General features: G+C 69.7%; 40 protein-coding genes, 2 tRNA genes, 3 rRNA genes and 1 other RNA gene (1 of these 46 only partly in view). 28 read left to right on the top strand and 18 right to left on the bottom strand.

Annotation, left to right across the window (positions count from 1 at the left end; all coding sequences use genetic code 11):
- The 4 genes from AB0K35_RS08825 to AB0K35_RS08810 all read left to right on the top strand — a co-directional run.
- Window positions 1-296, top strand: a 16S ribosomal RNA gene (locus AB0K35_RS08825) (its annotated part extends 1,013 nt beyond the left edge of the window); the annotation flags it as partial.
- 380 nt (window positions 297-676) lie between these two features.
- Window positions 677-3,785, top strand: a 23S ribosomal RNA gene (locus tag AB0K35_RS08820).
- A gap of 85 nt (window positions 3,786-3,870) precedes the next feature.
- Window positions 3,871-3,987, top strand: a 5S ribosomal RNA gene (gene rrf / locus AB0K35_RS08815).
- A 478-nt stretch (window positions 3,988-4,465) separates the two neighbouring features.
- Window positions 4,466-4,726: a hypothetical protein gene (locus AB0K35_RS08810; RefSeq protein ID WP_238672020.1), complete on the top strand. Its 261-nt coding sequence runs from the start codon at window positions 4,466-4,468 to the stop codon at window positions 4,724-4,726.
- A gap of 279 nt (window positions 4,727-5,005) precedes the next feature.
- On the opposite strand, the gene AB0K35_RS08805 is transcribed toward AB0K35_RS08810, so the two are convergent.
- The gene (locus AB0K35_RS08805) at window positions 5,006-6,826 is read right to left on the bottom strand and encodes a VanW family protein (RefSeq protein WP_363884476.1); all 1,821 of its coding nucleotides are present in this window, start codon (window positions 6,824-6,826) and stop codon (window positions 5,006-5,008) included.
- A gap of 182 nt (window positions 6,827-7,008) precedes the next feature.
- Between AB0K35_RS08805 and nudC the strand changes: the two genes are divergently transcribed.
- Window positions 7,009-7,926, top strand: a complete 918-nt coding sequence (gene nudC, locus AB0K35_RS08800) for an NAD(+) diphosphatase (RefSeq protein ID WP_238672018.1) — start codon at window positions 7,009-7,011, stop codon at window positions 7,924-7,926.
- Here nudC and AB0K35_RS08795 read toward each other — a convergent pair.
- Window positions 7,823-9,163, bottom strand: a complete 1,341-nt coding sequence (locus tag AB0K35_RS08795) for a polysaccharide biosynthesis protein (protein WP_363884474.1) — start codon at window positions 9,161-9,163, stop codon at window positions 7,823-7,825. The two genes, nudC and AB0K35_RS08795, sit on opposite strands and share 104 nt — an antisense overlap.
- Window positions 9,160-13,626 (bottom strand): alpha-(1->3)-arabinofuranosyltransferase, encoded by a 4,467-nt coding sequence (locus AB0K35_RS08790; protein ID WP_363884472.1) that lies wholly within the window; start codon window positions 13,624-13,626, stop codon window positions 9,160-9,162. The genes AB0K35_RS08795 and AB0K35_RS08790 overlap by 4 nt, the downstream gene beginning before the upstream one ends.
- Window positions 13,627-13,787: 161 nt before the next feature.
- Here AB0K35_RS08790 and AB0K35_RS08785 point away from each other — a divergent pair, with 161 nt between their 5' ends.
- From AB0K35_RS08785 to AB0K35_RS08775, 3 genes are read left to right on the top strand one after another with little or no spacing between them, the layout of a single operon-like run.
- Window positions 13,788-15,671, top strand: a complete 1,884-nt coding sequence (locus AB0K35_RS08785) for a hypothetical protein (RefSeq protein WP_363884470.1) — start codon at window positions 13,788-13,790, stop codon at window positions 15,669-15,671.
- A complete protein-coding gene (locus AB0K35_RS08780; protein WP_363884468.1) occupies window positions 15,672-17,417 on the top strand; it encodes a hypothetical protein in 1,746 nt (581 codons plus the stop codon). It abuts the gene before it with no gap.
- A 35-nt stretch (window positions 17,418-17,452) separates the two neighbouring features.
- Entirely contained in the window at window positions 17,453-17,647 is a 195-nt protein-coding gene (locus tag AB0K35_RS08775; protein ID WP_238667311.1) for a hypothetical protein, read from the top strand.
- Here AB0K35_RS08775 and AB0K35_RS08770 read toward each other — a convergent pair.
- Together AB0K35_RS08770 and AB0K35_RS08765 are read right to left on the bottom strand one after the other, a co-directional pair.
- Window positions 17,632-18,810, bottom strand: a complete 1,179-nt coding sequence (locus AB0K35_RS08770; protein ID WP_238667322.1) for a glycosyltransferase family 4 protein — start codon at window positions 18,808-18,810, stop codon at window positions 17,632-17,634. The genes AB0K35_RS08775 and AB0K35_RS08770 overlap by 16 nt on opposite strands.
- Window positions 18,811-18,919: 109 nt before the next feature.
- The gene (locus AB0K35_RS08765; protein WP_363884466.1) at window positions 18,920-20,185 is read right to left on the bottom strand and encodes an acyltransferase; all 1,266 of its coding nucleotides are present in this window, start codon (window positions 20,183-20,185) and stop codon (window positions 18,920-18,922) included.
- A 111-nt stretch (window positions 20,186-20,296) separates the two neighbouring features.
- On the opposite strand from AB0K35_RS08765, the gene AB0K35_RS08760 reads away from it, so the two are divergent.
- The 4 genes from AB0K35_RS08760 (at window position 20,297) to AB0K35_RS08745 (ending at window position 25,070) form a co-directional block, all read left to right on the top strand.
- Window positions 20,297-21,493: a DUF3068 domain-containing protein gene (locus tag AB0K35_RS08760; RefSeq protein WP_363884464.1), complete on the top strand. Its 1,197-nt coding sequence runs from the start codon at window positions 20,297-20,299 to the stop codon at window positions 21,491-21,493.
- 396 nt (window positions 21,494-21,889) lie between these two features.
- The gene (locus AB0K35_RS08755) at window positions 21,890-22,513 is read left to right on the top strand and encodes a DUF6230 family protein (protein WP_238667308.1); all 624 of its coding nucleotides are present in this window, start codon (window positions 21,890-21,892) and stop codon (window positions 22,511-22,513) included.
- Between the two features lie 92 nt (window positions 22,514-22,605).
- Window positions 22,606-24,042 carry a DUF6114 domain-containing protein gene (locus tag AB0K35_RS08750; RefSeq protein WP_363884462.1) on the top strand — a complete coding sequence of 479 codons (1,437 nt, stop codon included), beginning with the start codon at window positions 22,606-22,608 and terminating at the stop codon, window positions 24,040-24,042.
- 164 nt (window positions 24,043-24,206) lie between these two features.
- Window positions 24,207-25,070 (top strand): hypothetical protein, encoded by an 864-nt coding sequence (locus tag AB0K35_RS08745; RefSeq protein ID WP_363884460.1) that lies wholly within the window; start codon window positions 24,207-24,209, stop codon window positions 25,068-25,070.
- Window positions 25,071-25,177: 107 nt separating this feature from the next.
- On the opposite strand, the gene AB0K35_RS08740 is transcribed toward AB0K35_RS08745, so the two are convergent.
- On the bottom strand, window positions 25,178-26,848 hold the full coding sequence (locus AB0K35_RS08740) for a DUF885 domain-containing protein (RefSeq protein ID WP_363884458.1): 1,671 nt from the start codon (window positions 26,846-26,848) through the stop codon (window positions 25,178-25,180).
- A gap of 130 nt (window positions 26,849-26,978) precedes the next feature.
- Between AB0K35_RS08740 and AB0K35_RS08735 the strand changes: the two genes are divergently transcribed.
- Window positions 26,979-27,959 carry a DMT family transporter gene (locus AB0K35_RS08735; RefSeq protein ID WP_363884456.1) on the top strand — a complete coding sequence of 327 codons (981 nt, stop codon included), beginning with the start codon at window positions 26,979-26,981 and terminating at the stop codon, window positions 27,957-27,959.
- Window positions 27,960-28,070: 111 nt separating this feature from the next.
- On the opposite strand, the gene AB0K35_RS08730 is transcribed toward AB0K35_RS08735, so the two are convergent.
- Together AB0K35_RS08730 and AB0K35_RS08725 are read right to left on the bottom strand one after the other, a co-directional pair.
- On the bottom strand, window positions 28,071-29,144 hold the full coding sequence (locus AB0K35_RS08730; protein WP_363884454.1) for a PHP domain-containing protein: 1,074 nt from the start codon (window positions 29,142-29,144) through the stop codon (window positions 28,071-28,073).
- A gap of 1 nt (window position 29,145) precedes the next feature.
- A complete protein-coding gene (locus tag AB0K35_RS08725) occupies window positions 29,146-29,907 on the bottom strand; it encodes a peptidoglycan DD-metalloendopeptidase family protein (RefSeq protein WP_363884452.1) in 762 nt (253 codons plus the stop codon).
- A 64-nt stretch (window positions 29,908-29,971) separates the two neighbouring features.
- On the opposite strand from AB0K35_RS08725, the gene AB0K35_RS08720 reads away from it, so the two are divergent.
- The 4 genes from AB0K35_RS08720 (at window position 29,972) to AB0K35_RS08705 (ending at window position 31,877) form a co-directional block, all read left to right on the top strand.
- Window positions 29,972-30,361: a hypothetical protein gene (locus tag AB0K35_RS08720; RefSeq protein ID WP_363884450.1), complete on the top strand. Its 390-nt coding sequence runs from the start codon at window positions 29,972-29,974 to the stop codon at window positions 30,359-30,361.
- Between the two features lie 111 nt (window positions 30,362-30,472).
- Window positions 30,473-30,640, top strand: a complete 168-nt coding sequence (locus AB0K35_RS08715; RefSeq protein ID WP_167362451.1) for a hypothetical protein — start codon at window positions 30,473-30,475, stop codon at window positions 30,638-30,640.
- 117 nt (window positions 30,641-30,757) lie between these two features.
- Window positions 30,758-31,285: a tRNA adenosine deaminase-associated protein gene (locus AB0K35_RS08710; protein ID WP_112677338.1), complete on the top strand. Its 528-nt coding sequence runs from the start codon at window positions 30,758-30,760 to the stop codon at window positions 31,283-31,285.
- A gap of 145 nt (window positions 31,286-31,430) precedes the next feature.
- A complete protein-coding gene (locus tag AB0K35_RS08705; RefSeq protein WP_238667321.1) occupies window positions 31,431-31,877 on the top strand; it encodes a nucleoside deaminase in 447 nt (148 codons plus the stop codon).
- A gap of 13 nt (window positions 31,878-31,890) precedes the next feature.
- On the opposite strand, the gene AB0K35_RS08700 is transcribed toward AB0K35_RS08705, so the two are convergent.
- Together AB0K35_RS08700 and AB0K35_RS08695 are read right to left on the bottom strand one after the other, a co-directional pair.
- Entirely contained in the window at window positions 31,891-33,045 is a 1,155-nt protein-coding gene (locus tag AB0K35_RS08700; RefSeq protein WP_238667300.1) for a HAMP domain-containing sensor histidine kinase, read from the bottom strand.
- On the bottom strand, window positions 33,042-33,698 hold the full coding sequence (locus tag AB0K35_RS08695) for a response regulator transcription factor (protein WP_238667299.1): 657 nt from the start codon (window positions 33,696-33,698) through the stop codon (window positions 33,042-33,044). Before AB0K35_RS08695 ends, AB0K35_RS08700 begins: the two co-directional genes overlap by 4 nt.
- 141 nt (window positions 33,699-33,839) lie before the next feature.
- Here AB0K35_RS08695 and AB0K35_RS08690 point away from each other — a divergent pair, with 141 nt between their 5' ends.
- The 4 genes from AB0K35_RS08690 to AB0K35_RS08675 are packed head-to-tail and all read left to right on the top strand — an operon-like array spanning window position 33,840 to window position 37,331.
- On the top strand, window positions 33,840-34,352 hold the full coding sequence (locus AB0K35_RS08690; RefSeq protein ID WP_238667298.1) for a hypothetical protein: 513 nt from the start codon (window positions 33,840-33,842) through the stop codon (window positions 34,350-34,352).
- Entirely contained in the window at window positions 34,349-35,440 is a 1,092-nt protein-coding gene (locus AB0K35_RS08685) for a peptidoglycan-binding domain-containing protein (RefSeq protein WP_363884447.1), read from the top strand. The genes AB0K35_RS08690 and AB0K35_RS08685 overlap by 4 nt, the downstream gene beginning before the upstream one ends.
- Before the next feature lie 8 nt (window positions 35,441-35,448).
- Window positions 35,449-36,132, top strand: coding sequence for an ABC transporter ATP-binding protein (locus AB0K35_RS08680; protein WP_238667320.1), 684 nt, complete (start codon window positions 35,449-35,451; stop codon window positions 36,130-36,132).
- Window positions 36,132-37,331 (top strand): ABC transporter permease, encoded by a 1,200-nt coding sequence (locus tag AB0K35_RS08675; protein WP_363884445.1) that lies wholly within the window; start codon window positions 36,132-36,134, stop codon window positions 37,329-37,331. The genes AB0K35_RS08680 and AB0K35_RS08675 overlap by 1 nt, the downstream gene beginning before the upstream one ends.
- Window positions 37,332-37,514: 183 nt before the next feature.
- On the opposite strand, the gene deoD is transcribed toward AB0K35_RS08675, so the two are convergent.
- Complete coding sequence (gene deoD / locus AB0K35_RS08670; RefSeq protein WP_074315244.1) at window positions 37,515-38,222, bottom strand: purine-nucleoside phosphorylase; 708 nt, start codon at window positions 38,220-38,222, stop codon at window positions 37,515-37,517.
- Window positions 38,223-38,297: 75 nt separating this feature from the next.
- On the opposite strand from deoD, the gene AB0K35_RS08665 reads away from it, so the two are divergent.
- Window positions 38,298-38,384: transfer RNA gene (locus tag AB0K35_RS08665), tRNA-Ser, on the top strand.
- A gap of 57 nt (window positions 38,385-38,441) precedes the next feature.
- Here the strand turns inward: AB0K35_RS08665 and AB0K35_RS08660 are convergent.
- Window positions 38,442-39,191, bottom strand: coding sequence for an SDR family oxidoreductase (locus AB0K35_RS08660; RefSeq protein WP_363884443.1), 750 nt, complete (start codon window positions 39,189-39,191; stop codon window positions 38,442-38,444).
- Window positions 39,192-39,351: 160 nt separating this feature from the next.
- On the opposite strand from AB0K35_RS08660, the gene AB0K35_RS08655 reads away from it, so the two are divergent.
- A complete protein-coding gene (locus AB0K35_RS08655) occupies window positions 39,352-39,984 on the top strand; it encodes a TetR/AcrR family transcriptional regulator (protein WP_363884441.1) in 633 nt (210 codons plus the stop codon).
- Window positions 39,985-40,064: 80 nt separating this feature from the next.
- Here the strand turns inward: AB0K35_RS08655 and AB0K35_RS08650 are convergent, their stop codons facing one another.
- Together AB0K35_RS08650 and AB0K35_RS08645 are read right to left on the bottom strand one after the other, a co-directional pair.
- Entirely contained in the window at window positions 40,065-40,595 is a 531-nt protein-coding gene (locus tag AB0K35_RS08650) for a hypothetical protein (protein WP_308193411.1), read from the bottom strand.
- A gap of 56 nt (window positions 40,596-40,651) precedes the next feature.
- Window positions 40,652-41,206 (bottom strand): hypothetical protein, encoded by a 555-nt coding sequence (locus tag AB0K35_RS08645; protein WP_238667292.1) that lies wholly within the window; start codon window positions 41,204-41,206, stop codon window positions 40,652-40,654.
- 157 nt (window positions 41,207-41,363) lie between these two features.
- Between AB0K35_RS08645 and AB0K35_RS08640 the strand changes: the two genes are divergently transcribed.
- Window positions 41,364-42,011: a DUF1349 domain-containing protein gene (locus AB0K35_RS08640; protein WP_363884439.1), complete on the top strand. Its 648-nt coding sequence runs from the start codon at window positions 41,364-41,366 to the stop codon at window positions 42,009-42,011.
- Between the two features lie 33 nt (window positions 42,012-42,044).
- Here the strand turns inward: AB0K35_RS08640 and AB0K35_RS08635 are convergent, their stop codons facing one another.
- A complete protein-coding gene (locus AB0K35_RS08635; RefSeq protein ID WP_357224749.1) occupies window positions 42,045-42,236 on the bottom strand; it encodes a DUF397 domain-containing protein in 192 nt (63 codons plus the stop codon).
- Window positions 42,227-42,994 carry a helix-turn-helix transcriptional regulator gene (locus AB0K35_RS08630; RefSeq protein ID WP_363884437.1) on the bottom strand — a complete coding sequence of 256 codons (768 nt, stop codon included), beginning with the start codon at window positions 42,992-42,994 and terminating at the stop codon, window positions 42,227-42,229. The genes AB0K35_RS08635 and AB0K35_RS08630 overlap by 10 nt, the downstream gene beginning before the upstream one ends.
- Before the next feature lie 197 nt (window positions 42,995-43,191).
- Here AB0K35_RS08630 and AB0K35_RS08625 point away from each other — a divergent pair, with 197 nt between their 5' ends.
- Complete coding sequence (locus AB0K35_RS08625; protein WP_238667288.1) at window positions 43,192-43,434, top strand: flavin reductase; 243 nt, start codon at window positions 43,192-43,194, stop codon at window positions 43,432-43,434.
- 69 nt (window positions 43,435-43,503) lie between these two features.
- Window positions 43,504-44,166, top strand: a complete 663-nt coding sequence (locus AB0K35_RS08620; protein ID WP_363884434.1) for a pentapeptide repeat-containing protein — start codon at window positions 43,504-43,506, stop codon at window positions 44,164-44,166.
- Window positions 44,167-44,335: 169 nt separating this feature from the next.
- On the opposite strand, the gene AB0K35_RS08615 is transcribed toward AB0K35_RS08620, so the two are convergent.
- Together AB0K35_RS08615 and AB0K35_RS08610 are read right to left on the bottom strand one after the other, a co-directional pair.
- Window positions 44,336-44,779, bottom strand: coding sequence for a hypothetical protein (locus AB0K35_RS08615; RefSeq protein WP_238667286.1), 444 nt, complete (start codon window positions 44,777-44,779; stop codon window positions 44,336-44,338).
- 262 nt (window positions 44,780-45,041) lie between these two features.
- A tRNA-Ser gene (locus AB0K35_RS08610) sits at window positions 45,042-45,126 on the bottom strand.
- 82 nt (window positions 45,127-45,208) lie between these two features.
- Here AB0K35_RS08610 and ffs point away from each other — a divergent pair.
- Window positions 45,209-45,298, top strand: an RNA gene (gene ffs, locus AB0K35_RS08605) — signal recognition particle sRNA small type.
- A 203-nt stretch (window positions 45,299-45,501) separates the two neighbouring features.
- Window positions 45,502-47,500 (top strand): DNA polymerase III subunit gamma and tau (locus AB0K35_RS08600; protein ID WP_363884432.1); only part of this gene is annotated, 1,999 nt, incomplete at its 3' end.

Raw genomic sequence — 47,500 nt, 5'->3', positions numbered from 1 at the left:
CAATGGGCTGCGATACCGTGAGGTGGAGCGAATCCCAAAAAGCCGGTCTCAGTTCGGATCGGGGTCTGCAACTCGACCCCGTGAAGTCGGAGTCGCTAGTAATCGCAGATCAGCAACGCTGCGGTGAATACGTTCCCGGGCCTTGTACACACCGCCCGTCACGTCACGAAAGTCGGCAACACCCGAAGCCGGTGGCCCAACCCTTGTGGAGGGAGCCGTCGAAGGTGGGGCTGGCGATTGGGACGAAGTCGTAACAAGGTAGCCGTACCGGAAGGTGCGGCTGGATCACCTCCTTTCTAAGGAGCACCTTCACCTGAAAGGGTGCAAGGAGCCCGCGGTCCACGAATGTTGGGTCGGGGTGCTCAGATGGCGGAGACACTGGCAAGTTTTTCCTCGGCAACGGTCGGGTTCACCTAGTACAGCTGCTCTTTGGGGTGGTGGGAACGGATGGTCTCGGTGCGGCTGAGGAGGGATGTAGGCACCCTGTTGGGTCCTGAAGGAACAACCGTTGGTTGTTGTTTCAGAGACGCGCCGGCCTCCTGTGTGGGGGCTGGAAGTCTGCCAGGCATGGCCTGGCCTCACATACCGCCAACTGTTGTTGGGTTTGGTGTGGGGCGGATCGGGTTGTGGGTTGGTCGTTTGTTGAGAATTGCACAGTGGACGCGAGCATCTTTGTGGTCAAGTTGTCAAGGGCGAACGGTGAATGCCTTGGCACCAGGAGCCGATGAAGGACGTGGGAGGCCGCGATAGGCCTGGGGGAGCTGTCAACCAAGCTGTGATCCCAGGGTGTCCGAATGGGGAAACCTGGCACCAGTCATGTGGTGTCACCCACACCTGAACACATAGGGTGTGTGGAGGGAACGCGGGGAAGTGAAACATCTCAGTACCCGTAGGAAGAGAAAACAATTTAGTGATTCCGTGAGTAGTGGCGAGCGAAAGCGGATCGAGGCTAAACCGGCTGCGTGTGATACCTGTCAGGGGTTGCGTGGTCGGGGTTGTGGGACCCTGCTGAACAAGCTGACACTTGTTCGAGAAGTTACAAAGTCAGTGGCTAGTCGAACAGTCTGGAATGGCTGACCGTAGACGGTGAGAGTCCGGTAGGTGAAAGTTGCTGACCTTCTGTGGGTGTTCCCGAGTAGCGGCGGACCCCTGAAATCTGCCGTGAATCTGCCAGGACCACCTGGTAAGCCTAAATACTTCCTGGTGACCGATAGCGGACAAGTACCGTGAGGGAATGGTGAAAAGTACCCCGGGAGGGGAGTGAAATAGTACCTGAAACCGTTCGCCTACAATCCGTCGGAGCCTTGCGGGGTGACGGCGTGCCTTTTGAAGAATGAGCCTGCGAGTTAGTGGCATGTGGCGAGGTTAACCCGTGTGGGGGAGCCGTAGCGAAAGCGAGTCTGAATAGGGCGATTCAGTCGCGTGTCCTAGACCCGAAGCGGAGTGATCTAGCCATGGGCAGGCTGAAGCGCGGGTAAGACCGCGTGGAGGGCCGAACCCACCAATGTTGAAAAATTGGGGGATGACCTGTGGTTAGGGGTGAAAGGCCAATCAAACTCCGTGATAGCTGGTTCTCCCCGAAATGCATTTAGGTGCAGCGTCGCGTGTTTCTTGCCGGAGGTAGAGCACTGGATGGTCTAGGGGGCCCACAAGCTTACCGAAATCAGCCAAACTCCGAATGCCGGTAAGTGAGAGCGCGGCAGTGAGACTGCGGGGGATAAGCTTCGTAGTCGAGAGGGAAACAGCCCAGATCACCAGCTAAGGCCCCTAAGCGTGTGCTAAGTGGAAAAGGATGTGGGGTCGCATAGACAACCAGGAGGTTGGCTTAGAAGCAGCCACCCTTTAAAGAGTGCGTAATAGCTCACTGGTCAAGTGGTTCCGCGCCGACAATGTAGCGGGGCTCAAGCACACCGCCGAAGCTGTGGCATTCACATTTTATCCTCGCTTGGACTTGATTCCTTGTGCAGGTGTGTGGATGGGTAGGGGAGCGTCGTGCCGCGAGTGAAGCAGCGGGGTGACCCAGTTGTGGACGCGGCACGAGTGAGAATGCAGGCATGAGTAGCGAAAGAAGGGTGAGAAACCCTTCCGCCGGATGACCAAGGGTTCCAGGGCCAGGCTAATCCGCCCTGGGTGAGTCGGGACCTAAGGCGAGGCCGAGAGGCGTAGTCGATGGACAACGGGTTGATATTCCCGTACCCGCGAAAGAGCGTCCCTGATGAACCTCGTTGTGCTAACCACCCAAACCATCCAAGACCTTCGGGTTGAGGGTGGGGAGCGTGGGAACCTGATGGGTAGTAGTCAAGCGATGGGGTGACGCAGGAAGGTAGCTGAGCCCGGCCGGTGGTTGTGCCGGGGTAAGCGTGTAGGCCGTGTTGTAGGCAAATCCGCAACACACATAGGCTGAGACGTGATGCCGAGCCGATTCAGGTGAAGTCAGTGATCCTATGCTGCCGAGAAAAGCCTCTAGCGAGTTCTTAGCGGCCCGTACCCCAAACCGACACAGGTGGTCAGGTAGAGAATACCGAGGCGATCGGGCGAACTGTGGTTAAGGAACTCGGCAAATTGCCCCCGTAACTTAGGGAGAAGGGGGGCCGGAGACGTGAAGCCCCGCGCGGGTGGAGCGTTGTATGGCCGCAGAGAGCAGGGGGAAGCGACTGTTTACTAAAAACACAGGTCCATGCGAAGAAGTAATTCGATGTATATGGACTGACGCCTGCCCGGTGCTGGAACGTTAAGGGGACCTGTTAGCTCTTCGGGGCGAAGCGGAGAACTTAAGCGCCAGTAAACGGCGGTGGTAACTATAACCATCCTAAGGTAGCGAAATTCCTTGTCGGGTAAGTTCCGACCTGCACGAATGGCGTAACGACTTCCCCACTGTCTCAACCACAGGCCCGGCGAAATTGCAGTACGAGTAAAGATGCTCGTTACGCGCGGCAGGACGGAAAGACCCCGGGACCTTTACTATAGCTTGACATTGGTACTCGAATTAGCTTGTGTAGGATAGGTGGGAGCCGGTGAAGTCCATACGCCAGTATGGGTGGAGGCAATCTTGAAATACCACTCTGGTTGATTTGGGTATCTAACTTCGGACCGTTATCCGGTTCAGGGACAGTGTCTGGTGGGTAGTTTAACTGGGGCGGTTGCCTCCTAAAAGGTAACGGAGGCGCCCAAAGGTTCCCTCAGCCTGGTTGGCAATCAGGTGTTGAGTGCAAGTACACAAGGGAGCTTGACTGTGAGACTGACAGGTCGAGCAGGGACGAAAGTCGGGACTAGTGATCCGGCACTTGCGAGTGGAAGCGGTGTCGCTCAACGGATAAAAGGTACCCCGGGGATAACAGGCTGATCTTCCCCAAGAGTCCATATCGACGGGATGGTTTGGCACCTCGATGTCGGCTCGTCGCATCCTGGGGCTGTAGCAGGTCCCAAGGGTTGGGCTGTTCGCCCATTAAAGCGGTACGCGAGCTGGGTTTAGAACGTCGTGAGACAGTTCGGTCCCTATCCGCCGTGCGCGTAGGATACTTGAGAAGGGCTGTCCCTAGTACGAGAGGACCGGGACGGACGAACCTCTGGTGTGCCAGTTGTCCTGCCAAGGGCACGGCTGGTTAGCTACGTTCGGAAGGGATAACCGCTGAAAGCATCTAAGCGGGAAGCCTGCTTCAAGATGAGGTATCCCACCCACTTTGTGGGGTAAGGCCCCCAGCTAGACGACTGGGTTGATAGGCCGGAAATGTAAGCCCGGTAACGGGTTCAGTTGACCGGTACTAATAGGCCGAGGACTTGACTACTAAGCTGCTACGCGTCCACTGTGCAACTCTGAACAAGCGAACACCCGTGTCGTGGTGCCGGGGTTGTTTGATATGTTCATAGAGTTACGGCGGTCATGGCGGAGGGGAAACGCCCGGTTACATTCCGAACCCGGAAGCTAAGCCCTCCAGCGCCGATGGTACTGCACTCGTGAGGGTGTGGGAGAGTAGGACGCCGCCGGACAATCTTTCAGAAAGGGCCACCCCTGTTGGGGGTGGCCCTTTCTGCATTTCCCTTTTCCCCGTTTCCCTTTCCTGGTTGATCGCGACCTCGGTTCTCTGGCAATCGGGGTTACCTGGACGTTAGTGAGGCGGGTCAGGGGTCCGAGCCGCCCCGGCGCCCGCAAGGTCACGCTCGATCCTGGTTGTAGTGGTGTCCGCGCCTCATGAGGCCACTACATCCAGGATGTTGCGCGATCTTGCGGCCGGCCGGCCGCCATGGCGGCAGTCAGCGCCACTCGCGGTCAGCAGGTGAGCAGTCCGGGCCTGCGCTGCCCCCACCCCGAACCCGCGCTCCCCCTCATCCCGCGATCTTGCAGTTTCTGCGGCGATAAACCGGCTCATAGTTCGTGTTTCGACGACCAAAAGTGCAAGATCGCGGCGGTTCGGGGCTGGGCTTGGCGGCCAGGGCTGGGCCTGGCGCCCAGGGTTAGGCTCGGCCTGTGGATGAGGTTCTGATATCTGCGGTCTTCGCGGGCTGCGTTGCGGCGGTCCTGGGCATCCTCTGGTGGCTCGCGTCCCGGGTCCGTCGTCGTGGCATTGGTGGTGAGGTCATGGGCCCGTTCGAGGAGATGTGGCACCCCGCGGCGCACCGCTTCCGGGCCGAGATCCGGGTGCAGGAGACTCGCACGGTGCCGATGCCGCCGCAGGGCGGCAAGCGCAATGGGAGCGCAACGGGCACGACGGCAACACCGCCGAACTGACCCCAGAATTGTGCTGACCCAGAGCGCAGCTGACCCAGACCTGAGCTGATCCCAGAGCACGGCCGATCCAGACCTGGGCTGATCCCAGACCTGGGCTGACCCAGAGCTGGGCTGACCCAGAGCAGGGCCGACCCCAGACCTGGGCTGACCCAGAGCAGGGCTGACCCAGAGCAGGGCTGACCCAGAGCACGGCTGACCCAGAGCACGGCTGACCCAGAGCACGGCCGACCTTAGAGCCGGGCTGATCTCAGAGCAGGGGCGAACCGGAGCGGACGGGCCTCAGGACGTCTTCGGCGCGCAGACGTAGCGGGGCTCAGCGTCGTAGCGCCAGGTGAACTTCTCCCGCTTGACCACCACGCCGCCCTTCTTGATGACCCGGAAGGCGTCCTGGGTGAAGCCGTTGATGCCGTTGGTCTCGATGCACGAGGGGCCGGGAGTCAGATGGATCTGCTTCGGTGTCGTGATGTTGCGGCGCGGCCCGTACTCGGTCTTCACGCTGTCGTAGATCTTCGTGCTCCAGATCGACACGGTGATCGTGCTGGACGTGTACGACGTGTCGATGAGTACGCCGTACTCGGTGTTGTTGCGGAACTTGAAGTCCAGGTTCGGCCAGAAGATCGTGGACTCGATGACCGCCGGGTACCTGTCGAACCAGTACGAGTGCGGCTTGTGCTCGACGTCCTCCAGGCCGGCGTAGTAGGTCGCGTTGAACAGCGTGGTGGTGAACTGGGAGGTGCCGCCTCCGACGCCCGGCACGAGCTTGCCGTCGAGGATGACAGGTGCGTCCCGGTAGCCCTGGGCGTAGCCGCGCTCGCCGGTGTGCCCGTTGAGCGAGAACGTCTTCCCAGGTAGTACGACGGTGCCGTCCACCTTCTTCGCGATGGTCGCGATGTTCTGGCTGCGGGAGGAGGCCATGCCGCCGGTGAACCGGGTGGTGAATGTCGACACCCGTTCCTTGATGCCCAGGCCGGCGAGCTTCTCCCCGGTCAGTTGCGGCGGCGTCGGCTTCAACTCGCCGGTCACCTCGCGGCCGTCCGCCTTCGGTAGTGCTGCCAGCAGGTCTCGGCTGAGGGCTGCCGTGTCCAGTTGCTGCCCGGATTGCCCCTCCTTGACGGTGGGCCGGCCGCCGGAAATCGTCATCGTCGCGTCCTTCGGTGGCACCTCGATGGCGGCCAGTTTGTCGCCGAGCGCCGCCCGCAGCCGTTTGACGTCCACCGAGGGGGTGAGCTTGCCGGTCTTGTCGGCAGCGAAGCGGAGGCTCTTCGCGATGGCGGCGGGCGGGATCGTCACCTGGCCTTTGTTGGTGCGCAGGGTGACCGGTGCGGCGACCGCCGGCTTCGCCAGTTCGGTGACCATCCGGTCCAACTCCTCCGGAGTGGTCGCCGGGTGAGTCTCGACCAGGGGCACTGTGACCGGGGCGCCCGCCAACCAGCCGGTGCGGACCACCTCGGCGGAGCGCTCCGGGTTCAGAGCCAGCCCGGGCTTGGGCTGTACGACCTTCGGCGTGGTGCCCTGATAGGTGATAGCCGGCATGGTCATGCCCTGGGCCTGGTTGCCGAGCACCTTACGTAGCGCGTCGTCCAACCGGCCCACGTCGACGGTCACCACCGGCTCGACGGTGCGGGAGCCGACCAACCGGCTGACCGGGTGCGCGTCGGCCTCGGCGGCTGCCGCGACGGTCGCCGGCACGTCGACGGTCAGCCCCACGTCGGCGGGGTTGATCTCGGCGGTGCGCCCGTCGACGGTGACCTTCAGTGGCGTGGCCAACTCCGCCGCCCGCCGGTCCAGCTCGGCCCGCAACTCCCGGTCGGCGTCCGCGCGGCTCCGGCCGCCCAGTTCGGTGCCGAGCACGCTGGTGCCACGGGGAACATCACCGGCGTACGCCCAGGCGCCGGCACCCGCCACGGCGGCGAGGACGCCACCGGTGATGCCGGCGGCGAGCAGCATGCGCACCCGACGCGGCCGGCGCGGGCCACCGTCCGGCTCGCCGGGAGCGGCTGTGGTGACCGGCTCAGCTCCGTCGTCCGGCCAGGTGACAGCGGTGACCTGCACGGTGGGCCGGTCGTCGGCGGGTGGACTGTTTTCGCCGTACAGCGTCACTGCAACCTCGATCGCCAGGGTGCCGCGGGAGGTCCTCCCTCCCGGAGGCACCTACGGTAACGAATGCCCGGCCGTCCTCGTCGGCTGCGCCCGTCAGGCGCTGCTACCGCGTGTCGTTCGGCGTGTCGCAGTGGTCCGGGGGCGGTGCCGACGGCCGACCACCGACGTGGCACGGTGACCGGGTGGGCACTGCGGAGCGGGTGTTGGCGTACGGGGGCGGATCGCTGGACCGGGCGGGACCATTGCGCACCGACCCGACGCGGTTGGGCGCGCTGCTCACCGACGCGACCAGCGTGCTGCTGCCGATGTGGCGGGACCGTTGTCTCGTGGACGGGCACGGGCCGGTTCGGCTCAGTGCGGAGCGCGCGGCGCTGGTCCGGTCCGCCGCCGGCGAGACCGTCTTCCTGGGGCTCGATGGGGAGGCCGCCGTGTTCGCCGCGGACCTCTCCGCGCTCCCCGAGCGGTCCGCCGTCGAGATGACCGGCGCGGTGCGGTCCGTGGACGTGCGAGCCCTGGTCGGGCGGCTCGAACCCGGCGACGCGGCCGACCTGGCGTACGCCAGGGGTTTGTTGCACTGGCACCGGCAGCAGCGATTCTGCGGGACGTGCGGCGCGCCGGCCGTTGTCGGCGGCGGCGGGCACCTGCGGACCTGCACCGGCACGGAGTGCGGACGTCTGCTGTTCCCCCGGATCGAACCGGCCATCATCGTGTTGGTCGAGGCACCCGGGCGGTCGGGGCGCTGTCTGCTGGCCCGGCACGCGGGCGCGGCCGAGGACGCGTACTCGACGCTGGCCGGCTTCGTCGAGATCGGCGAGAGCCTGGAGGACGCGGTCCGTCGGGAGATGGGCGAGGAGGCTGGCGTGACCGTCACCGATGTGACCTACCAGGGGTCACAGGCGTGGCCGTTCCCCGCCGGCCTGATGGTGGGCTTCCGGGCCACCGCCACCTCCGACGAGGTACGCGTGGACGGCGAGGAGTTGCTGGAGGCGCGCTGGTTCACCCGGGCGGAGTTGCGGGACCGGGCGGCCTCGGGTCGTCCGCTCGGTCGGGTGGACTCGATCGACCACCGGCTGCTGACGGACTGGCTCGCGGAGGGCTAGTCGGCTCGGCCGCCGGAGCCGGCGCGGGCCGACGGGCCGTGACCGCCATCAGCGCGGTGGTGACGATGGCCGTGCCCACTGCCGCGAGGAGCAGACCGGGGACGGTGTGGGGCCGGAGGGTCGCGGCGACGACCACAAGGCCGGCCACGCCCACCCACAGCGGTGCCGCCGCCCAGCGCGCGCCGGCCGCGAGGCGGTCGTTGAGCAGCACGAACGTCACCGCGTAGAGCGCACCGACCGCCGCGAAGAGGGGCGCGTACCGGCCCAGGTGGTCGTAGTCGGGCCCACCGGCGAGGCGGAAGGCGAGCCCTCCGGCGAGCGTCGAGGCGAGGACCAGCACCACTCCACACCCGCCTGTCACCGCGAGCGCAACCGTTCGGCTGCGCCGGTCACCGCGGGCCAGGCGCGGTAGGGCGAGGACGGCGGCGACCTGCGGTGCCCAGAGTGCGCCCTTGCTCAGGACGGTGCCGACCGAGTACGCCCCGGAATCCGACGGGGACAGCAGTTGCCGGGACAGCAGCAGGTCGGCGTAGGAGACGACGAGCATCGCCAGTGTCGCACCACAGCCGGCGACGACCTGGGCGACGGTCAGCCGTGGGGCGGTGGACGACAGGTGGGGCTCGCGGGCGAGTCGGGCCAGCACCGCAGGGGTGAGGGCGGCGGTCAACGCGCCGACAGCCAGCGCGCCGGTCGGTCCCGCGCCGAGCAGCAACCCGGCGATCACGCCGCCGTAGCGGCCGGCGGCGAGCACTGCCATCCCGATGGCGAGTCGTACGAACCGTTGGCCACCCTGCAACTCTCCGAGGGACCGGGAGGAGAGCACTATCGCCGCGGTGGTGACCGCCAGCAGCGCGGGCATCTCGACCGGGAGATCCAGGGCGGTGACCAGCAGTGGTGTAGCCGCGACGAGGGCTCCCGCGCACACTGCGGCGGTGACGGCGGTGAGCCGTCGAGTGTCTGACGCGCCGTGCCGGGCGCGGTGCACGGCGACGGCCAGTTGCAGGCCGAGCCCGGGCACACCGACGATGGCCACCAGACCGAGGGCGGTGGCGAGCGCGCTGAGGTCGGCCGGGTCGAGCCGCCGGGCGGCCAGGACCGGCACCAGGTAGGCCAGGCCGTTGACCAGGACCCCGGCCACTGTGACGCTGACCCCGGCAGCGCCGAGGCCCGTACTCCATCCGCGTGTCGACTCCGTCTGGGCTGTCGTTTCCCGACGGACGGGTCGTCGGGGGCTCACGTGATCTCGGAGAAGGTCGGGAGCTGCCCGTCGGCTGGCCCGGCCGACGGGCCGGACCTCGCCGGCTCGGCCACATCGTGCTCGGCCGCGACCGGCCCGGTCCCGTCCGGCTCGGCCGCGACCGGCCCGGTCCCGTCCGGCTCGGCCGCGACCGGCCCGGTCCCGTCCGGCTCGGCCGGGTACGGATCCTGTCTCTCCGCGACCAGCGCAGCCGCTGCAACGGCTGAGGTCCCGGCGGTTGGAGTGGGCCGGCGTACCGGGCGTCGGCGGGCGGCGGTGGAGAGCCAGAGGGCACCCAGGGCGGCGACGACAGTGAGTTGCACCAACGCGTCGGTGTTCCGCCGCGTCGAGTCGAGGTAGAGCAACCCGGCGAGCAGGACGAGCGCGCCGGGGAGCCAGGTCTCGACGGCCCGGCTGAGCATCCTGGCCCGACGTGGGTCGGCCGGCCACTGCAGGCGACGTGGGCCGGGTACCGCCAGCATGAATCCCGCCGCGACCAGCAGACCGCCGATGAGGCCGCTCCACAGCACAAGCGCGGCGGCCCCGACTGCCAGCAGCGGCAGCGAGCGGGTGACCCGACGTCGGCCGCGTGGTCTGACGGTCGCCGAGGTTCGCCCGGTGGGCTGTCGGGCGGGCACCACAGCGAGCAGGACCACCACCGCGAGCAGGATGCCGCCGAGGAGAAGCCCGAGGCGGTACGGCGTGTCCGGAGCGAAACGCAGCAGCACCTCCCCGGAGGCGCCGGCGGGAAGGATCCAGCCCTGCTGCCACCCGTCCACCACCAGTGGCTTCAACGTCCGCCCGCCAATGGTGGCCTGCCAGCCGGTGTTGGTGTTCTCCCGTACGGCGAGCACCCGGTCGACGGGGTGACTGGCCACCCGTACCCGTCGTTCGGTGGCCGCCCAGGATTCGATCTCGGCGGCGCTGGCGGTGGCGGTCGCCGCGGCCGGCGTGGTCGTCTTCGGAACCAGGGCGACCCTGGTGGGTGAGGCCAGCTGGCTCGGGGTGGCGACGACACGGTGCTCCCCGCGGCCCAGGTCAAGCTGCCGGGGCGTGTCCCGGCCGCACGGCGTCACCGGCATCTCGCGCATTTCCAGCAGGTCGCGGAGCGTGCCCCGCAGCGTGGTGGTCACCCGCGCCGCGCCGACCTGGAGCGTCGGCCCCGATCCGCAGGCCAGCGACACCGGTGTGTCGAGGCGCGGTCCGACTGTGGGTGCTCCGGGTAGCACCGTCACCTCGCCGACCGCGACCGGCAACCGCTCGGGCAACCGCAGTTTGTACGGGTCGGTGCTGGTGGCGGACGGCTTGTCGAGGAACTGGATGGTGATCTCGTCGGTCCGCATCGGCGGGTCCAGGCGGAGCAGCCCGTCGTCGCCGAGCAGGCTGCTGCGGAAGCCGTCGTCGCCGACCACGCGAACACTGCCGAGACGGGTGGCGGCTGTCTTGTCGTCGGCCGAGAAGCGGAGCCCGGTGATGGTCTGCGGCTTGAGCCACTTGAGTCGCAGGATCGGCGCCTCGTCGTCGATCGCCGGTGACCAACTGGTGGCCGGGTTCCCGTCGAGCGCCGCCCCGGCCCGGCCGGTCGGGTCGGGCACGGCAGTGGACGAGGCGCTGATCTGCGCCGCGAGGCGCAGCGGCTGCGCGTCGGTCACCAGCTTGTCGAGGGCGTTGTCCAGGTCCGGGCCGGCCGTCGGCCGCGCCCACAGCTTGGCGTCGTACGCGCCGGCGGCTGGCAGGCTCAGGGTCCGGTCGATGGTGGACCCGTCCTCGGAACCACGGATGGCGTCGCTGGAGCAGCGCGGGTGCCCGTCGACGGAGAAGCAGGCCGGCGTGGTGGGTGCCGCGGACACGACGACGGTCGCCGGCCGGTCGGTGACCGGTGCGGTGGGCAGGACCAGGGTGCGGCTGGTCTGGATGCCCGGAATCTTGATCTCCGCGACACCGACCGATCCGTTTCCGAACGGGCGCAGGTCGTACGCGCTGTCGACCGAGACCCGGACCTCGCGGGTGGCGTGGACGCCGGGCAGTTCGAACACCATGTGGTCGCTGAACTGTTCGATGGTGCTGCTCTCGTACCCGGCGCTGACTGTCACCGTCGTGGGCAGGGCATCGGCCTTCAGGTCGAACCACACCTCGACCCGGGTGACAGTCGTCGGGTTGGCGAGGCCCACCTCGATCCACTGTTGGTCGCTGGGCGAGTACGGCGCGGACTGCCAGGAGGTCGCCGGGTTGCCGTCCATCGCCGCGTACGGCTGGTGTTCGGGGCGGGCACCGCCGGGGGCGTCGACCTGCGAACGGGCGGTGGAGGTGCGGATCGTGTCGATGCCCTCGAAACGGGCGACTGTGGAGTGTTCAGCACCCCAGTCGGGCAGGTAGTCGTGGGCGGGCGCGGTGACGTCGAAGGTGTCGTCGGCGGTCATCGTCTGTGAGGTGTTGTCACGCAGCCCGCCGAACGACACGTCCCGCCTGCGCAGACCGTCGGTCATCGCCACCGGTCCGGCAACGTCGCCGGTCGACGCGTCGCCGGCCAGGACGGTGGGCGCCGAGCCGAGCTGCCCGGCCGCGGCGAGGTCGAGCAGTGATTCGGGGCCACCGACCACTGTCGTCACGGCGGCTCTGTCGTAGGCGACCACCGGCTCGACGGGCCTGTCGACCCGGTAGACCTCCAGCGCCCGGACGGGCACGTCGAGTCCGTGGTCGCGGAACTCGTCGGGGGACGACGGCCCTCCGCGCAGGGGGCCGAAGGACGTGACGCGGGTCAGCCCGGGTGAGCGCTCCAGCGCCTGCCGGACCACAGCCGGGCGGGCCGTGTCGGAGCGGCCGTGGTCGAGGTCGGCGCGGAACAGGACGTGACTGATTCCGGATCGGGCCAGCAGGTCCGCCAGGCCGGTCGACCCGGCGCCGGTGGCGAGCGTCGACTCGATCACGTCCAGTAGTCGGATCGTGGTCGGTGGGGTGAAGGGGATGGCGTTGCGTACTGCCCACCGGCTGTTGAGCAGCGGCTGGGTGATCTCGTCGGTGGTGTTGCCCCAGTCGTACGACGGGAAACGCGCCCCGGGTACGACGAGCACCCGCCCGCGTCCCGTGTTCGCGTCGAGCCAGTCGGTGGCGTCGTGCCAGTAGCCGGGCACCTCCTTGACGCTGCCCGGGGTGGCGAGACCGCCCGCGAGGGCGGGTGTGGCGACCGCCGTGACGGCGATGATCGCGGCACCTGCGGTCAGCCAGGCTCGTGCGACGGTTCGCTGACGGTGCCGCGCGGGCGCGGTGCGCGCCGCCCGGACGGCCAGCCCGATCAGGTGCGCCATGCCCAGGCACACTGGTAGGCGGAGCAGGACGTCGAACTTGTGCACGTTGCGCAGGGGTGCGCCGACGCCGTCGAGGAACTCCCGCTGTGGCCCGGCGAGGATGTTCGGCAGGTCGCCGACGTGCCCGAGACCGACGAGCGCGACGCCGAGCACCAGACCGGTGATGAGGAACCGGCGGTGCGGCATCCCCCGTCGGGACAGCCCGAGCACACCGAGGGCGGCGACCGCCAGGGTGGCGGCGACCAGCACCGCCTCGTTGGCGAGTCGCGCGCCGGACGGGATGGTCGGTCCGAACGGGGAGGCAAGGTAGGCGACCCAGTAGGAGGCACCGCGCAGGGTGGTCACCCCGTCGGTGACGCTGGTGGTGTTTCGGGCGGTCTCGATGTAGTCCAGGAAGGGTGGGCTGTACCGCCCGAGGACCAGCAGCGGAACCAACCACCACGCGGTGGCCAGGGCCACCGCGCCACACCAGGCGGCGATGGCGGTGACCCGGCGGCGTACGGGCTGGACGGTGGCGAGCCAGAGCAGGGCCAGTGGCACCACCGCGAACACGGCGGTGGCGTTGACCCCACCGGCGCAGGCGACGGCGAGGGCCGAGGCCGCGACGGCGCGTCGCAGTCGCGTGCCGGCGGCGAGACCGACAAGTGGAATGAGCACCCAGGGGGCGACGGCGCTGGGCCAGGCTTCCACCGAGGACCAGCCGAGCTGGGTGAGGATGCGCGGTGACAGCGCGAAGGCGACGCCGGCGATCATGCGCCCGGCGGGCGTTCCGATGGTGAGCCGGCCCGCCAGGCGCACCGCCCCCAGGTAGGCGACACAGAAGAGCAGTGCCCACCACAGCCGCTGCACCACCCACGGCGCGAGGCCGGACTCCGACCCGAGCAGGAAGAACGGGCCCATCGGCCAGAGATAGCCGTACGCCTGGTTCTGTAGTTGGCCGAACGTGCCGGTGGGATCCCACAGGTGCAGCGAGCGGAGCAGCCACCCGGCCGGGTTGACGTTCAGGTCGACCTTGGTGTCCGGGACGACCTGGCCCGGGGCCTGCTGGAAGGCGAGGGCGGTGAGAGCGATGCAGATGACCAGGTGCCGGAACCGTCGGGCCGTGTGCCGGCTCCGGCTGGACCCCGGTGCGGCGCCACTGGCCACCTCTGCACGCATTTCGGCTCCTGTCTTCACCGGCCGGACGCGCACCTGCAGCCGACGACTGTCGCGCGACGTTATCCGGACCGGGCACGGACGGGCGACCAGGGGCGCTGCGGTGGCGTTATCGGGAGAACGGCCGTCCCCACGGCGTGTAAGCGTGTGGCAGGCTGCCGACCATGTCAATGCCAGAAGCTGAGGCCGAGACGCATCCGGAACGCGTCGCGTCCGACGGCGACGGGCCCGGGCCGATCGGCCGATGGCTCCGCGCCGACCCCGTCCGCGCCGTGGCGATCGCCCTCATCGCGGTGTCCGTCGCCTGGCGCGCCGGCCTCGCCGCCCGTGGCTGGTTCTCGCAGGACGAGTTCGTCATCGCCGCCCAGGTCCTCGACACCGGGCTGGACGCGGACTACCTCCTGCGTACGTTCAACAACCACCTCATGCCGGGCGGCCTGTTGGTGGCGTGGGCGATGGTGCGGGCGGCGGGCTTCGCCACCTGGCCGTGGGTGTTGCTGCTGGCTGTTGGCCAGGCGGCGACCGGGATCGCCGTGTACCGGTTGTTGCGCGATCTGCTCCGGCCCGGCTGGGGTCTGCTCATTCCGCTGTGCCTGTTCGTGTTCAGCCCGCTGACGCTTGAGGTCTCCTCGCTGTGGTTGGTCGGGCTGCTCGTGCTGCCGATGCAGTTGGCGCTGGTCATGGCGGTGACAGCCCAGGTCCGGTACGTGCGGACGGGTCGCCTGCGGCACCTCGTGGCGGTCGCGCTGTGGCTGGTTTTCGGCCTGCTCTTCGACACCAAGTCCCTGCTGATCGTGCCGCTGCTGTTCCTGCTGACCGTCTTCCTTTTCACCTCCGGTGGCGTGTGGCGCAGTCTCGCGGCGGCGATCCGCCGGCACTGGCCGGCCTGGCTGGTGCTCAGCGCGCTGTCGGGGGGATACCTGGCGTTCTACCTGACCCGCCCCTCCGGTGAACTGCGGGACCCGACCTCGGTCGGTCCGGTCCTCAACTTCCTCGGTGACCTGGTCGGCGAGACAGTGGTGCCGGGTCTGCTCGGAGGTCCCTGGCGCTGGACCTACGCCGGTGACGGTCCCCCGCTCGTCGATCCGTACGACATCGCCAAGTGGTTGTCGTGGGCGGTGTTGGCGACGCTCGTCGTGGTCACCGTCCGGCGGCGTCCGTCGGCCGGCCGGGCCTGGCTGTTGCTCACCTCCTACCTCGGCCTGGTCGCCGCGCTGTTCGCCATCACCCGGCTGGGTGGGCCGCTCGGCCCACTGATCGGTGTCGTCCCCCGGTACGTCGCCGACGTGGTGCTGGTCGCCGCGATCTGTGTGGGTGCGGCCCTGCTGGGGATCAAGGACACCGACGAGGACGAGGTGTCGGCGTGGCCGGTGCCGACGGTCCTGCGGGAGCCGGGCGCGTTCGCTGTCGGCCTGGTCTCGATGATCGTCGTCCTGGTGACCATTGGCGTGGGCACCCTGTGGAGCACTGCCCGTTTCGGCGACAACTGGAGTACGAAGTACGGGCGGGACTATCTCGCGACGACGCAGGCTGAGCTGGCCGCTGCGCCGCCGGGCACCGTCTTCTTCGACACCGCGGTCCCGGACCGGGTGATCGCCGGCTACTTCTGGCCGGACAATCTCCAGTCGCACTTCTTCCGCCCGGCCGAGCGTCGACCCACCTTCGTGACGGAGGCCGCGCGCCCGTCGACGTTCGATGATCTCGGCCGGATCCGTCCGGTGGTGGTCCAGGGTCGGAAGATCGTGCCCGGTCCGGTGGACGGTTGCGGACACCTGGCCCAGGGCGGCCGACCCACTCGGATCCCGTTGGACGGGTACCTGGTGGAGTGGCCGTACGTGGTGCACTTCGGCTATCTCAGCTCGGGTGACTCGACAGCGCTGTTCCGGCTCGGGGACGCCACCCGCGAGATCACTCTGCGACGTGGGCTGAACGACCTGTTCTTCCTGTTGGAGGGTGCGGGGGACGCCGTCGAGGTCACCGTCCAAACGCCGGAGGTCGGGGTGTGCACCGAGTTGATCACGGTGGGCCGGGCGGTGCCGGCATCGTGAATGGTTGAGCCGACCGACGGCGTCGAGGCCGCACCGGTTCGGCGGACGCCCGACACGCTGTCGCTGTACGCGGTCGCGGCGGCGGTCACCGTGGTGGTGCTGGCCCCGCTGGCGGCACCCGGCTACGCGTTGCTGTACGACATGGTGTTCGTACCCCGGCAGCCGTTGACCTGGGATCTCGTCGCCCCGGCGCAGAGTTTGCCCCGGGCGGTGCCGATGGACGCGCTGGTCTCGCTGGTCACCCAACTCGTGCCGGGCTGGGCGGTGCAGCGGTTGGCGCTCGCCGGGGCGGTCTTCCTCGCGGCGGTCGGCGCCGGCCGGTTGGTGCCGACCGAACGGCGTGCGGTCCGGCTGTTCGCCGCGTTGGCGTACGCGTGGTCGCCGTACCTCGCCGAGCGGCTGCTGATCGGGCAGTGGGGGCTGCTGCTCGCGTACGCCGCGCTGCCCTGGCTGGTGCGGGCGGCGCTGGACCTGCGGGCCGGGCGCGACGGCGCGCTCGCCCGGGTGGTGCTCGCCGCCGCTCCCGCCGCCATCACGCCGACCGGTGGTCTGATTGCGCTGGGCACGGTGCTGGTGCTGACGTCGGACCGGATGCGCGCGCCCCGGTCGCTGCTGGTGTCGCAGCGGATGCATCCGCACCGGTCCCGGCAGGCGTTGGCCGCGGTCGGAGTGCTCAACGCCCCCTGGGTGGTAGCGGCAGTGGTCACCGGCGCCGGGGGTTCCTCGGACCCGGCGGGGGTGGCGGCGTTCGCGGCGCGTGCGGAGAACTGGGCGGGCCCGCTGGTGGCGCTGGCCGGCACCGGCGGTATCTGGAGCGCGCAGGCCACCCCAGCCAGTCGCGCGACGCCACTGGTGCCGGTGGCGACGGTTGTGCTGCTGATCCTGGCCGGTGTCGGTGCGGGCCTGCTGCGGCGTCGGCTGCCCCCGGGTGGAGCGGCGCGCCTGGCGGTGCTCGCCGGGACCGGTTGTCTGCTCGCCGCCTTCGGGTTGCTCCCCGGCGGGGATGCCGCGTTGCGCTGGGCGGTGGTGCACCTGCCCGGCGCGGGGCTGCTGCGGGATGGGCAGAAGTTCCTGGCACCGTACGCCCTGCTGCTGGTGGTGTGCGCGGCGTTGGGGGCCGAGCGGCTGGTGGCCCGGATCGACCGGGAGGTGGCCGCGGTGATCCTGGTCGGGCTGCTGTTCCTGCCGGTGGCGGTCCTGCCGGACCTGGCATTCGGCGGTGCCGGTCGGCTTCGTCCGGTGAGCTATCCGGCGGAGTGGCAGCGGGTGGCCGAGCACATCGAGGAGGAGCCGGGGGAGATCCTCTCGTTGCCGCTGAGCGCCTACCGGGCGTACCCGTGGAACCCTGGTCGGGTTGTTCTGGACCCGGCGCCGCGCCACCTGCCGGGGACGGTGCTGACCGACGACACGCTCCGGGTCGGCGACGTCGCCGTGGCCGGTGAGAACCCGCGCGTCCGCGAGATACGCCGGGCGCTGGCCGAGGGGCGGCCGGTCTGGACCACCGGCGTGCGCTGGGTCCTGGTGCAGCACGAGGTCTCCGGCGAGGTGGATCCTCAGGTACTCGGCGGCCTCGAGCGCGTCCACGACGGACAGTTCCTGACGCTGTACCGCAACCCGGAGACCGTGCTGCAACCGGGCGGGTCCGGACTGGCCCGACTGGCGGTGGTGGCGGCCCTCAGCGCTGCCCTTCTGGTGGTCATCGCTGCCGCCGTTTCGGCACTACACCGGCGAGCTACCGCGTGGTAACGTCCGCTCGCACGTCTCGCCATTGGAGGATTGGCATGCGTAGAGCTCTGACCCTGGTCGTGTCTGGCCTGGTGGCGGCGTTGCTGGGGATCCTGGCTCTCGGCGGGATCTCGGCCGCCGCGACCGCCACCGACGAGGAGGCCGCAAAGGAGGCCAAGCTCGTCACGGAGGCGGCCAAGCGGGCCGGTAAGAAGGACCCGTACGCCCCAGCGGTTTACGGCGACAGGTAGGACGGCTCGCCCCGCTGCTGCACTGGGCGGGGCGACTCCACACCGGTGAGGATCGCCTCGAAGCGCCCACCCGCGGCCTGCCAGGTGAAGCTGGCGGCGTGCTCCCGGGCCTGGGCGCCCATCTCCCGCCGCAGCTCATCCCGGTGCAGAAGCGTGCGCACCTTCATCAGGTAGTCGTCGATGTCGTCGGCCAGCAGGCCGGTACGCCCGTCGACGACAGCTTCGGCGACTCCGCCCGCTCCCCGGAACGCCACAGTCGGGGTGCCCGCCGAACCCGCCTCCACGATCGTGAGGCCCCAGCCCTCCTTGAGCGACGGGGTCAGGGCCACCCAGGCCGAGGCGAGCAGGGCGGCCTTCTCCTCCTCGGTCACGAAGCCCCGGAAGTCCACCCGCTCGGTGATGTCCAGCTCCGCGGCGAGTTCACGCAGGTGCGACTCCCACCAGCCCTGGCCGGCGACGATCAGACGTAGTTGGGGCAGTTCGTCGGCGAGGGCCGCGACGGCCCGCAGCGCCACCTCCACCCGCTTGTGCGGCACCAGACGGTTCAGCGTCACGAGCAGCGGGAACGTAGCCCGTTCGGCGTCGGTGCGGGGCAGCGTCGGGGTGCCGTTGTGCACCACGGAGACCTGCTCCGGCGGCACTCCGAGCTCTGCCAACTCCCGGCGGGTCGCCTCGGAGACGGTGACGTACCGGCACCGCTGGTAGACGCGTACGGCGAGCGACGATTCGACCCACCAGCCGAACCGGGCCGCCCACTGTGGAAGCACAACGGGCCACTGCTCGCGGTGCACGTGGTGGATCAGCTTGACCACCGGGCGTCGTGCCCACAGCGGGGAGAGGAAGGGCAACCCGTTGCAGACGTCGACCAGGACGTCGGGCCGGCCGCCGCGGCGGGCCGCCAGCGGGCCGATGCCCAGCGCGCCCGCGACGTAACAGAGTGCCGCCCAGAGGTAGACGCTGTGTCGGCCGCCGCGCCGTACCAGCCGTACGCCCGTCTCGTTGACCTCGTCGGCGGGAGCCTGGCTGTGGGCGGCGCAGAAGAGAGTGGCACGGAATCCGCGCGCGACCAGTTCGGCGGCGATCCGTTCGACGTACACCTCGGAACCGCCGCCCTCGGGGTTGCGGGTGTCTCGCCAGTTGAGGAACAACACGTGTCCGGGCATGCCGAAGCGACGCTCCACGCGAACCCTACTCTCAAGTAATTTAGCGACCCGCGTCACATTAGGGGCTGGTGTGCCGGCCGGCAATGCCCCGATGGGCCAACGCTGGGCGCTACCCGCCGACGGTGGGCACCGGCGTGCCAGCCGCGACGGTCGGCGGCGTGGTGGCCGGTGCGCCCACGTCGGCGGCGGGAGTCCCGGGCGTCTGCCCACGCCCTGCGGATCGGCGTCGACCCTGCGACCCGAGCAGTTGCAGGGGCCGCTCGACGCCGTAGTAGCTGACCGCTGCGTACACCAGGCCGAAGGCCATGGTGAGGGCGAAGGTGTTGAGCAGCCCGCCGGTGAACAGCTGTCGGTCGCCGACAAGGTAGATGAGTTCGATGACCATGGGGTGCCACAGGAACAGCCCGTACGAGACCGTGCCGAGCCACCGGGCGGACGAGCTGCCGAAGATCTCCTTGGCCCGGCTCGGCCCGCCGAAGGCCACCGGGATCAGGATCAGCGCCGCGATCACGAGGTAGAGGGCCAGCTTGACGCCGAACTCGGCGGCCGTCGGCCTGCTGAGGTCGCGGGGGCCGGCGACGGGCGTCGTCGCGATCGCCATCAGGCCGACGGCGGCAGCCCAGCAGGTGACCGGCGCCGAGGCCAGGTCGTCAAGGACCCGGAAAGTCGCGGGCGCCGTCCCGGTGCGCAGGGCGACGTGCGCCGCCGCCAGTGCCATGCCGGCGCCGAACCATGCGGCGTACGAGGGGAACCACATGGTGTGCAGGGCGGTGTCGAGCCAGCCCAGCCCCATCAGGGTGAGCCACCCGGCGGTCACCAGCACGCTTCCGCTGACGATCACGATGGTCCGGACAGGACGCCAGGACCGGCCGACGGCGAGCACGGCGACCAGCGGCAGGATCAGGTAGAACACGACCTCGGTGGCGAGGCTCCAGGTCTGGCTGAGCCCGGCGCGCAGCTGCCCGGCCTGGTAGATCTGGGTGAAGGTGAGGTGGCGGATCCAGTCGCCGCCGGACGCCTGCCCGTTCTGCGGCAGGACGATCAGGCAGACCACTGTCGCCAACCAGTAGGCGGGCAGGATGCGCACTGCTCGCCGCCACAGGTAACGCTCGGCGCGGGGTCGCTTACGGCCCGTCGCGGCGTTGAGCGCCCACGGCCGAAACAGCAGAAACCCGGACAGAACGAAGAAGATGGCGACGCCGACGTCCAGTCGAGCCAGCCAGCCGCCCCAGGTGGTGTTCATGGTGACGGCGGTCTGGAACCCGACGTGGTGACCGACGACCGCAACCGCGCCGATTGCTCGCAGCGCGTCGAGGGCGGGAAGTCGGCCGGTTGCCGAAGGCTCCGAAACTGTTGGCGCGGCGGCTGTGGACATCTGGACATCCAGGGGGTCGCTTTGAAGGTGACCGGGGAGTAACCTCCCGCCATGTTAAGGATCGGGTGCCCCGGACAACAGGTCGTAGGGCGGCAGGTTACAGGAGGATGAGTGAAGCTTCGCGTGGGCGCCGCGCTCTTCGGGCTTGGCGTCTTATTGCTGGTCTTCGCGGCCGGGCTGCCGTTTTACGTGGCCCCCGCCGTGACCAAGCTCCCCTACGATCTTGAGCCAACGACGTCCGTCGCCGAGGCGAAGAACGCCAGGTTCCTGAAGATCACGGCCACCGGCAGCTCGGTGAGCATCGAGGTTCCGCAGGGCGACCTGGTGTCCAACGTGGAGGTCATCCCACAGCCCGACGACACCAAGGATCGGCTGCCCGCGGACCTCAAGGGTGACGCGGTGATCTGGGACGTCTACCAGACGGTCCGGCGCACCGACAACCAGGACGTGGTCAGCCAGTACAGCACCGAACTCGCTCTCTACCGGATCTCCGGTGCGGCCGCCTCGTGGAAGGAGCAGTGGCTCAACGAGACCGGGGCGGACGGGACTCCGGTCGGCAACGTGAAGTACACCGGCCAGATCTACAAGTTCCCGTTCGGCACTGCCAAGCGCGACTACCAGGTTTTCGACCGTGACCTGAAGCGGGCTGTCCCGGCCAAGTTCGTCGGCACCGAGAAGATCAAGGGCATCGAGGCGTACCGCTTCGAGCAGCGGATCGAGAACGAGGTGCTGGCCACCCCGGAGAGCAGCATCCAGACGCTGGTCGGCAAGTTCGCGCCGGGTGCCACCAACGGCCAGATCGTCTACAGCAACATCCGTACGCTCTGGGTCGACCCGGTCACCGGCTCCTACGTGAACGTGCGGGAGCAGCAGCACAAGGAGTTGCGCCCTGACACCGGCACCCCCACTGTGCTGTTGGACGCGGACTTCAACTACACCGACGACACGGTCAGCCGCAGTGTGGAGACGGTCAAGGAAAACCGCTTCAAGATCGGCCTGATCAGTTTCTGGGGCCCGATCGTCGCTGGTGTCCTCGGTCTGATCGCTGTCGTCTTCGGTGTGTGGCTGGTGACCCGACCCGAGGGTGGGACGGCCCGGCACCGCGCCGAGCCGGCGGTCGACGACCCGACGCCGACCCGGGTGGACCAGGAGCCGGTGCGCGACACGGACACCGTCGAGCAGCCAAGGCCGCAGCCGGTCGGCGGGCCACTGACCGACGAGATCCCGCCGGCTTCGACCAACTGGAAGTCGGAGGATCCGACCGTGCCGACCCAGCGTCCGGCTCCGGGCGAGGTGGAGCAGCGCTGACGCGCGTACGACAGGACGTACGACCGAGGGGTGGACCGCGAGGCGGTCCGCCCCTCGACCTGTGTGACAACCCGTACGACCTGCGTGCTTTACATTTGTTATTCGATTGTAATTAGTCAATGCAGCGTCACGTTGCGCTGATCGATCTGCCGCATCGCGCCCATCTTGTGGACATATAGGAGTGTTGCGAAGACGAATCCGCTCACCTTCCGTGATGTCCCACCTCCGCGGTGTCGGCCGACTGTTACCGCTCGGTAATCGGGGGGTTGTGACCTGCGCCGCAACGGGTGCACCATCAAGCCCGATGGTTACCAGCCGGTAACAGAACGCGGGCTCCCAGCGCGGGCCGCCCGCTCGGTACCGGCCACTCGCGCGCATCGACCCGAGGAGGAACCCGTGCAGGATCGGATAGACAGTCAGGGTCGTACCCGATGGTGGCGTTTCGCCGCCATGATGGTGCCCGCCACGGCGGCTGCCGGCGCCATCCTCTTCGGAATGTCGACCGGCGCGATCGCGTCCGACATCACTGTCTCCGGGCAGACGTTCAAGATCGGCGCCGACCGCCTGGAGGGCGACGGCTTCAAGCAGTACGGCGGCATCGTCCGCGAGAAGGGCACCGACGGGAAGTCCGGCAAGGTCCACCCGATCGCGCTCTCCGAGATCAGCAGCGCCGAGTTGTACAGCCTCTGCCAGTCGGTCCGCGCCGACCTGCCGGGCCTGCCTGTGGTGCTCACCATCAACGCCGGCGAGGGCAAGGAACCCGCCCGCGCCAAGGACCTGCTGATCGCGATGGACTCGTTGAACGGCAACGCGACCTTCACCAACATCAGGATCGGTCGGGACGCCACCGACCTGAACCCGACGGCTCAGGCCGGCTCGTTCGGCCAGAACTCCGACCACGTCACCATCACCAACCTGCAACAGGTGTCCCGCTACACCACGGCGGCCACGTTCAACCTGGTCGGCCTCCGACTCAAGGTCAACGTGGGTGACGACGCCAAGGGCAAGGAGTGCTTCTGAGCTGAGCCGAGGCCCGCGGTGGTCAGCACCGCGGGCCGGGCCCATGCCCCCATCCCCGCTCGGTCCCGTCCCCGCTCGGCCAGGAGGAGTACGTGACAACCGCGAACCCGTCCCACGCCCGGCCCGGTGGTCCGGCTCAGGCGTGGCGGACCTTCCGCCGCTGGCAGCGCAGCCGGCCGTTCTGGGGCGGGCTGCTCATCGCCCTGGCCGGACTGGAGATGTTCGCCTCCACCCGGATGACCCTCAACGGCCTCAGCTTCCACAGCGGTGCGACCGGCCTGCTCTCGCTACTGATCCCGATCATCCTGGTGACCTGTGGCCTGCTGCTCTGGTTCACCCCGGCACAGCGGCTGTTCTACTCGGTCGTCGCGGCGGTCACCGCTGTGTACTCGCTGATCGGGCTCAACCTGGGCGGCTTCTTCGTCGGCCTGCTGCTCGGCATCGTCGGCAGCGCGCTCGCCTTCGCCTGGACGCCGATCCACCCCACACCACCCACCCCGCCGCCGGCCGAGATCGAGCAGCACGACGATGACCAGGGCAACGACGACCAGGGCAGTGCCGGCGAGGGCGCTGCCGTGCGGGTCGATCATCCGGGGGTCGGAGCCTCCGACGAGGGTGCGCCGCCCGAGTGGCCGGGGCGTTCCGCTGATCCGCGAGCCTTCGCCATCGCTCTCGTGGTCCTCGGCCTGGCGGCCGTCGGCCTGACCGCCCAGCCCCGAGCGGTGCAGGCCGCACCGAATCGACAGGCCCCGACCGGCTGTCCCACCCCGCCCCGGGCCGTCACCCCGTCGCCCGGTCGCAGCACCGCCACGCCGACGCCCACCCCGAGCCCGACGCGGGGCGGCAACGTGATCACCGACATCCTGGACGGGATCGGGGACCTGCTCGGCATCGGAGACCAGGCGGACCCCGCGCCCTCGGTGCGTCCCACCGCCACGCCGACAGCCCGGCCGACCAGCACGGCGACGCCCCGCCCCGGCCCCGCCGACTGTCCGTCGCAGCCCCCGGGCAAGCCGACCCCTGGCAAGCCCGGCAAACCGGCACCCGAGCGGCCGGGAACGGTGCAGCCAGGCAAACTCCTGCCGCGCATCGTCGCCGATCCGGCCCTGCCGACGGTGGCCCAGACGCCGTCGAAGCTCACCGGGTCGTCGGTGCGGATGACCGGGCTGCGGTTCGACGGGGTCACTGACCTGCACACCGTGAAGGGCGACCTCAAGGTGCTGAAGTTCAGCATGCGGGAGGCGGTGACCGCCGACTTCCTGCTGCGGGCCGACGGCCCCGCAGGGCGCAACCAGCGGTACGCGACCAACCAGCTGACCGTCAGGGGAGACGTGGCCTTCTACGCGACCCGGTTCGTCGGCCGACTGCTCGGCATCAAGATCACTCTGACCCCGGATCTGCCGCTACCGGACGGCCTTCCGATCACCTCGCCCATCCCGATCACGTTCACCGACCCCACCATCGACCTGGCGTACGTCACCAGCGACACGCTCACCGCCCGCCCGGCGCTGGCACTCACCCTCGGCTGAGCGCACGACAGTGGGAGCAGCCTCGGGTGGCGCGCATGCGGGCCATCTGGTGGGGCTTGCGCGGCTACCGCTGGACGACACCAGAGACGAGCGTCGAAACAGGCTGTCCAGCAGGGCCCTCGCGTCGATACGCTGTCCTGTTCCGACAGGAGGAGGACCACCGGGTGGCGAAGGTTATTTTCTTTGACGATGGACCTTTTCGTTACTTCGGCGAGGTCTCACACGCCAGCGCTATTCCGCTATCCTCTGAGATCTCCGCCGAGCAGTACCTGAGCTTCGCCCACGAAGATTTCAAGTCGGGTCAGGAGCGGGGCCTCGTAAATGCGATGGGAAATGCCAAGAGGGCGCTGCACCTTGCGATTGACACCCTGCTGCACAACTACGGACTGCTCGCGCTGAACAAGCGGTGCGACTTCGGACAGAAGCTACGCCTGCTCGACGAGTGCGGACTGATCTCGCTGAGCATATTTCGGAAGCTGAACGTCGAGCGCAACGTGATGGAACACGAATACCGCGTTCCAAGCAAGGAGACGGTGAGTGATGCCATCGACGTCTGCCAACTACTCCTGCTGGCGGTCGAACGCCTATGTCAAGAAGTGCCCCTGGAGGGGACGGTCGGAGTCCGAGAATCCGGCAAGCATGGCCTTTTCAGGCTCGACCGCGCGGCAGGGCGGCTGACCATAAGCGAGTTCATGGAGCCCGCCTTGATGACAAGCCGACAGTTTGGCGAAGACATTGCCTATGTGCTCCCCACATTTTACGGCACCACGCGAACCCCGCCGGCTGAAGTGTTGGCCGAGGAACCGTTTTTCTCCCTGCCGCTCCAGGCGAAGCAGATTGGCGTCTGGGGCAGCTACCTGCGACTGGTGGTCGAGTTGAGGGAGTCATTCCTCCGAGATTCGCTCGGGAAGCTCAACCAGGACACCTACACTCTCGGCATCACATTTCCGGCGGACGACCTGCCCAGCGTATCGGAATTTCTGTCGTACCTACAGAAAAGAGAACGGGGGTCGCTGGCTGAAGCGTGAAGAGGCGCTTGCTCGCCCGCATTTCCGCGCCAGCAGCCTCGGCTCGGGGCGTGGCTGCGCGCGGCGACGGACTCGTCGTACCGTCGGCGCGCGCAGCCACCGCCCGGTCAGAGCCGGGCCAGCGCCCGGCGCAGCGGGTCGAGACCCAGTGCACCCAGGTCCAACGCCTGCCGGTGGAACTCCCGCAGGTCGAAGTCGGCGCCCTTGCGGGCCTTGGCGTCCTCGCGGGCCTGGAGCCAGATCCGCTCACCCACCTTGTACGAGGGCGCCTGTCCCGGCCAACCCAGGTAGCGGTTCAGCTCGAAGCGCAGGTTCTCGTCCGGAACCCGGCAGTGTGCCCGCATGAACTCCCAGCCCAGCTCGGGCGTCCACCGCTCGCCCGGGTGGAAACCGAACGGATTGTCCTTCGGGATCTCCAGCTCCAGGTGCATGCCGATGTCCACGATCACCCGTGCCGCGCGCATCGCCTGGCCGTCGAGCATGCCCAGCTTGTCGCCCGGATCGTCCAGGTAGCCCAGCTCGTCCATCAGCCGCTCCGAGTAGAGCGCCCAGCCTTCGCCGTGCCCGGAGACCCAGCAGAGCAGCCGCTGCCAACGGTTGAGCAGGTCGGCCCGGACGGCGGTCTGCGCCACCTGAAGATGGTGACCCGGCACGCCCTCGTGGTAGACCGTTGTCACCTCGCGCCAGGTGGAGAAGTCGCTGATGCCCTGCGGCACCGCCCACCACATCCGACCCGGGCGGGAGAAGTCCTCACTGGGGCCGGTGTAGTAGATGGCACCGTCGCTGGTCGGGGCGAGGCAGCACTCGATGCGGCGGACCTGCTCCGGGATGTCGAAGTGGGTGCCGTGCAGCTCGGTGATCGCCTTGTCGGCCAGCGCCTGCATCCAGTCCCGGAATGCCTCCTTGCCCTGGATGGTCCGGGCGGGGTCGGCGTCCAGGGTGGCCACTGCCTCGTCGACTGTGGCACCGGAGCCGGCGATGCGCCCCGCCACGACCCGCATCTCCGCCTCCAGGCGGGCCAGCTCCGCGAAGCCCCAGGCGTACGTCTCGTCCAGGTCGACCTTGGCGCCGAGGAAGTACTGCGAGGCGAGCTCGTAGCGCTCCCGGCCGGCGGCCTGCTTGTCCCGCCCGTGCGGGGCCAGCTCACTACGCAGGAACTGGCCGAACTCGGCTGTCGCCGCTGTCGCCGCAGCCGCACCCCGACGCAGCTCCGAGCCGAGGGTGCCCTCCGCCCCGAGCCGCTCGACCAGCCCGTGGAAGAAGTTGTCACCGGTCGGGTCGACCCAGATGTCGCACTGCTTGGCCACCTCGACCAGCTGCACCTTCGAGCTGACCTCACCGGCGGCGAGCGCCTCACGCAGTGTGGTCTTGTAGCCCTCCAGCGCGGCGCCGAAGCCGTTGAGCCGGGCGGCGATGTTGGCCTGATCGTCGCTGGTCGCGGTGGGCATCAGGTCGAACACCATGCGGATCTCGTGCAGCCCGCTGGTGATCACGCTGACCTCGCTGGTCACCTCACCGGCGTCGTACCGGGCGAGGTCCAGGCCGAGTCGTTCCTGCATGGCCTCCTTGGCGGTCCGTTCCGATTCGGTCTCCGGCTCGGTCACCTCCAGCTCGGCGAGGGTCCGGCGGGTGAGGTCCGCGCGTGCCGCGTAGCCGTCGGGCGAGAGGTCGTCGAGCTGGTCGTCATGGCCGGCGATGCCGACGAAGGTGGCGCCGGTGGGGCTCAACGGCGCCCACTCGGCCACGTAGCGGTTGGCGAGTTCATCAATTCGTCCCACGCTGCGACCCTACGTGACCACGCCGCCCCCGTGTCGCCGACGTTTGTCGTGTTGGAGCTGCGGGTTGAGGCACGGCGTGACGGCCGAAAGGCGCGCGACTTTGTCGCACGGTTGCGGCAGAGTGTCAGGGGTGAACACCGATATCACTCCTGACAAAGCGCCGGTCCGTGCCTGGCTGCCCGGCTTTGTCGCCCTCGCCGCGATCTGGGGTTCCAGCTTTCTCTTCATCAAGGTCGGGGTGGCCGAGCTGCACCCGGTGCAACTCACCCTCTACCGGGTCGTCGCCGGCGCGCTGACCCTGCTGGTGGTCCTAGCCGTGCTGCGCGACCGGCTGCCCCGCGAGCCCCGGGTCTGGGCCCACCTGACCGTCGTCGCCGCCTTCGGCGTGGCAGTGCCGTTCACCCTCTTCGGCTACGGCGAGCAGCGGGTCGAGTCGATGCTGGCCGGCATCTGGAACGCCACCACGCCGTTGATCGTGCTGCCGCTGGCGGTGCTGGTCTTCCGCACCGAGCGGCTCACAGTGCGCCGTGCGGTCGGGCTCGGGCTGGGCTTCGTCGGGGTGCTGGTGGTGCTCGGGGTCTGGGAGGGCATCGGCGGGGCGCACTTCACCGGGCAGCTCATGTGCTTCGGTGCGGCGGCCTGTTACGGCGTGGCCATCCCGTACCAGAAGCGCTTCGTCGCCGGCAGCGCGTACTCCGGCCTGTCGCTCTCCACTGCGCAACTGCTGCTCGCGGCCGCGCAGTTGGCCATCGTCGCCCCCTTCGTCGCCGGCCTGCCGCCGCTGCCCACCGACCTTTCAGCCGGGGTGGTGGCAAGTGTGCTGACCCTCGGCGCGCTCGGCACCGGGCTCGCGTTCGTGATCAACATGCGCAACATCCGGGTAGCCGGCGCGAGCACCGCGTCCACTGTCACGTACCTGATTCCGATCTTCGCGGTGCTGATCGGTGCGCTGGCGCTCGACGAACGACTCAACTGGCACCAACCGGTCGGCGCGCTGATCGTGCTGCTCGGGGTCGCGGTTTCGCAGGGGATGTTCAGTCGCCGCCGGAGCAGCCCGGTCGTCGGCGTCGGCGCTCCCGCCACCCCCGCCGCCGAACCCGCCCACCGCTGACAGACCACCTGATCGACTCGGTTTCCTGGAAATCGGGGTGTCCGGCGGACCGGGACACCCCGATTTCACGAAACGCGAGTGGATCAGCCCCGAAGGGCAGGGGCGGGCTGATCAGAGGCGGTCGTGCGTCCAGGCCACCAACTGCTCTGCCGACCAGGTGTTGACCACACGGTCGGCGGGGACGCCGCAAAGGGCGGCGCGTTCGCAGCCGAACCGTTGCCAGTCGAGCTGGCCGGGCGCGTGCGCATCCGTGTTGATGGCGAACCGGCAACCGGCCTCCAATGCGCGGCGGATCAGGCGTTTCGGCGGGTCCTGCCGCTCCGGCCGAGAGTTGATCTCGACGGCGGTGTCGTGCTCGGCGCAGGCGGCGAAGACGGCGTCCGCGTCGAAGTCGCTCTCCGCCCGGGTACGCGCGCGGTGCCCCCGATCGCCCGGACCGGTCACCCCGGCCGGGCGGGAAGACACCATCCGGCCGGTGACGTGACCGAGGATGTCCAGGTGCGGGTTCGCGACCGCCTTCAGCATGCGCCGGGTCATCTTCGACCGCTCGTCCTTCAAACCGCTGTGCACCGACCCCACCACCACGTCGAGCCGCGCCAACAGGTCGTCGTCCTGGTCCAGGGAACCGTCAGCGAGGATGTCCACCTCGATCCCGGTGAGGATCCGGAAACCCTCGGGCAGCGCCGCGTTGACCTGCGCCACGTGGTCGAGCTGCCGGCGCAGCCGCTCCGCGGTCAGCCCCCGCGCCACCGTCAGCCGGGGCGAGTGGTCGGTCAACACCAGATACTCGTGGCCCAACTCCACAGCGGCCAGCGCCATCTCCTCGATGGGCGAGCCGCCGTCGGACCAGTCCGAGTGGGTGTGACAGTCGCCGCGCAGGGCGGCGCGGAGCGCCGTGGCCTCGGCGTCCAGGTCGCTGCCCTCGGTCGCCACCAGACGACGGAGGTAGACCGGTTCCTCACCGGCGAGGGACTCCGCCACGCAGCGGGCCGTGACGTCACCCACACCGGCCAACTCGGTGAGCGTGCCGTTGCCGGCCCGTTCGGTCAGCTCGGCAGCAGGCAGGCCGGCCAGCGCCTTCGCCGCCGACCGGAACGCGCGTACCCGGTAGGTGGCCTCGTTCGCCCGTTCCAACAGGAACGCGATCCGGCGCAGGTCGGCAATGGGATCTCTCGCGTGAGCCATGTCAGGGCGCCTTCGGGCAGCCGTGCCTGCGTTGCCACGCGGTGACCTCGGCGGCTGGCTCCCGGTTGCCGCCGCGCCGCCAGGAGTCCAGGTAACGCGCCGGCCAGATCACCCCGCGCCGGATCCACCAGCCGTCCTTGCCCGCGCACGACGGAGAGATGCCGAAGTGCACATGACACACGTTGTTCGCGTTGCCGGTGCGGCCCACCTTGCCGAGCTGCTGCCCGGCGCGGACCCGCACCCCGGCGTCGACTCCGCTGGTCACGACACTCAGGTGCGAGCCGTAGTAGCGCACCCCGTCGTCGCCGAGCAGGGCGACCGACAGGCCGCCGTTGTCAGGGCCCTGCGGCCCACGCTTGCGGTACCGGTCGACGCGGCTCACCTCCAGCACCGTCCCGTCGGTCACCGCAACGAACGGCTCGCCGCAGTCGGCGAAGAGATCCGTCGCCGGGTACGCCCCGTGCGTCGGGTGGTAGTCGACGTCGTCCGCGCGTACCGGAAAGACGTGCTTCAGCCCGGTGCGGGGTGCCGTCGCCGACGGCCTGGCCGACGACGGCGCCGGGGGACTCGGCTCGGTCGCCGCCGGCGTGGGCGGCTGTGACGCCGGCTGGTCGGCGGTCGCCCAGACCGAAGGTGGCGTCGGCGCGGCGCCGTCGGGCACCCCCGGTCGGGTGGTCGCGCAGCCGGCGGCCAGCACCGGGGCGAGCAGCAGCAGGATCGGGTACGCCGGACGAGCGCGGCGGCTGATCGTCGGCGAGGACATCCGGTCATCCTGGCAGAGCCGGTACCGTGGGCACGAGCGGCACGCGTGAGGGAGGGCAACGACGGTGACCATTGCCCGACCCGACCCTGACCCCGATTTCGGTGCCGTCCGCCAGGTGCCGCGCACCCCGTCCGGTCTCTTCCCCTCGGGGCCACCGACGCGGCCCACCTACCGCGAGCCGCACCCGGTCACCGGCGGTGGTGTCGCCGCCGGTGGCGGCGCGGCGGCCGGTTGGCTGCTGCTGTTCGGCCTGCTCGGCACCGACGTCGCCAGCTACGCGTGGTGGACGGTGTTCGCCGGCCTGCTGGCCTGGGTCACCGCCCTGGTGCTGGTCCGCTACGGCGACCGAGGGGTGGCCACCGGGGTCGCCATCGTCACGGCGGGTGGTTGGAGCATCGCCGCCGCCGTGGTGGCGGTCCGCTGGGCCACCAGCGGTGACTGGCCGCTGTGGTGACCGGTACGGACGGGCCCCGAAACGGCGCTCGGTGACTGCACCGTGTGCCCGGTTGGCTGCGTAGCGAACGCCGTCTTGACGTGGCCGCCGAGACTCGGCACGCTCGGGACCATGGCCTGGACCACTCCCCGGCAGGATCCCGATCGCAATCGCCGTCGACTGCAATTGCTTGCCGAGTTGGCGGGCGCCCGGGCGGTCCGCCAGCGCAGCCGACCCCAGCGGCAGCGCACCGAGCGTCTGCGCCAGCTCATCGCCACCCGCCGTCGAGTCGTCGGCTGATCCGACTTTGTCAGGAATGACCCGCCCTTCGGGGCGTTGACGGGTCGCCTGCCGACCCGACCGGCTAACGTGCACGCGTAACGAGTCGACGCTGTGTCGAGGGCTATTGGGGGGACCGTGTCGTACTTCGCTGCGGCCGTGGTGCGTGACGACAGTGGCTGGACCGCCGCCGAGGTCAGCTTGCGTGGCGCCACCGACATCGACGAGGTTGCCGACCGGCTGCGTGACGTCGACCAGGAGGCCGACGTGTCGCTGCTCTTCGTCGAGGCCGACGACGCCTACCTGGTGATCCTGCGCCTCGACGAGGGCGAGGACCTGCGGGTGTTCGGTTCGGACTCCGCGTACGCCGAGGAGTCACAGCTCGGGGCGCTGCTGGTCGGTGACCTGAAGACCTCGGTCACCGGGCTCGACGGTGACGACGAGCCACGCCCGGTGAGCACCGGTGACGAGGAGAGCGAACAGCCCGTCGTCGACCCGGAAGCCGACCCGGTCGGTGAGGCCGACCTGCTGGCCAACCTGGGCATCTCCGCGCAGAAGCTGCTGACCCTCTGCACCCACGAGGGGATGATGCCGGCGGACGTCACCGCCGAGATCTGCCAGGTGCTCGGCTGCGCCGACGAGGTCGAGGAGCTGCGTGAGGTCTGAGCCGGCCGACGCCACCGATCCGTCGCTGGAGTCGATCCGACCGGGCCAGCCGACCCCGGGCGCGGTGGGCCGCGCCGGGCCCGGCGCCCACGAGGGCCTGGCCGACCTGGGCGAGGTCGGCCGACGGCAGCGGCACGAGCTGTGGATGCGCCGCGCCCTGGAGGTCGCCGTCGCCGGCCCACCAGTCGACGACACTGTCAGCACCGACGTCGACGACGTGCCGGTGGGGGCGGTGCTCTACGGTCCGGACGGCACCGAGTTGGCCACCGGACGCAACGAGCGCGAGCTGACCGGCGACCCCACCGCCCACGCCGAGGTGCTGGCCCTGCGCCGGGGCGCCGAGCGCACCGGCCGGTGGCGGCTGGACGGCTGCACACTGGTGGTCACCCTCGAACCGTGCACCATGTGTGCCGGGGCGCTGGTGCTGGCCCGGGTCTCCACAGTCGTGTTCGGCGCGTGGGAGCCCAAGACCGGCGCGGCCGGATCACTCTGGGACGTGCTGCGGGACCGCCGGCTCAACCACCGCCCCGAGGTCTACGGCGGGGTGCTGGAGGCCGAGAACGCCACCGTTCTGCGCGCGTTCTTCCGCTGAGGCGGGTCGCCGGTCAGGGCGGCGGCAGGGTGACAGTGACGATCAGACCGCCGTCCGGGCGGGGCTGCGCCTCGGCGGTGCCGCCGTGCGCCCGGGCCACCGCGCGGACGATGGACAGCCCCAGCCCGAAGCCCCGCGCGCCGACGACCCGCTCACGTGACAGCCGACGGAAGGGCTGGAACATCGTCTCGACGTCGTAGCCGGGAATGACCGGGCCGGTGTTGGTCACGGTGAGGGTGGGCCGGCCGTCGACCAGCCCGGTGCGCACCTCCACCCAACCGTCGGCGGGCAGGTTGTGGCGCAACGCGTTCTCCACCAGGTTGAACGTGAGCCGCTCCAACAGCACCGGATCGCCGCTGGTCAGCGCCGGGGCCAGGGCCCGCCGAACCGGCACGCCGGGTGCCTGCTTCCCGGCCTGCTCGGTAGTGTGCGCGCAGACCTCGGCCAGGTCGACCGGCGTACGCTCGGTCAGCTCGTTCTCCGAGTCGGCAAGGGTCAGCAGACCGTCGATCAGCCGCTCGTGGCGTTCGTTGACCGCCAACAGCGACTCGCCCAGTCGCCGGGTCTCCGCCGAGGCGTCCGGGCGGGTGACCGCCAGCTCCACCAGGGCACGGTTGAGCGCCAGCGGCGTACGCAGCTCGTGCGAGGCGTTCGCCACGAACCGGCGCTGCCCGTCAAAGGAGCGGTCCAGCCGTTCCAGCATCTCGTCGAAGGTGTCGGCGAGTTCGCGTACCTCGTCGGGAGGGCCGGTGAGCGCGATCCGCTCGTGCAGACCACGGCCGGCGGTGTCCGCTCCGGCGATCCGGCGGGCCGTACCGGTGATCTGGAGCAGGGGCTGCAACGCCCGACCGGCGAGCAGCCAGCCGAACGCGATCGCCACCGCCGACACCACGATCAACGCGATACCGCCCTGGGTGAGCAGCGACTCCAACGCGTTGCGCTTCGCCTCGTCCTGCACCTCCTGCAACAGGGCGCGCAGGTTGTCGACGTTCTGCCCGCTGGGCGTCGTGGGGGCGGTCTTCGGCAGGTCCCGCAGGCTCACCCCGAACGGCTGCGCCATCCGCTGATCCACCAGCACGTACGTGACGGCGAGCAGGACCACGCCGGCCAGCAGGAAGAGCCCGCCGTAGATGAGGGTGAGCCGGGCGCGGATCGTGAGGCGTTTCATCGGATCTGGTACCCCGCCCCGGGGACCGTCTCGATCACCGGCGGGTCGCCGAGTTTGCGGCGCAGCTTCATGACTGTCACCCGGACCACGTTGGTGAACGGGTCGATGTGCTCGTCCCAGGCGCGTTCCAGCAGGTCCTCGGCGGAGACCACAGCGCCTTCGGCGCGCAGCAGTTCGGCGAGCACCGCGAACTCCTTGCGGGACAGCGCCACGTGCCTGTCGTCGCGGCGTACCTCGTGTCGGGCCGGGTCGAGCTGGATGCCGGCGCGACGCAGTGTCGGCGGTGCCGCCGGGCGGGACCGGCGGGTCAGCGCGTGCACCCGGGCCGACAGCTCGACCAGGGCGAAGGGCTTGGTCAGGTAGTCGTCGGCACCGAGCGCCAACCCCGCCACCCGTTCCCGGACGGCCGCCGACGCGGTCAACATCAGCACCCGGGTCTCCCCGCCCGCGTCCACTATCGCCCGGCACACGTCGTCGCCGTGCACCACCGGCAGGTCCCGGTCCAGGACCACCACCGCGTACTCGTTGACGCCGAGCCGTTCCAGGGCGGCGTCCCCGTCGTACGCCACGTCGACAGCGAACGACTCCCGACGTAACCACTCGGCGATCGCGTCGGCCAGCACGTTCTCGTCCTCGACCACCAGCACTCTCACCCCTCCATGGTGCTCGGGGTGCGGTAACGCCGGCATAACCGCCGACGGTAACGCCGGGGATACGCCCGCTGCCCTGCACTGGGTGTCACGTTCGGCGAACCGCGCCGGACCTGAGCGGAAGCGGACACCATGCGACGACAGATGCTTGCGATCCCCGTCCTGCTCGCCCTGGCGCTGTCCGGGTGCGGCGCGGGAGGCGACGATGGCGGCGGGGTCGCGACCGCCGGCGGGGCGAAGGCCGAGACCGCGGCGAGTGGCACGCCGGTCAGCGATTCGGAGCGGCAACTCGCCTTCGCGCGGTGCATGCGGGAGAACGGCGTGGACATGCCCGACCCGGAGCCGGGCGGCCGTCCCGGCTTCCGGCTCGGGGCGGACGTGGATCAGCAGAAGGTCCAGGCGGCCATGGAGAAGTGCCAGGACAAGCTGCCCAACGGCGGGCAGGGACCGCAGCTCAACCCCGAGCAGGCCGAGCAGATGCGGACGCTGGCCAAGTGCATGCGGGAGAACGGGGTGCCGGACTTCCCGGACCCGGACGCCGACGGGCGGGTCCGCATCGGGGCGGGCGGCAACGCGATCAACATCGGCGACCCGGCCATGAAGGCCGCGCTGGAGAAGTGCCGGCAGCACGCGCCGCAGTTCGGAGGTGGCCGGTGACCGGCGCCATCCGACGTTCGCGGCTGCGCGCCGCCGTCACCGGCGGCGTCGTCCTGCTGGTTGCCGCCGTGGGCGTGATCGCCGCGGTGGGTTTCGACGGCAGCGCCGACGGGGGCCGCGCCCAGGCCGGCGGCGCGCCAACCGCCACCGCCACCGTCACCCGGCAGACCCTCGCCGACTCGGAGACCGCGGACGGTGAGCTGGGGTACGGCGCGACGCGTACCGCCACGGCGAAGCTCAGCGGCACCGTCACCGCGCTGACGGCCACCGGGTCGACGGTACGACGGGGCAGGGCGCTCTACCTGGTCGACAACGAGGAGGTGGTGCTGCTCTACGGCGGGTTGCCCGCGTACCGGACCCTCGCCCCCGGGGTGGAGGGGCCCGACGTCACGCAGTTCGAGAAGAACCTCGAAGCGTTGGGCTACACCGGCTTCACCGTCGACGACGAGTACACCGGCGCCACCGCTGACGCCGTCCGGGACTGGCAGGAGGACCTGGGCCTGACCGAGAACGGTCGGGTCGAGCCGGGGCGGGTCGTGTACGCCGACCGGGAGGTCCGGGTGGAGAGCCACCAGGTCGACGTCGGCGACCTCACCCAGCCCGGGCAGGCGGTGCTGACCTACACCGGCACCAGCCGGGTCGTCACAGTCGAGTTGGACGTGGACGACCAGCGGTTGGCCAAGCGCGACGCGAAGGTCACCGTGCGGTTGCCGGACGGACGGTCGGTGGCGGGCACTGTCAGCACTGTCGAGACCGTCGTCCAGGCCGGCGCGACCGGCGCCAACGGGCAGGCCGGCGACGCCGAGACGAAGATCGAGGTGACAGTCGCGGTGACCGACCCGAAGGCCCTCACCGGCTTCGACAAGGCCAGCGCGGACGTCACGTTCACCGTGTCGGAGCGCCGCGACGTGCTCACAGTGCCGGTGGCGGCCCTGTTGGCGCTGGCCGAGGGCGGCTACGGCGTCCAGGTCGCCGATGGCGACGCGAGCCGGGTCCTCGCGGTGACCACCGGGTTGTTCGCCGACGGCCGGGTGGAGGTCACCGGTACGGGCCTCACCGAGGGCACGACCGTGGTGGTGCCGACGTGAGCGGCGAGGTGATAGTGCTCGACCGGGTCAGCAAGCGGTACGCCGGCGGCGTCGTCGCGTTGGACGACGTGTCGCTGCGGATCGGTCACGGCGAGTTGGTAGCGATCGTCGGCCCATCCGGATCGGGCAAGTCGACGATGCTGCACCTGATCGGCACCCTGGACCGGCCGTCGTCGGGCAGCGTGCTCATCGACGGGTACGACGCGGCGAAGCTGACCGACCGGGAGTTGTCAGCGCTGCGGGCCACCCGGATCGGCTTCGTCTTCCAGCAGTTCCACCTCGCTCCCGGCGTCCCGGTCGTGGACAACGTGGCCGACGGGTTGCTCTACTCCGGCGTACCGCTGCGGCGGCGGCGGGACCGTGCGGAGGCCGCGTTGGTCCGGGTCGGCCTGGGCCACCGGTTGGGGCACCGGCCGCACGAGCTGTCCGGCGGGGAACGGCAGCGGGTGGCGGTGGCCCGCGCTGTGGTCGGCGAGCCGGCGGTGCTGCTCGCCGACGAGCCGACGGGCAACCTGGACTCCCACTCCGGTGCCGGGGTGTTGGAGTTGCTGCACGATCTGCACCGGGCCGGCACCACAGTCGTGGTGATCACCCATGATCGGGAGATCGCGGGAAGCCTGCCCCGGCAGGTGCGGATGCGCGACGGCGCGGTGCGGCACGACTCGGCCCTCGCGTCGGGCGGGGTCGGCTGATGGCGACGCTGACCCCGGCCCGACTGCGGCCGGCGGACGTCGTGCGCGTCGGTGGGGTGGGGCTGCGGACCCGTCCGCTGCGGGCGTTTCTCTCCGCGTTGGGCATCGCGATCGGCATCGCCGCGATGATCGCGGTGGTCGGCATCTCCTCGTCGTCCCGGGCCGAGCTGGACCGGGCGCTCGACGCGCTCGGCACCAACCTGCTCACTGTCGAGCCGGGGGCCACACTGTTCGGCGCGGACGCGCAACTGCCCGAGGAGTCGATCGCGATGATCGGGCGGATCGGCCCGGTGACGGAGGTGTCCGCGACCGGGCAAATGCCCGACGCCAAGGTGTACCGCTCGGACCGGATCCCGGCGGCGGAGACCGGTGGCATCGCCACCCGGGCGGCCCGGCTGGACCTGCTCGGCACCGTGGGAGCCGAGGTGACCACCGGCACCTGGCTCAACGAGGCGACCGCCCGCTACCCGGCGGTCGTGCTCGGCGCCACCGCCGCGCAGCGGCTCGGGATAGCCTCGGCGGACCCGCAGGTGCAGGTGTGGGTGGGTGGGCGTCCGTTCACGGTGGTCGGCACCCTCGCTGCCGCACCGCTCGCCCCGGAGTTGGACACGTCGGCGTTGGTCGGCTGGGCGGCGGCGGCCGAATACCTGGGCTTCGACGGTCATCCGACCACCGTCTACACCCGGGCGCAGGAGTCGCAGGTCGAGGCGGTCCGATCAGTGCTCGGCGCGACCACCAACCCGGAGGCGCCGAACGAGGTAGAGGTGTCCCGGCCCTCGGACGCGCTGGCCGCCGCCGAGGCGACCGACGACGCGTTCACCGGCCTGTTGCTGGGCCTGGGCGCGGTCGCCCTGCTGGTCGGTGGGGTCGGCGTGGCGAACACCATGGTGATCTCGGTGCTGGAACGACGAGCCGAGATCGGCCTGCGCCGGTCACTGGGCGCGACCCGCGGTCAGGTACGGGCCCAGTTCCTCACCGAGTCGCTGCTGCTCTCCGCGCTCGGCGGGATCGGTGGGGTGCTGCTGGGCATCCTGGTCACGGCGGGGTACGCGCTGTCGCAGGACTGGCCGACGGTGGTGCCAGCCTGGGCGATGCTCGGCGGGGTGGGCGCGACACTCGTCATCGGCGGCTTCGCCGGCCTCTATCCGGCGGTGCGGGCTGCCCGCCTGTCGCCGACCGAGGCGTTGGCCGCCGTCTGACTTCCTGCGGCCCGCAGTGGCCTTCGGTGGCCGCGGTGGCCCGCGGTGGCGGCGGTGGCGGCGGTGGCGGCGGTGGCCTTCTACGGTCGGGCGTCGGACGCGAAAGAGCGTGATGACTGTGAGACATCAAGATGTCTCCCAGTCATCACGCTCTCCGCGGTGTTGCCCGGCCGGTCGGACGGGTCAGGCGATGATCGTGTCGAGGGCGATCTCGACCATCTGGCTGAAGGTCTGCTCGCGCTCCTCGGAGGTGGTCTTCTCGCCGGTCTTGATGTGGTCGCTGACGGTCAACACGGTCAGCGCGCGGGCCTTGAACCGGGCGGCGATCGTGTAGAGCGCCGCCGACTCCATCTCCACCGCCAGCACGCCGTAGTCGGCGAGGGTGTCGTACAGGTCCGGCCGGTCGGTGTAGAAGGCGTCCGCCGCCAGGATCGGCCCCACGTGCATAGTGATGCCGCGCCGCTCGGCCACTTCGACCGACGTACGCAGCAGCCCGAAGTCGGCCACCGGGGCGTAGTCGATCAGCCCGTCGAAGCGCATCCGGTTCATGTTCGAGTCGGTGGACGACCCGATCGCCGCCACCACGTCCCGCAGCTGCAGGTCGGTGCTGAGGGCACCACAGGAGCCGACCCGGATCAGCGTCTTCACGCCGTACTCGTTGATCAACTCGTGGGCGTAGATGGAGGCCGACGGCATGCCCATGCCGGAGCCCTGGACGGAAACCTCGACGCCGTTCCAGCGGCCGGTGAAGCCCAGCATGCCCCGAACCGTCGAGTAGCAGGTGGCGCCCTCGAGGTAGGTCTCCGCGATCCACTTGGCCCGCAGGGGGTCACCCGGCATCAGGACCCGCTCGGCGATCTCGCCCGGCTTCGCGCCGATGTGCGTACTCATGGCAAAGATCCTGCCAGGCCGGCCCGGGCGATACCGGTTCGGCGTCGGAACCGGCGGTCCTGTACCCTCGTCGGCGGTGGCGTGTCCGAGCGGCCTAAGGAGCACGCCTCGAAAGCGTGTGAGGGTTAACGCCCTCCGAGGGTTCAAATCCCTCCGCCACCGCTCTGAAATGCAGAAACGCCCGGTCGATCCGTGAGGATCGACCGGGCGTTTTCGCGTTCAGAGCTGCTGCTCGCCGCCGTCGACGAACAGTTCGCCGCCGGTCATGAAGCTGCTCTGGTCGGAGGCGAGGAAGAGCGCGGCGTTGGCGATCTCGTCCGGGTGTGCCATGCGCTGCATGGGCACGCCCGAGGCGATGGCCTGGAGCAACCCGGGGGCCTCCGCGGGGCTTGGCGCGAGGCCGGCGAGCCCGGGGGTTTCGGTCGAGCCGGGGACCAGGGTGTTGACCCGGATCTTCCGGCCGATCAGCTCGGCGGCCCAGGTGCGGCCGAACGAGCGGATGGCCGCCTTGGACGCGGCGTAGACGCTGAACGCCGGGGTGCCGTTGCTGGCGGCGGTGGAGCCGCTGAGCACTATCGACGCGCCCTCGTTGAGCAGGGGCAGGGCCTTCTGCACTGTGAAGATGGTGCCGTAGATGTTGGTGTCGAAGGTGTTGGTGACGTGCTCGACCGTGATCGAGTCGAGTGAGCGGAACTCACCACCGCCGGCGTTGGCGAACACCACGTCCAGCCCCGCGCCCCGTTCCTCGATCGCCCGCATCACCCGGTCCAGGTCGTCGAGCTTGCTGACATCGCTGGCGATGCCTGTGACGTTCGCGCCGATGCTGGCCACTGCCTCGTCCACCGGGCCCTTGCGGCGGCCGGTGACGAAGACGTACGCGCCTTCGGCGGCGAAGCGGCGGGCGGCGGCCAGGCCGATGCCCGTGGTGCCCCCGGTGACGAGGGCGGTCTTGCCGTCGAGCTGTCCCACGATGGATCTCCTCCGTTGGGGTGTGGTGGTGCGGCCGATCCAGCGAATTTTGTACCGAGCGGTACGTATCCGACCGTAGCAACCGCCGACCGCGTCCGCAAATTTCTGTACCGATCGGTTTTCGTTGCCGGTAGGATGGGCGGAGAAGGGGTGGTGGGCTGTGCCGCAGCGAGGTCGACCGCGGGGCTTCGACGCCGACGAGGCGCTGGAGCGCGCGGTGGAGGTGTTCTGGCGTCAGGGGTACGAAGGCGCTTCGGTGAGCGACCTCACCGAGGCGATGGGGATCAACAAGCCCAGCCTCTACGCCGCGTTCGGCGGTAAGGAGGAGCTGTTCCGCAAGGCCGTGGCCCGCTACGCCGAAAAGGACATGGGGTACGCGCGGGACGCCTTCGCCCAGCCGACCGCGTACGAGGTGGTCGCCACTCTGCTGCGCGAGAACGTGGTCGCCGTGACCCGGACCGACCGACCTGCCGGTTGCCTGTCGATCCAGGGCGGCACCAGTTGCTCCACCGAGAACGCGCCCATCGCCGGATTCCTCGCCAGCAGCCGCCTGGGCGGTGAGGTTGCCCTCGCCGACCGGCTCGCCCGCGCCGTCGCCGAAGGCGACCTACCCACGCAGGCCGATCCGGTCGCGCTCGCCCGCTTTGTCATGATCGTCACCGAGGGGCAGGCGGTGCATGCCGCCGCCGGAGTCAGCAGGGAAGACCTGCGGCAGGCCGCGGAGATCGCGCTCGCCGGTTTCGCCGCCGCGTCCGGGGCGCGCCCGCCCGAGCGGGCCACCGACCCGGCCTGAGCTGTCGTCGTTCGAGCACCGCCGCCTGTGGTCGAGCGGTCGCCGTCGGCAGCCTTCAGGCTAGCGAGAGTCCGCGCCGCTCAGCACGGGCCCGCACCCTCGGCGAAGAGGCGGCGGGCCCAGTCCGCGTACCCGGCGATGGTTTTTCGGACAGTGCGCCCGTCGTGCAGGAACAGGTACGCGCGGTCGCCGCTGCGGGCGAGCAACCCGTCGAGCCGGTGTGTCCCCTGTGGAGCGCGCAGCCGGCTGACCTCCGGGTAGCGGTCCCAGACCTCGTCGACGGGCGAGCCCGCCGTTATGCCCTCCGGTGTCCGCATCGGGTCGCCGACCCAGAGCAGCACGAGTTTGTCCTCCATGAAGACCGGGCTGACAGTGTCGTGGCCGGCGAGCATCGGCCCGCAGGCGTCCAGGCTGGTACGCAGGATGCCGCGTCGGGTCAACTCGTCCTCGGTGGCTCCGAACTCGATGTTGCGCAGGCCGTTCAGGTCGATGATCTCCACGTTGCCGGCGGGTCGGCCGTTCGGAATCGACCCGGTTGGCGGTACGCCGCTGCCCGCGATCGAGGCAGCCGTCAACAGCGTGGCGATAAAAGCAAATTGTCGCAATTTCATGGAATCCCCCAGTCCCCAACGGAACGGGAGCGTTCAGGTTGCTGCCGATCGCCGGATTACTGGTTCTCCCACTGTTCGACAAGTTCGTCCCAGTAGTCGGCGCTGAGTCGACGTCGGCCGTGCGCCAGCCAACCCTCGGTGCTCCGCTCCAGGTGCAACCCCAGTTCGGCGAACCTGTCGATCCAGGTGCCGGGCTCCACGCCGAGCTGACTCAGCGCACAGTTGATCGGCCACTGCTCGCGCGGCGCGCTCAACTCGTCGTCGAAGCGCGGGCCCCAGGACAGCACCCCGCCCAACCACACCACTGCCGACTGGTAGCCGACGCCACCACCGAACTCCGCCTCCACATAGGCCACCGGCCCCGACTGTGACCACCGGGTCAGCACCTCGACCAGCGCCGTCGACAACACCAGGCCGAACGGGTGCGCGGCGCTGCGGTCGTCGGTGGCGAAATCCGGCAACGACCCGGTCAGCTCGATCACCAACTGTGGGGTGACCGGGAGCAACGCGAAGTCCTGGCGCAGCTCGCCGAGGACGGCGTGATCCAGCCCGGCGGTCTGCTCGCGGAGCAGCTCAACGTCCGCGACCACCGCGCTGAGCTGGTAAGCCATCGATCCCTCCGCCGTCCACAGCCTGTGGATAGAACATGTGTACGACGAGTTCCCCGTCGTCGGTTCCTGGGACGGTACCGGCCGGAGGGTGGACGTGCCGGGCCCCGCTCGATGAGTGGGCATCGGCGAGCAGGGCGACGGTTGTACGGTCCTGGCCATGGCCAATCAACTGAGCGTCTCCGGTGTGCCGTTCCCGCTCGTGCCCTCGTCCGCCGAACTGTGGCGGGTCGACGAGGCGGCCGGCACCGTGGCGGTCGAGGCGCAGCCGCGCACTGACATCTTCATCGACCCCAGCACCGGCTCCGCCGACGCGGCCAAGACCACCACTGTCAGTGCCGAGTCGACGCTCAACGCGGCGACCCTGCTCGGGGACCTGCCGACGGGGGACTTCCAGTTCAGCGCCCGGGTCACAGTGGGCTTCGCCGCCACCTTCGATGCCGGTGTGCTCCTGCTGTGGCTCGACGAGCGGCGCTGGGCCAAGCTGTGCTTCGAGTTCTCCCCGGCAGGAGACCCGATGATCGTGTCGGTCATCTGCCGAGGTGTCGCCGACGACGCGAACGCCTTCGTCGTACCCGACCGGTCGGTGTGGCTGCGGGTCTCCCGGGTCGACGGGGTCTACGCGTACCACGCCTCGGTCGACGGTGAGACCTGGCAGCTGATCCGCGTCTTCCTCCTCGACCCCGACACCTCTCGCGACCGGATCGGCTTCGCGGGCCAGTCCCCGACCGGTGAGGGGTGCAGCGTGACGTTCGACGAGATCACGTTCCGGGCAGAGCGTCTGGGTGATCTCCGTGACGGCTCCTGACCCTGCCGTATTGGGCGTGTGACAGGGCGCAGGTCAGGTGCGTCGGGTGAGCTGGCTGACGAACGCGCGCCAGGCCGTGGGCGCGAAGGCGAGCGCCGGGCCGGTCGGGTCCTTTGAATCCCGTACGCCGATGACGCCGGGCAGGTTGTCAGCGACCTCGACGCAGTTGCCGCCGTTGCCGCTGCTGCGGCTGCTCTTGCGCCACCGGGCGCCGTTCAGCTCCATGACTCCGCCACTTCCTGGATGAGTTCGACCGACTGCCAGTGGGACAACGCCTCGCCGCGCACGTTCTCCCATGCCGCCATCATGGCCGCGATGTCCTCTGGGTCGCTAGCCACTTGTCCCTGAAGTTGGTTGTCGAGGTAGCCGGCGACCCGGTGGTCGTGGCTGTGCGCGATCACGAAGGGTCCGTTGAGGCCGGCGTAGGCGCCGACAGTGCTGGGCACCACGTGCACCCGGATGTGCGGCTCGACGCACGCCGCCGCCACGGCCAGCAGTTGCTCCCGCATCGTCGACCGGCCGCCCACCGGACGGCGGATGACCGCCTCATCGACGACCGCCGTGAACTGCGGCGGGTCGTCCCGCTTGAGGATGCCCTGCCGGCCGAGCCGGACCGCGAGGTGGCGCTCGATCTCACCCCGGGGGATCAGGCCCGCGCCGCCCAGCACCGCGCGGGCGTACACCTCGGTCTGGAGCAACCCCGGCAGAACTGTCGATTCGTACGACCGAAGCGACACCGCCTCGCGCTCGATCTCCTGCCACGGACGAAACCAAATGGGATCACGACGTCTTGAAGTGTCCGGCCAGATGTCCGACACGTCCTTGTGTAGAGCCTCCGCTGCCGCCAGCCGGTGGCGTGGATGCGGGATGCGGTCCTCGGTCAACCAGCGCCCCACGGTCTTCGGGTCGACGCCGACGGTCTCGGCGAGGGATTCGGTGGTGTGCCCGGTGTCGCTGAGTGCCACCCGAAGCGCGTCGTTCACGGCTCCTCCATTGGATGTCCTAAATATCTGGGAACCATATCGCTACGCGGTGTATCTGTCTCGTAACTCTCCCAAGGGTGGTCCACAGAAGACGGCGTGGCCGGTGGAGGCGCAGGAGCCCGGCGGTCTGCGTCAGTCCGGGGTCGCCCCGACGGGGAGGCGGGGCGACCCCCGTCCAGTGCGAAGGAGATCCGCCAATGCCCCGCCGCCGCTACCGGAACCACCTGCCGACCCGACCGACCTGGCGCTGTGCCGCGTGCGGCATTGCCTGGCCCTGCTCAGCGGCGAAGCTGCGGCTGCTCGGCGAGTACCGGCACGACCGGCTCGCGTTGACCGTCTACCTGGCGACGCTCCAGGCTGAGGCCGGCGAACACCTCACCGACGTCGACCCGGCCCGGCTGACCGACCGCTTCCTCTCCTGGGCCCGCGCCCGCGCCTGACCTCGTCAGCTCACGCCAAGTTCCGGATCGAGGCCGAGGTCGGAGTCGGACGGCAAGGTGGTGTCGATAATGAGCATGTACAAGCGGGCCGGTGACGACGTGATCCGCTGGCCGGACAGCCCGGACGCGCGGAAAGCGCTCCAGGAGTGGTTCGCCGACGCTTCGGCCACGGCGTACCTCTCCGGGGATCTTCTTGATTTTCGCGGGGCGGACCTCAGCCGGCTCGATCTGGCCGGCGCTTATCTCGCCAATTCCCACCTGGCCGGTGTCCGATTCGAGGAGGCCAACCTCGGCGACGCCAACCTGACCAACGCCGACGTGCAGGGCGCGGATTTCTCCCGCGCCGACCTGGCCAAGGCGGAAATGGCGGGTTGCTCGGCCGGTAGGGCGGTCTTCTGTTCGGCTCGGCTGTTCGCGGCGCAGCTCGACGATGCCGTTCTCAAAGGGGCGGATCTCCGCCACGCCATTCTCAACTCCGCCACGCTCTACAAGACCGATCTGCGCGACGCCAACCTTGAGCTGGCCAGCCTGCGCTGGTGCACGCTCGGCGGCACGAGCATGCCGACGGTGCTGACCGGCACGAGGATGTTCGGCTGCCAGTTCGAGGGCGCGAAGGGCGCCGTCGTCGGCCCGGTCCTCGTCGATGAGGAAGCGACCCGGTCCCTCGGCGGCGCTGAACTGGAGGCGTGGTTCTCAGCGCAGGGCGCGGAGCACGTCCAGGTGGTGGGCTGACGCCGCCGCCCAGACGATTCAGACCGGCATGCAGGTCTCTGTCGGCCTGCGGTGGGTCGGCGGCTGACGGCCGCCTGAACGCGGTGTCGCTGACCGGTGGGAGAGCCGGCGCCATTCGGAGTACCCACGGACCTCCGAAGGGCGCCGACCCGCGGCCCTGTTCGTCCGGTCAGCCGTCGATGCTGGGCCATTCAAGACTCGAACAGCTCGGCTGGATCAGGTTGTCCATCCCGTCGACCAGGCAGATCTTGAGCCCGATGACCTCGTTCTTCGCGACGTTGTTCGGGAAGATCGTGTACGGGTCGTAGATGACCGAAGTCCACGCGCCGTTGCCGTTGTACTTCGTGCCGAGGTACTTCCCGTGCAGCCACGCCCAGACCTGCACCCCGTGGCCATCGGCGGCGATGTCGCGGATGACCAGATAGTCGTCGTTGTTACCGCCGCCGGCCGCGCCGGGGCCGTAGTCGATGAAGTCGACTGCGCCGCCCGACTGGCCGGTGTAGACCGTGTAGTCGTCGTTGCCAGCGGCAGCCGCCGGGTTCGTGGTGGCCAGGATCGCGGTCAGCGCCACCGTCAGCGGCAGTAGTACCCGCCTGGCAAGGGCTCGTGTCATGTCCGTCGCACTCCTCTGCATCGCTCGCTCCGGCCCTTCGGTCGGTGCCGATTGGCTTGATCATTGCGATGCCGGCTTGTCCAGACCTTCGACAAACCTTGAACCCCGAGGCCACGAGATCCGCGAACGGGACGCCAACCTGGAGGTCGCCAACCTGCGGTGGTGCACGCTGGGCGGCGCCGGATGCGACGGCTGCCAAGCACAGACGACTCAGGGCCGGTCCCCGTGGGGCCGGCCCTGTCGTTCGTGCTGCTCAGGCGAGCGGAGGATACGAGATTCGAACTCGTGAGGGTGTAAACCCAACACGCTTTCCAAGCGTGCGCCCTAGGCCTCTAGGCGAATCCTCCGCGAGCCAGGATACAGGCCCGTGTCGGCCGGGCCACCCCACCACCCCCTGAAGATCGACGGGCGGTCGGGTAGGCTGGGCGTCACCTCCCGTGCGGCGGTATCTCGTGAACCTCCCCAGGGCCGGAAGGCAGCAAGGATAAGCGAGCTCTGCCGGGTGCACGGGAGGCCTTTTTGTCTGTGGGCCGGTTGATCCACTCGGCATCCGTGATGTCGCGGTGTCCCGGCCATGCGGACACAGCGGTTTCCAGGAAGCCGAGTCGATCAAGCCCTGGCGGCCCGGTGGATCAAGCACGGCATCCGCGGCGCCCGGGGTGGTGGGTGGTCACCCGCGCCCGACCGGCGCAGAATGGCTCGGTCGAGAGGAGGCGGGACGAGTGACGCTGGCGCTCTACCGCAAGTACCGGCCGCGTACCTTCGCTGAGGTCATCGGCCAGGAGCACGTGACCGAACCGCTGTCGCAGGCGCTGCGCAGCGGACGACTCAACCACGCCTACCTCTTCTCCGGCCCCCGTGGCTGCGGCAAGACCACCAGCGCCCGGATCATGGCCCGCTCGCTCAACTGTGAGCAGGGCCCCACTCCCGAGCCGTGCGGCAAGTGTGACTCCTGCCGCTCGCTGGCCGCCGACGGCGCTGGCTCGATCGACGTGATCGAGATCGACGCGGCCAGCCACGGCGGTGTCGACGACGCCCGCGAGCTGCGCGAGCGCGCCTTCTTCGCGCCGGCCAGCAGCCGCTTCAAGATCTACATCATCGACGAGGCGCACATGGTCTCGACCCAGGGCTTCAACGCCCTGCTCAAGCTGGTCGAGGAGCCCCCGGAGTACGTCAAGTTCATCTTCGCCACCACCGAGCCGGAGAAGGTCCTCGGCACGATCCGGTCGCGGACCCACCACTACCCGTTCCGGCTGTTTCCGCCGAAGGTGGTCCGCCCGTACCTGGAGCAGCTCACCCAGGCCGAGGGCGTCGCAGTCGAGCCGGCGGTCTTTCCGCTGGTGGTCCGCGCCGGTGGCGGCAGCATGCGGGACAGCCTCTCGGTGCTCGACCAGCTCATCGCCGGCGCAGGCGCCGAGGGGGTCAGCTACGCCCGGGCCGTCGCGCTGCTCGGGGTCACCGACTCGGCGCTGATCGACGAGATGTGCGACGCGTTGGCCGCCGGTGACGGCGCAGCCGCGTACGCCACAGTCGACAGGGTCGCCGAGGCCGGGCACGACATGCGCCGGTTCGCCTCCGACCTGCTGGAACGGCTGCGCGACCTGATCGTCATCCAGCAGGTGCCGGACGCCGCCGCGAAGGGCCTGATCGACGGCCCGGCCGACCAGATCGAGCGGATGGCAGCCCAGGCTTCACAGCTCGGCTCGGCCACGCTGTCCCGCTGCGCCGACATCGTGCACAACGGCCTGGTCGAGATGCGCGGCACCACAGCGCCCCGTCTGCTGCTGGAGCTGATCTGCGCCCGGATGCTGCTGCCCGGCGCGGACGACTCCACCGGCGGCCTGCTCCAACGCCTGGAGCGGATGGAACGCCGGCTCACAGTGGGTGGCACCGAAGCGCCGTCGGCCGCCGCCGGCTCCGCGCCAACCAACCACCCGGGGGTACGCCCACAGCCAGCCACCCCGGTCCCGGCTGCCGCCACCCCGGCACCCGCGAACGCCCCTACCTCCGCACCGCCGTGGGAGGTCGGCCCGGCGGCGTCGCTGGCCCAGGGCGCTCCCGCCCCGGCTGCTCCGGTCACCGAGGCACCGACCCCGCCCGCTCCGACCTCCGGTGCGCCGGCCTCGTACGTCTCGGCGGCCGACTCGCCGATCCCGGCCTCCCCCGGCGCGTCGACCGGGTCGACAACCGCTGACCAGGCCGTACCCGTCTCGCCCGCCGGGTCGACCCCGCGTCGCGTGGTGCCACCGTCGGCGGTGCTTCCCGACCCGGCCACGCCCGCGCCGCCCCGACCGGGCGCGCCAGCCGCCGCGCTGGACGCGGTAGCGGTCCGCCGCGTCTGGCCCGACGTGGTCGGCAAGGTCAACCGGACCAACAAGCGGATCGCCGCCCTGATGCGCGACGCGGTCGTCCGCGAACTCGACGGCGACATGCTTGTGCTGACTGTGAAGTCCACAGTGCTGGCCAAGATGATGGCCGATCACGCGGCGGTGCTCACCGACGCGCTCTACGAGGAGCTGGGCGGGCGCTGGCAGGTCCGGTGCGAGGTGGCCGGCGAGCGCGGTGGCGTGTCGCTGCCCAGCTCACCGCGCACGCAGCAGACCGCACCGCCTCGACCCGCCGCCCCACCAGCCACGCCGTCCGCAGCGACCCCGACTGCCGCCGGCCCGACGAGTGCGCCGCCAGCCCCGCCAAGCTCGAACGCCGCGTCAGGCTCGAACG

The sequence above is a fragment of the Micromonospora sp. NPDC053740 genome (assembly GCF_040677775.1).
Classification (GTDB): Bacteria; Actinomycetota; Actinomycetes; order Mycobacteriales; family Micromonosporaceae; genus Micromonospora; species Micromonospora alfalfae.
Note: the sequence above shows the minus strand (reverse complement) of the source record. Positions and strands in the feature narration are given on the sequence as shown.

What these genes read in the sequence shown, in the direction of transcription:
- AB0K35_RS08790 (WP_363884472.1), bottom strand. Translation starts at nt 13,626, where the DNA reads ATGCGTGCAGAGGTGGCCAGTGGCGCCGCACCGGGGTCCAGCCGGAGC.
- AB0K35_RS08785 (WP_363884470.1), top strand. Translation starts at nt 13,788, where the DNA reads ATGTCAATGCCAGAAGCTGAGGCCGAGACGCATCCGGAACGCGTCGCG.
- AB0K35_RS08780 (WP_363884468.1), top strand. Translation starts at nt 15,672, where the DNA reads ATGGTTGAGCCGACCGACGGCGTCGAGGCCGCACCGGTTCGGCGGACG.
- AB0K35_RS08775 (WP_238667311.1), top strand. Translation starts at nt 17,453, where the DNA reads ATGCGTAGAGCTCTGACCCTGGTCGTGTCTGGCCTGGTGGCGGCGTTG.
- AB0K35_RS08770 (WP_238667322.1), bottom strand. Translation starts at nt 18,810, where the DNA reads ATGCCCGGACACGTGTTGTTCCTCAACTGGCGAGACACCCGCAACCCC.
- AB0K35_RS08765 (WP_363884466.1), bottom strand. Translation starts at nt 20,185, where the DNA reads ATGTCCACAGCCGCCGCGCCAACAGTTTCGGAGCCTTCGGCAACCGGC.
- AB0K35_RS08730 (WP_363884454.1), bottom strand. Translation starts at nt 29,144, where the DNA reads ATGGCTCACGCGAGAGATCCCATTGCCGACCTGCGCCGGATCGCGTTC.
- AB0K35_RS08725 (WP_363884452.1), bottom strand. Translation starts at nt 29,907, where the DNA reads ATGTCCTCGCCGACGATCAGCCGCCGCGCTCGTCCGGCGTACCCGATC.
- AB0K35_RS08715 (WP_167362451.1), top strand. Translation starts at nt 30,473, where the DNA reads ATGGCCTGGACCACTCCCCGGCAGGATCCCGATCGCAATCGCCGTCGA.
- AB0K35_RS08705 (WP_238667321.1), top strand. Translation starts at nt 31,431, where the DNA reads ATGCGCCGCGCCCTGGAGGTCGCCGTCGCCGGCCCACCAGTCGACGAC.
- AB0K35_RS08700 (WP_238667300.1), bottom strand. Translation starts at nt 33,045, where the DNA reads ATGAAACGCCTCACGATCCGCGCCCGGCTCACCCTCATCTACGGCGGG.
- AB0K35_RS08690 (WP_238667298.1), top strand. Translation starts at nt 33,840, where the DNA reads ATGCTTGCGATCCCCGTCCTGCTCGCCCTGGCGCTGTCCGGGTGCGGC.
- AB0K35_RS08675 (WP_363884445.1), top strand. Translation starts at nt 36,132, where the DNA reads ATGGCGACGCTGACCCCGGCCCGACTGCGGCCGGCGGACGTCGTGCGC.
- deoD (WP_074315244.1), bottom strand. Translation starts at nt 38,222, where the DNA reads ATGAGTACGCACATCGGCGCGAAGCCGGGCGAGATCGCCGAGCGGGTC.
- AB0K35_RS08650 (WP_308193411.1), bottom strand. Translation starts at nt 40,595, where the DNA reads ATGAAATTGCGACAATTTGCTTTTATCGCCACGCTGTTGACGGCTGCC.
- AB0K35_RS08645 (WP_238667292.1), bottom strand. Translation starts at nt 41,206, where the DNA reads ATGGCTTACCAGCTCAGCGCGGTGGTCGCGGACGTTGAGCTGCTCCGC.
- AB0K35_RS08640 (WP_363884439.1), top strand. Translation starts at nt 41,364, where the DNA reads ATGGCCAATCAACTGAGCGTCTCCGGTGTGCCGTTCCCGCTCGTGCCC.
- AB0K35_RS08635 (WP_357224749.1), bottom strand. Translation starts at nt 42,236, where the DNA reads ATGGAGCTGAACGGCGCCCGGTGGCGCAAGAGCAGCCGCAGCAGCGGC.
- AB0K35_RS08625 (WP_238667288.1), top strand. Translation starts at nt 43,192, where the DNA reads ATGCCCCGCCGCCGCTACCGGAACCACCTGCCGACCCGACCGACCTGG.
- AB0K35_RS08620 (WP_363884434.1), top strand. Translation starts at nt 43,504, where the DNA reads ATGAGCATGTACAAGCGGGCCGGTGACGACGTGATCCGCTGGCCGGAC.
- AB0K35_RS08615 (WP_238667286.1), bottom strand. Translation starts at nt 44,779, where the DNA reads ATGACACGAGCCCTTGCCAGGCGGGTACTACTGCCGCTGACGGTGGCG.